The following is a 46,349-nucleotide window of genomic DNA, read 5'->3' on the forward strand; positions in this document are numbered from 1 at the left end:
GCCCGCCCCCGGGGAGTTCGTCTCCGGGGGCGGGCCTTCCGCATGTGCGCGGCGGGTGTCGCGGGTCAGACGCTGCGGAACGCCAGCACCACGTTGTGGCCGCCGAAGCCGAAGCTGTTGTTGATCGCGGAGATCGTGCCCTGCGGCAGTTCGCGGGGCTCGTCGCGGACGATGTCCGCCTCCACCTCCGGGTCCAGCTCGTCGATGTTGATCGTCGGCGGGGCCAGCCGGTGGTACAGCGCCAGGACCGTGGCGACGGTCTCGATGCCGCCCGCGCCGCCGAGGAGGTGGCCGGTCATCGACTTCGTCGCGGAGATCGCGACATGGTCCAGGTCGTCGCCCAGGACCCGGCGCAGCGCCTTGATCTCGGCGACGTCGCCCTGCGGCGTCGACGTGGCGTGCGCGTTGAGGTGGACGACCTCGGACGGCTTCAGGTCCGTCGAGTCGAGCAGGTGCCGCATCGCGGCGGCGATGCCCCGGCCGGTCGGCTCGGGCTGTGCGATGTGGTGGCTGTCGGCCGACAGGCCCTGGCCGAGGACCTCGCAGTAGACGCGCGCGCCGCGCGCCTTCGCGTGCTCCTCGGACTCCAGGATCACGACGCCCGCGCCCTCGCCGAGCACGAAGCCGTCACGGCCCGTGTCGTACGGGCGGGAGGCCTTCGTCGGCTCGTCGTTGCTCTTGGACATCGCCATCATGTTGGCGAAGGCGGCGATCGGCAGCGGGTGGATCGCGGCCTCGGTGCCACCGGCGACGACCACGTCGGCACGGCCGGTACGGATCATCTCGACGGCGTAGCCGATCGCCTCGGCGCCCGACGCGCACGCGGAGACCGGGGTGTGGACGCCCGCTCGGGCGTTCACCTCCAGGCCCACGTTGGCGGAGGGGCTGTTCGGCATGAGCATGGGCACGGTGTGCGGGGAGACGCGGCGGACGCCCTTCTCCTTGAGCACGTCGTACTGGTCGAGCAGGGTGGTCACGCCGCCGATGCCGGAGGCGATGACGGAACCGAGCCGCTCGGGGACGACCTTGTCGTCCTCTCCGGCGGGCGCGGTGTAGCCCGCGTCGGCCCAGGCCTCGCGGGCCGCGATCAGCGCGAACTGCGCCGAGCGGTCCAGCTTGCGGGCCAGCGGGCGGGGCAGGACGTCGCCGGGGTCGACGGCGGCCGTCGCGGCGATCTTGACGGGAAGTTCGGCGAAGCGCTCGCCCACCAGGGGCCGGACGCCCGAGCGCCCCGCGATCAGACCTTCCCAGGTCGATGCGGAGTCGCCACCCAGCGGTGTGGTTGCGCCGATACCGGTGACGACCACGGTGCGATTGGTCGAGCTCACAGGAATTCGTTCTCCATGTGTGTGATGGTCGGAATACGGCGCCACCGCCGGGTGGCGGACCGGTTCAGCGAGGGCCGAATCAGGCCTGGTGCTTCAGGATGTAGTCAGCGGCGTCGCCGACCGTCTTGAGGTTCTTGACGTCCTCGTCCGGGATCTTGACGTCGAAGCGCTCTTCGGCGGCGACGACGACCTCGACCATGGACAGCGAGTCGACGTCCAGGTCGTCGGTGAAGGACTTGTCGAGCTGGACGTCCTCGGTCGGGATGCCCGCGATCTCGTTGACGATCTCGGCGAGACCCTCGACGACCTGCTCCTGGGTGAAGGCCATGGTGGCGCTCCTTCTTGTGATTGCTGGTGAATGGTTTGCCGGACGGATCCGGTGTGCCTAGGGGAGGGTAACGACCGACGCGGCGTACACGAGACCCGCCCCGAAGCCGATGACGAGCGCGGTGTCGCCGCTCTTCGCCTGGCCGGTCGCCAGGAGCCGTTCCATGGCGAGCGGGATCGAGGCCGCCGACGTGTTGCCGGTGGTCTCGACGTCCCGCGCGACCGTGACGTGCTCCGGCAGCTTGAGCGTCTTCACCATCGAGTCGATGATCCGCATGTTGGCCTGGTGCGGGATGAAGACGTCCAGGTCGTCCGCCGTGATGCCGGCGGCGTCCAGGGCCTGCTGTGCGACCTTCGCCATCTCGAAGACGGCCCAGCGGAAGACCGCCTGGCCCTCCTGCGTGATGGCGGGGAACTTGATCTCGCCCTGCTGGTTCAGGGGAAGCGTCGAGGCGTCACCCGCGTGGAACTCGTCCCACGGGACGGTCTGCTTGATCGTCTCGGACTTGTCGCCCTCCGAACCCCACACCGTGGGGCCGATGTGCGGCTCGTCGGAGGGGCCGACGACCACGGCACCGGCGCCGTCGCCGAACAGGAAGGCCGTGGCGCGGTCCTCCAGGTCCGTCAGGTCGCTGAGCCGCTCGACGCCGATGACGAGGACGTACTCCGCCGAACCTTCGACGATCATGCCCTTGGCGAGGGTCAGGCCGTAGCCGAAGCCCGCGCAGCCCGCGGAGATGTCGAACGCGGCGGGCTTCCCGGCGCCGATCCGGTCGGCGATCTCGGTGGCGACGGCCGGGGTCTGCTTGAAGTGCGACACCGTGGAGACGATCACGGCGCCGATCTGCTCCGGGGCGATCCCGGCGTTGGCGATGGCCTTGCCGGAGGCCTCCACCGACATGGCGGCGACGGTCTCCTCCGGCGAGGCCCAGTGGCGGGTCGCGATGCCGGAGCGCGAGCGGATCCACTCGTCGGACGAGTCGATCTTTTCGAGGATCACCTCGTTCGGCACGACCCGGGTGGGGCGGTAACCGCCGACACCGAGGATGCGCGCGTACGGGGCGCCCTTGCTGGGCTTGATCTTCGACATGATTCTCGACACTCCTTGTCAGACGGCCGCGTGCTCAGCGATGAGCGTACGGGCCGCGTCCAGGTCGTCGGGAGTCTTCAGGGCGACCGTGGCCACGCCCGGCAGGGCCCGCTTGGCGAGGCCGGTCAGCGTCCCGCCGGGGCACACCTCGACCAGCGCGGTCGCGCCCAGTTCCCTGAAGGTCTCCATGCACAGGTCCCAGCGGACCGGGTTCGCGACCTGGCCGACCAGACGGGCCACGATCTCGGCACCGTCGGCGACGACCCGGCCGTCCTTGTTGGACACGTAACGGGTGCTGGGGGCGGCCGGGGACAGCTCCCGCGCGGCCTCCTCCAGCGTCGCCGAGGCAGGGCCCATGTGGTGCGTGTGGAACGCGCCCGCGACCTTGAGCGCGACGACCCGGCGGACGCCCTCGGGCTTGTCCGCCTCCAGAGCGGCCAACTGCTCCAGGGTGCCCGCGGCGACGATCTGGCCCGCGCCGTTCACGTTGGCGGCGGTCAGGCCGAGCCTCTCCAGGTGCGGGAGGGTGACCTCGGGGTCGCCGCCGAGCAGCGCCGACATGCCGGTCGGGGTGATCCCGGCGGCCTCGGCCATCGCCAGACCACGGGTGCGGACGAGCCGCAGGGCGGCGGTGTCGTCGAGGACGCCCGCGAGCGCGGCGGCGGTGAACTCGCCGACGCTGTGCCCGGCGACGACGCCGGGGGACACGTCACCGAGCGCGGTCGCGGAGAGCAGACCGGCGGCGACCAGGAGGGGCTGTGCCACGGCGGTGTCGCGGATCTCGTCCGCGTCCGCCTTCGTGCCGTAGTGGGCGAGGTCGAGACCGATGGCCTCGGACCAGGCCGCGACGCGGTCGGCGGCGCCGGGGAGTTCGAGCCAGGGGGTCAGGAAGCCGGGCGTCTGGGCGCCTTGGCCGGGAGCGACGAGTACGAGCACCCTCACACTCTCTCTTGGGGACGGCTCCTGGCGCCCGTGAGGACAGGGACGAAGAACCGTCGGGGTAATTGTTGGTGTTCTACAAAAGTCTAGAGCTGCGGATCCGCGTCGGCCAAGCGCCCGAGGATGAGCGCGATCCGCAGCGTGAACGCGGAGCGGACATCGGAGGGTGACCAGCCGGTGACGTCGGTCACACGTCGGAGCCGGTAGCGCACGGTGTTCGGGTGGACGAAGAGCATCCGCGCCGCGCCTTCCAGGCTGCTGGCCTGCTCCAGGTAGACACTGAGAGTTTCGAGGAGCGCCGAGCCCGCTTCCTCCAGCGGTCTGTAGATCTCCTCCACCAGCTGCTCGCGCGCCGCGGGGTCGGAGGCGATGGCGCGCTCCGGGAGGAGGTCGTCGGCGAGGACGGGCCGGGGCGCGTCCTGCCATGCCGAGCAGGCCTTGAGACCGGCCGCCGCCGCCTGCGCGGAGCGGGTCGCGGCCAGCAGGTCGGGGACGACGGGACCGGCGACGACCGGACCGGCCGCGTACGGGCCGATCAGTGCCTTCGCCACCGCCATGGGGTTGTCGTTGCCCCCGGCGATGACGACCAGACGGTCACCGAGGACACCGGTGAGGACCTGGAGCTTGGCGTGGCGCGCGGCCCGGCGGATCGCCTCCACGGTCAGCTCGCTGTCGCCGTCCGGGGCGGTGCCGAGGATCACGCACACGTGGTCGGGGGAGTTCCAGCCGAGTGCCGCCGCGCGGGAGACGGCGCCCTGGTCGGCCTCGCCGGAGAGGACCGCGTTCACGACGAGCGATTCGAGCCGCGCGTCCCAGGCGCCCCGGGCCTCGGCCGCCTGCGCGTACACCTGGGCCGTCGCGAAGGCGATCTCCCGGGCGTAGACGAGGAGCGCCTCGCGGAGGATCGACTCGTCGCCGGGGGCGGCGACCTCCTCGATCGCCGTCTCCATGACCTCGATGGTGGTGCGCACCATCTCGACGGTCTGGCGCAGGGTGATCGCCCGGGTCAGCTCGCGGGGCGCGGTGCCGAAGACGTCCGTCGAGATGGCCTGCGGGGTCTCCGGGTGCCGGAACCACTCGGTGAACGCGGCGATGCCCGCCTGGGCGACCAGGCCGATCCACGACCGGTTCTCGGGGGGCATCGCCCGGTACCAGGGCAGCGTCTCGTCCATGCGGGCGATGGCGTGGGCGGCGAGCCGCCCGGAGGACTGTTCGAGACGCTTCAGGGTCGCGGCGTGCGGGTGAGGGGCGTTCGTGGGTTCTGGCACGGGACAAGACTGCCTTATCGGGACGGCGCTGTGCGGGGTCGGGGCGGGTTCCCTACCCGTTCCCTCCCCGTTCCCTCCCCGCGCGGGTGCCGGTCCGCCTCCGGCGGGAGGACGGGGGCGGTTACGGTGGGCCGCGTGATACGCATCCAGCGCGCGGCGGAGCGCTACCCAGGGGGCGACCCGGCGGCCGGGATCGAGACCCGGCACGCCCTGTCGTTCGGGCCGCACTACGACCCCGACAACCTCCGCTTCGGTTCGCTGATCGCCTGCAACGAGGAGCGGCTGGCGCCGGGGGCCGGGTTCGACGAGCATCCGCACAGCCACACCGAGATCGTCACCTGGGTCGTCGAGGGCGAGCTGACCCACCGCGATTCGGCGGGGCACGCGACCGTCGTCCGCGCGGGCGACCTCCAGCACCTGAGTGCGGCGGCCGGAGTGCGCCACGTGGAGCGCAACGACGGGGCCGGGCCGCTGGTCTTCGTACAGATGTGGCTGGCGCCGCCGGAGCCGGGCGGGGAACCCTCGTACGAAGTGGTGCGGGGGGTCGCCGACGGCGCTTCGTACGCGGTGCCGGGCGGGACCCTGCGCGTCCACCGTCTGGAGAGGGGCGGCCGGGCGCCGCTGCCGGACGGCGACTTCGTGTACGCGCACGTGGCGCGTGGCGCGGTACGCGTCGACGGCGAGGAACTGACCACCGGCGACGCGGCTCGCGTCACCGGCGCGAAGGGGCTCACCCTGTTCGCGACCGGCGACGCGGAGGTACTGACGTGGGAGATGCGGGGCGGGTCCTAGCGGAGTCCGCCGGTGAACGTCTGCCATGCGGTGGTGCCGATGATCAGGGTGGGGCCGGTGGGGTTCTTGCTGTCGCGGACGGGGACGGCTCCGGTGAAGCCGTCAGCCACCTCGACGCAGTCACCACCGTTGGTTCCGCTGTACGACGACTTCCGCCACTGTGCTTCGGTCAGGTCGACACGGGTTTCCACGGTGCTCCTCCGTCACATGAGCGGGGGCGGGTCCTAGCGGAGCCCGCCGGTGAACGTCTGCCATGCGGTGGTGCCGATGATCAGGGTGGGGCCGGTGGGGTTCTTGCTGTCGCGGACCGGGACGACTTCGGTGAAGCCGTCGGCGATCTCGACGCATTCGCCGCCGTTGGTTCCGCTGTAGGACGACTTCCGCCACTGCGCTCCGGTCAGGTCAGGACGGGTCTCCATAGTGTTCCTCCATCACACGAGCGATCAGTTCCGCCGAGTCCTCGGTAGAGAGGGCCATAGCCTGAAGTCGAGCGTAGCCGACGGAACGCTCCTTGATCACGGGAGGATTGGCGGTCATGTGCCCTTGGTCGTAGCCGTCGATGTAGAAGATGTCAGGGTCGTCGTCGAACCTGAAGAGAGTGAACGACCCCATCAGTCCCGTGTGTTCACCGGTGGAGAACGGGAGCACCTGGATCTGCACCCATGGGTTGTCGCGGAAGGTCAACAGGTGCGCCAGTTGCTCGCGCATGACCTCACGGCTGCCCACCTGCTGCATCAGCACGGCTTCGCTCATCACGACCCACAGGACCGGCGGCTCGCCGCGCTCCAGGATGCGCTGACGTTCGAGCCGGGCGCCCATCATCTCCTCGGCCTTGTCCGGATAGTCGACGGCGAGCAGGGCACGCGCGTACTCCGGCGTCTGCAACAAGCCGTATACGACCTGCGTCTGGAACGTGGAGATGTACGTGGCGCGTGCCTCCAGCTCCGCGACCGGCTGGAACCACGCCGGGAGTCGGCTGCGCAGCACCAGACCGATCAGCCGCGAGAACACCCCGCCCGTGCCGAGCGCCGCGTCCACCCGCTCCGAGAAGGCGCGGGTGGGGACCTTCCTCGTCGTCTCGATCTGCCCGACGAGGGAGCCCGTGCAGAAGATGATGTCCCCGAGCTGCTGCTGGGTGAGACCGTGCTCCTCGCGCAGACGGCGGAGTTCCCAGCCGTAGTAGTCCAACGGGGAAGCACTGGGATCGAGTTCTTGAATGTTGACCATGGTCAGCACCTCCGGCCCTGCGGCACGCACACGGTGTTCTCGGCAGCGCCGAGCGTAGCCAGCGGGCGCCGAGCCGGTGGCGCGAACCGCGTAAACCACCCGGGGGAGTGGTTCGCCCGTGCGCCGGGCACTCTGCGCGGGCACGTCCTCGCGCCCGGCACTCAGCGCGGCGCACGCTCCCGTCCGGCGCTCACCGCAGCGCGCTCTTCGCCTTCCACTGCTCCCAGCTCAGGTTCCACGCCCCGTAGCCGTTGCCCTCGGCGACCGTGCCCTTGGTGTCCTCGCCGGTGATCTCGAAGGGGTCGCCGACGTTCACCGTCGCGTAGAAGGACGTGGCGTCCGCGTCGCTCATGCCGATGCAGCCCGAGCTCTTGTTGGCCCTGCCGAAGTACGCCGCGTTCCACGGCGCCGCGTGCGCGTACATCCCCGACCAGGTCAGCCGCATCGAGTGGTCGACCATCTTGTCGTACGCGTCCCCGAGCCCCACCGTCTCCGAGTTCATGTTGATGGTGCCCTCCTTCGCCATCAGCACCGCCGTGCCCCGCCAGGACCGCTTGTCGCCACCCGGTGTGCCGCCGGAGACCGGGATCGTCCGGACCACGCTCCCGTCCCGGGAGAGCGTCAGCCGCTTCCGGTCCAGATCGACCTTGACGATCTGCGCGGAGCCGACCGTGAAGCCGGTGAGGTAGTCCCGTACGAACCAGCCGCCGCCCGAGTCCGTGCCGTTGAGGTCCGCCGCCAGGGTGACCTTCGTGCCGGGCTTCCAGTACGTCCGGGGCCGCCAGTCCGCCCGGTCCCGGCCCGAGTGGTCCTTGATCCAGCCCCAGGAACCCTCGGTGCCGTTCGAGGTGGTGACCTTCAACTGCCGCTCCACGTCCGCCTTCCGCGTCACGGGGAGGTCGAAGACGATCGAGAGGGGGTGGGCGATGCCCACGGTGGTGTTCTTGCCGGGGGCCAGGGTCAGTTTGTTGACCTTGTCCGCCCCGGCGGTCTCGAAGGTGGACCGGGTCGTCGTCTCCGAGCCGTCGGCCGTACGGGAGACGACCTCCACCGTGTACGTGGTCCCCGGCACCGCCTTGCGGTCGGAGACCCAGCGGGTGCCGCCCGCGCCCGGACGCCCGGCCAGCGCGGCGCCGTCCGCGTCCACCACCTTCACCCCGGCGAGCGTGCCGCCCGTCGCGGTCACCGTCACCGGGCGGCCCGCCGCCGGATCCACGACCGTCACCTTCGCCGCCGGGCCCTTCGCCGTGGCCCCCTTCCCCTCTCCTGTTCCCCCAGGGCCGTCCGCCGCCTGCGCCGTACAGGCGGTGAGGGAGACGCTCAGCGCGAGGGCCGCGAGAACGGGACGGGGGGTGCGTATGCGCAGCACGGAAGACCTCCGCAAGGGGAAACGAGTGGGATGTTCCGGACTCTAGGTCGGCCGGGACGCCCGGTGGCGGTGTGAAGACGATGTGACGGCGGCTGCGCCAGAACGGTCATCATCCGGTCATATTTGTTACGCGGCGCTGTCGAATTCGGCTGTGAACCTGCTGTCCGCCCCACCACCGAGGGGCGGAATCAAGGAGGCTCCCCGTCATGTCAGCCCTTCTCCTGACGGCCGCACCCCCCGCCGAGCACCGTGCCCTGCGGCTCGGTCCCGTGTCCCCCGAGGTCTACCGCGCCTTCCTCGCGTCCCGCTCCGGTGCCGACGGGCCCAGCTTCCTCCAGGTCCCGGCCTGGGCACGGGTGAAGGACGGCTGGCAGCACCAGCTCATCGGCTGGGGACCGGAGTCCGGCACCCTCACCGGGGTCGCCCTCGTCCTCCTGCGCGCCTTCCCCGGCACGCGCAAGTACTTCGCCTACCTCCCCGAGGGGCCCGTCGCCGACTGGGCCGACCCCGACATCGACGGCTGGCTCGCCCCGCTGCTCGGACATCTGCGCTCCTCCGGCGTCTTCGCCGTCCGCATCGGCCCCGCCCCCGCCCACCGGCGGTGGAACGCGGCCACCGTCAAGGGCGCCACCGGAGCGGGCCGCCGCCTCGCCGATGTCCTCGCCGACCAGGTCGACCCGCTCGGCACCGTCGTCGCCGAACGGCTCAGGGCGCGCGGCTGGCGGCGCTGCGGCGGCGAGTCCGAGGACGGCGCCGACGCCCAGCCCCGGCACGTCTTCCAGGTCCCGCTCACCGGACGCACCCCCGACGACCTGTGGGCCGGCCTCAACCAGGAATGGCGGCGCAACGTCCGCAAGGCCCGGAAGTCCGGGGTCGAGATCACCCTCGGCTCCGCCGCCGACCTGCCCGAGTTCTACCGGCTGCTCCGGATCACCGAGGAACGCGACGGCTTCCGGCTCGGCCGCTCCCTCGCGTACTACGAGCGCCAGTACGCCGTCCTCAACGCCGAGCACCCCGGCCGCATGAAGCTCTACCTCGCCCGCCACGAGGGCGAGATCCTCGCCGCCCACACCATGGTCACCGTCGGCGGGCGCGTCTGGTACCAGACCGGCGCCTCCGCCGACCACCGCCGCGAGGTACGGCCCTCCAACGCCCTCCAGTGGCGCATGATGCTCGACGCGCAGGCCCTCGGCGCCGCCGTCTACGACCTGCGCGGGGTACCCTCCACCCTCGATCCGGGCGACCGCGCCCACGGCCTGCTCCGCTGGAAGCTCGGCACGGGCGGACAGGTCGTCGAGACGCTCGGGGAGTGGGAGACACCCATGCAGGGCACGACCAATCACGCGCTGTACCGCGCCTTCCAGGCGTATCTGGCCCGCCGGTGACGGCCACGCTCACCGCCGGGCGGCCCGGCACGGGACGGCCGAGGACGGCGCCGTCCGCACTGCGCAGCGGCGCGCTCATGGCCGCCGGGTCGCTCGTCTCCCGCGCCACCGGCTTCGTCCGCGCCTCCGTCGTCGCCGCCGCGCTCGGCGCCGCCGCCGTCGCCGACGGCTACGCGGTCGGCAACTCCGTCCCCACCATCGTCTACACCCTGCTCCTCGGCGGCGCCCTCAACGCCGTCTTCGTGCCCGAACTGGTCAAGGCGGCCAAGGAGCACGCCGACGGGGGCGTCGCCTACACCGACCGGCTCCTCACCCTGTGCGTGCTCGCCCTCACCGCCCTCACGGCGGTGGCCGTGCTCGCCGCGCCGTCCATCGTCGACCTGTACACCGACTACACGGGCGAGCAGCGGGAGATGACCGTCGCCTTCGCGCGCGCCTGCCTGCCGCAGATCTTCTTCCTCGGGCTCTTCACCCTCCTCGGCCAGGTCCTCAACGCCCGGGGCCGCTTCGGCGCCATGATGTGGACCCCCGTCCTCAACAACGTGGTCGTCGTCGCCGTCTTCGCCCTCTTCCTGGTGGTGAGCGACGGCGGCGCCCTCACCCCCGGCGAGACCGCGCTGCTCGGCTGGGGCACCACCGCGGGCATCGCCCTCCAGGCCCTCGCCCTCGTGCCCTCGCTGCGCGCCGCCCGCTTCCGCTGGCGGCCCCGCTTCGACTGGCGCGGCAGCGGTCTGGCCGAGCCGCTGCGTTCGGCGGGGTGGCTGGTGCTGCTGGTCCTCACCAACCAGGTCGCGTACTGGGTGACCACCCTGCTCGCGACCTCGGCGGGCGGCACGGTGAGCGGCGGCGGCCTCGCCGCGTACAACAACGCCTATCTGCTATGGAGCGTCCCGCACGGCATCATCACCGTCTCCCTGGTGACGGCGCTGCTGCCCCGGATGAGCGGCGCGGCGGCCGACGGCGACCTCGCGGGCGTCCGGCGGGACGTCGGCTACGCCCTGCGGACCAGCGGGGCGGCCGTCGTCCCCGCCGCCTGCGCCCTCTTCGCGCTCGCCGTCCCCCTGATGACGGTCGTCTTCCGGTACGGGGCCACCAGCGGCGACGACATCCGCGCCATGTCCTGGATCCTGATGGCCTTCGCCCCCGGACTGGTCGCCCTGTCCGGGCAGTACGTGTGCACCCGCGCCTTCTACGCGCTGCGCGACACCCGCACCCCCTTCCTGCTGAACCTGGTGATCGCGGGCCTCAACGCGCTCCTCTCGCTGTCCGCGCACCTCCTCCTGCCGACCCGCTGGGCCGTCACCGGCATGGCCGCCGGATACTCCCTCGCCCTGTGGGCGGGCTGGGCCGTCACGGCGTACGTCCTGCGCCGACGGCTGCGGTCCACGGGCCGGAACGGCACCCGGCGGCCCACCGGCACCCCCCGGCCCACCGGCACCCCGCAGCCCACCGGTACGGGCCCCGCCGCCCCGGACGGCGGCTCCGCGGGATCCCTCGGCCGCCTGCTGGTCGCCGCCCTGCCCGCCGCCGGATACGGGCTGGTCGTCACCCACCTCACCGGTCCCGCCGGAGCCGTCCCCGCCGGGCTCGCGGGCGCCCTCACGATCGTCGTGATCTTCGCCGCCCTCGCCCGGCCCCTCCGCCTCACCGAGGTGAGCGCCCTGCTCGCCGCCGTACCCCGCCGCCTCCGCCGCGGGTGAGCCCCGCCGCCCCAGCCCTGCCCGGACCCGCCCCGCCCGGACCCCCGCCGACCCGCTCGCCTCCCCCTCCTGACGAGGGACCCGCCGACCTTGGGATACTCCACAGATGCCCCGCGTGCTGCTGATCGAAGACGACCCCTCCGTCCGCGAAGGCGTCGAGCTCGGACTCCGGCGCCGGGGGCACGAGGTGCGGACCGCCGCCACCGGCGAGGCGGGGCTCACGGCCCTCGGGGAGTTCCGCCCCGACCTGCTCCTGCTCGACCTGATGCTGCCCGGGATGAACGGCGTCCAGGTCTGCCGCACCGTCCGCGAGACCAGCCAGCTGCCGATCATCATGCTGACCGCCCGGGGCGACGACTTCGACGTCGTCGTCGGACTGGAGGCCGGAGCCGACGACTACATCGTCAAACCCGCCCGCACCGAGGTCATCGAGGCCCGGATACGAGCCGTGCTCCGCCGCATCGAGGAGCCCGGGTCCGGCCGGTCCGCCGTCGAGTTCCACGGCGGACTGACCATCGACCGGGCCGGGCTCACCGTCGCCAAGTCCGGCGAACGCATCGGCCTCGCCCCCTCCGAGATGAAGCTCCTCCTGCACCTCACGGCCGCCCCCGAGCAGGTCTTCAGTCGCCAGCAGCTCCTCGAACACGTCTGGGAGCACAGCTACCACGGGGACGCCAGACTGGTCGACGCCTGCGTCCGCCGCCTCCGCAACAAGATCGAGGACACCCCCGGCGAACCCCGCTACATCCAGACCCTGCGCGGCTTCGGCTACCGCTTCGGACCGCTGTGAGAACCTGCGTCGGACCGGAACCCGACACCCTCGGCCCGACGGAACCCGAGGCCCGGCACCGGCACTCCGAAGACCCCGCCGACGGCCCCCGCCGCCGCCACCGGGGCCCCCGGCTGCGCCGCCACCCCTTCGGACTGCGCACCCGGCTCATCCTCGCCTTCCTCCTCGTCGCCGCCGTCGGCTGCGGCACCACCGCCGCCCTCACCTACCGGGCCGCCCGCAACGCGATCCTGGAGCAGACCCAGAACACCGCCGTCTCCGCCTTCCGCGAGCAGGTCGAGGACCTGCGCGTCCAGCTCCCCGTCGATCCGGCCACGCTGCGGAGCCAGCTCATGCTGATCGCCCGGCAGGGCAAGCCGCGCCCCTGGCGGGTCTACGCCGAGTACGGGACCGTCCGGGTCTCCTCCACCGACCGGCCCAGCTCCTCCGTCGTCACCCCGGAGCTGCGGAGCCGCGCCCTCAACCAGACCGTGCCGCACGCCGGTTTCCAGCGGGTCGTCAAGGACGGCGTCCCGTACCTGACGATCGCCGTCCCCGCCGTCTTCCTGGCCCACTCGCCCGAAGGAGCGCCCCAGCGCACCGGGCTCGTCGTCTACGCGGTGATGGAGCTCAACGAGGAGGAGGCGAACATCGAGGCCATGGTCATGGCCGCCCGTGACGGGGCCCTGCCCGCGCTCGCCATCGCCCTGATCCCCGCGCTGATCGCCGCGCGCGGGGTGCTCCGGCCGGTGCGGGAGCTGCGGCTCGCCGCCCACAGCATGGGGCGCGGCCGTCTGGACACCCGTATCCACGCCAAGGGCAGGGACGAACTCGCCGATCTGGCACGGACGTTCAACGAGTCCGCCGCCGAGCTGGAACGTTCCGTCACGGAACTCCGCGACGCCGAGGCCCGGGCCCGCCGCTTCGCCTCCGACGTCTCGCACGAACTGCGCACCCCGCTCGCCGGGATGCTCGCGGTCACCGAGGTCCTCGACGAGGACGCCGGGGGCCTGGACACCGACACCGCCCGTGCCGTCCGCCTGATCAGCGCCGAGACCGGGAAGCTCGCGGTGCTCGTCGAGGACCTCATGGAGATCTCCCGCTTCGACGCGCGCGCCGCCGCCCTGCACACCGACGAGGTGGACGCGGCCGACTGCGTCCGCAAGACCCTCCAGAACCGGCACTGGACCGACCCGGAGCGGATCGTCCCGCACCTCGCCGAGGGGGTCAGGGCCCGGCTCGACCCGCGCCGCTTCGACGTCGTCGTCGCCAACCTCGTCGGCAACGCCCTGCGGCACGGCGGGTCACCCGTCACGGTCCGGCTGTACGCGGCGGGCGGCGAGCTGGTGACGGAGGTCGCCGACCGGGGCCCCGGCATCCACCCGGACGTCCTGCCCCACGTCTTCGACCGCTTCTACAAGGCGGACCAGGCCAGGACCCGGTCGGCGGGCAGCGGCCTGGGCCTCGCCATCACCCTGGAGAACGTACGGCTGCACGGCGGCACCGTCACGGCCGCCAACCGCCCCGACGGAGGCGCGGTCTTCACCGTGCGGATGCCGTTGTGAGGCGCGGCGCGGTCGCCGCGACCCTGCTCGCCGTGCTCTCGCTCGCCGGATGCGGCATCCGGGAGAGCGATGTCGTCGAGGCGGGCGGGGCGGCGACCGCGCTGGTCGTGCCCGGCCCCGGGAGCCGGGCGGTGCTCTACTTCCTGGGCCCCGACGGCAAGTCGATGCCGGTGGCCCGTGAGATCGGCGGCGCCGACGGGGTGCCCCCCTTCGAGGCGAGCGGCAGGATGGGCACCACGGGGCCGGGCGGTGGGGAGGTCGATCTCTCCATGGGGCCGAGCTCCCTCCGGATCGGCATCGACAAGCTCCTCGCCGTCCTCCTGGCGGGCCCGCTGCCGACCGAGGCCGAGCAGGGCATCACCACCGCCCTGCCGGACGGCGTGTCCGGCAGGCTGCGCGTCCTCCGGGACCCGGCAGCCCCCTCCGCCCGGGGCCTGCTGCGGGTCGACGCCCCCTTCCCGGTCATGGAACTGCCCGAGGCGGCCGTCCGCCAACTGGTCTGCACGACGGCCTACGCGGAACACCCGGCGGGCCTCGTGGACATCGTCCTCAGCGGCCCCGACGGCACCCTGCCGGTCGCCGCCTGCGACGGCCCGACGGCCCCCCGGGAGGACTAGCACCGGTCCGGCCGATGACACGGCCGGACCGCCGGACACGCGCCGGTGTGCGCTCCCGCATCCGCGTGAAAGCGGTCGCCGACCGCACTCGCCACCCGGCGGAAAGGGCAGAAAAGGGGGTGACACAAAGGGGTGCCATAGACGAAGGGTGATGTTCATGGCAAACGTGCAGCGCCGCTTCACGGGCCGGATCTTCCTCGCGGCCGGACAGCAGACCTGGCTCGGTTTCTACTACACCGACGGCGACCCCCAGCCGAGCAGCTGGAACCGCTGGGCCGCGGGCCAGACCGGGTTCGGCGGTTCCTTCTCGTACATCGAGATCCTGGAGGAACTGGTCGCCTGGGACATCAACGCCCAGCCCCATGTGGGATGGAACCTGCTGCTCCGGGCTCAGAACGGGGACGCGGACTTCATCTTGAGCGCCGTCAACGTGGACGGGTAGAACAGTGAGGAGAGCCTGATGCGGGTCCATGTGGTGTACGAGCCGGACGGGAAGATCATCGCCCTCGCGGACCTCGACGGCGAAGGCGGGGTGGGGGTGCGGCCCCTGCCCCAGAAGGGCCGGGAGTTCGCCCAGATCGACGTACCCGACGCGTACGCCGGTCTTCCCCTGTCCGGGCTGTACGAACGCCTCCGCCTGGAAGTAGGACCGGAGGGCCCCCGGGCCCACTGGCGGCAGGCCTAGAACGGGACCGGTCTCCGCCGGGCAGCGGCTGCCACGACTCCGGTCAGGCCCTCCGCAGGTCCGCGAGGACCGCGTCCGTGAAGGACGGCCACGCCTCGACGGCCCACGGGCCGAAGGGGCGGTCGGTGAGGGCCACGCAGGCGGCGCGCGCGTCCGGGTCGATCCACAGGAAGGTGCCGGACTGCCCGAAGTGCCCGAAGGCGCGCGGCGAGGAGGTCGCGCCCGTCCAGTGCGGGGCCTTGCCGTCGCGGATCTCGAAGCCGAGACCCCAGTCGTTCGGCCGCTGGTGCCCGTAACCGGGCAGGATGCCGGTCAGACCGGGGTACGCCACCGTCATCGCGGCCAGCACGGTCCGGGGGTCCAGCAGCCGGGGCGCCTGCACCTCGGCGGCGAACCGCGCCAGATCGTCCACCGTGGACACGCCGTCCTTCGCGGGCGAGCCGTCCAGGGTCGTCGCCGTCATGCCGAGGGGCTCCAGGACCGCCTGGCGCAGATAGTCGGCGAAGGGGATGTCGGTGACCTTGGCGAGGTGGTCGCCGAGCACCTCGAAACCGGTGTTGGAGTAGAGCCTGCGGGTGCCCGGCGCGGCCGTCACCCGGTTCTCGTCGAAGGCGAGCCCGGAGGTGTGGGCGAGCAGATGGCGGACGGTCGCGCCCTCGGGCCCGGCCGGTTCGTCGAGGTCGACCGCCCCCTCCTCGTACGCGACGAGAACGGCGTACGCGGCGAGCGGCTTCGTCACGGAGGCCAGCGGGAACCGCTTCCCGGTCGGCCCGTGGGACCCGGCCGTGGTGCCGTCCGCGCGGACCACGGCCGCGGCGGCGGTGGGGACGGGCCAGTTCTCGATCGACGCCAGGCTCGGCACGCTGCTCTGCATGGCCCCGAGCCTACTTGCTTCGAGTGCACTCCAACCTTTTAGCGTGGGGGCATGAGCGTGATGGCGAGCACGAGCCCCAGCCCGGTCCGCACCCGGACGCACTACACCATCAGCGAGGTCTCCGCCCTGACCGGGCTCACCGCGCACACCCTGCGCTGGTACGAGCGGATCGGCCTCATGCCGCACGTCGACCGCTCGCACACCGGGCAGCGCCGCTTCACCGAGAAGGACCTGGGCTGGCTGGCGTTCGTCGGCAAGCTGCGGCTGACCGGGATGCCGGTCGCCGACATGGTCCGGTACGCCGAACTGGTCCGGGAGGGCGACCACACGCGGGACCGGCGCAGGGAACTCCTGGAGACCACCCGGCGCGACGTGCTCTCGCGGATCACCGAACTCCAGGACACCCTCGCCGTGCTCGACAGCAAGATCAGTCATTACGGGACCATCTGCGGAGGAACACCTTCATGACCAGTGTGACCAGGATCGACACCGTCCGCCTCGGCCAGGACGGGCCCGAGGTCGGCGTCCAGGGCTTCGGCGCGATGGGCATCAGCGAGTTCTACGGCGACACCGACGAGGCCGCCGCCCGCGACACCCTCGACGCGGCCCTGGAGGCGGGTGTCACCCTGATCGACACCGCCGACATCTACGGCAGCGGCACCAACGAGGAGTTTCTCGCGCCCTTCCTCGCCGCCCACCGCGACGAGGTCGTCCTCGCCACCAAGTTCGCCATCGAGCGGGACCCGGCCGAGCCCGCCCGGCGGGCGATCCGCAACGACCCCGCGTACATCAGGAAGGCCGTCGAGGGCAGCCTGCGCCGCCTCGGCGTCGAGACCATCGACGTCTACTACATGCACCGGCGCGACCCGGAGGTCCCGTTCGCCGAGTCCGTCGGCGCGATGGCCGAACTCGTCCAGCAGGGCAAGGTCCGCCACCTGGGCCTCAGCGAGGTCACCGGCGCCGAACTGCGCGAGGCCCACGCGGTGCACCCGATCACCGCCCTCCAGTCGGAGTGGTCGCTCTTCTCCCGGGACGTGGAGCGCAGCGCCGTCGGCGCCGCCGCCGAACTCGGAGTGGCGTTCGTGCCGTACTCGCCGCTCGGCCGGGGCTTCCTCACCGGGGCGTTCGCGGACGCCGCCAAGGACCTGTCGGACAGCGACTTCCGCCGCCACCAGCCCCGCTTCACCGGCGAGAACGCCGAGCGCAACGCGGCCCTCCTCGACCCGGTCCGCAAGATCGCCGCCGCGCACGGGGCGACCCCCGCGCAGATCGCCCTCGCCTGGGTGCAGGGGCGGGCCGCCGTGCACGGGCTGACGGTCGTACCGATCCCCGGCACCCGCAAGCGCTCCCGCCTCCTGGAGAACGCGGCGGCGACCCGGATCGTCCTCACCGACGCCGAACTCGCGGAACTGGAGCCGATCGCCTCCCGGGTCGCGGGCGACCGCTACCCGGACATGCGGTTCACCTCGGTGAGCCGCGAGGACTGAGGCCCCGGCGGCTCCGGCCGGGTGGACACGCCCCGGGCCGGAGCCCCCCTCCCGGGCCCCAGGACGGCCCCGGGTTCCCAGGACGGACCCAGGCCCCAGGACGGACCCAGGTCGCAGGGCGGGCGGTCCCGGCCGTCACACCAGCCTCAGGGCGAAGGCCGCGAAGCCCGCCGCCAGCAGCCCCGCCAGGACCCGGCGGCCCGGACCGGTCCGGGCCCACGGGGACTCGAACTTCCGCGCGTACCGGCCGATCAGCACCAGCAGCCCGGCGAAGACCGGCATCCAGGCCAGCCGGGCGACGATCCAGCCGACCGAGTCCGGCGCGCCGACCAGACCGGGCACCTCCCCGAGGTACGAGCCGGGCACCGCCGCCGCGAGCATCGCCGTCTGGTGCCAGCACAGCACCGTCATCGCCGACAGGTTGACGACCACCACCGGCGCCCACAGCGCGGGCCGGGCGAGCAGCCGCCCGAGCCGCTCCCTGAGCAGGATCGCGGCGCCGCTCTGCGCGGCGGCCAGGGCGAGCACCAGCAGCGACGGCGGGTGCGAGTTGGTCCGTGCCTCGCCCGGGACGCCGACCATCGACGCCGGATACCCGAAGACCAGCAGCAGCGCGGCGAACAGCGCGGCTCCGCCCGCGAGGAGGGCCCACGCGTGGCGCCGGGTGACCCGGCCCTCGCCCCAGGAGACGCCGAGCTGATAGGCGAACAGCCAGCCGGGCACGATGTTCAGGAGGCTGATCCAGGACGGTACGGCGTCGGCGAACGGCCCGTACCGCAGGAAGTCGACGACGGCCACCGAGCCGAGCAGCGGGGCCGCCGCCCACACCCCCAGACGCCGGGCCGCCCGCACGCACAGCGGGGTGAGCGCGGTGACGACCGTGTAGACCCCGACGAACCACAGCGGCTGGATCACCAGGGTGGACGCGGTCCGCAGGGTGTCCACCGGAACGCCCGCGCCGAAGTGCAGCAGCGGCAGGAGCACCGCCCACACGGCGGTCACCCCCAGGACCGGGCGGCCCAGCCGGGCGAGCCTGCCCCGCAGCCAGTCGCCGGTGGAGCCCTTCCGGCGCCGGAACGACAGGACGGACGCGTAACCGCCGACGAGGAAGAAGATCCCCAGCATCTGGAGGACCCAGCTGACCGGGGCCAGCCCCGCGAACGTGCCCAGCGGGCTCGCGTTGTGGATCGCGCCGTCGGCGGAGAGCGTGAAACCGCCCAGCAGCCAGTGCCCGGTCGGCACGGCGAGCAGGGCGAGGGCGCGCAGCCCGTCGACGGCCCGGTCGCGGTGGGCCGGGGTGCCCGACTCGATCCGCCGGGCCAGGGTGGCGAGGGCGCTCATCGGACGTCCCCCTCGGCGATCGCGGCGAAGGCGCGCAGCGAGGAGGTGCCCGCCGCGAAGTAGCCGCCGTGCCCCCGGGCGTCGTCGGCGGGGACCCGGCGGGCCCCGAACGCCGGGTCGGTGGGGTCGGTGCCGTGCCCGAGGTCCGCGAGCCGGACGTCCGGGACGCGGTCGATCCAGTCGGTGGGGTCCTTCGCGGCCCACACCCGGGCGGAGGTGCCCAGGTCGGCGGCGTTCTCGGCGCGCATCCCGGGGGAGCCGAGGACGACCAGGTCCTTGGCCTTGAGGCGGTGGGCGGCCAGACCGCAGACCACGGAGCCGTAGCTGTGGCAGAAGACCGAGGGCTCGGCCGCGCCGACGGCCGCGAGACCGTCCGCGAACCGGGTGAGCCGGTCCGCCCCCGCCTCCGCGAGACGCCCGGTGGCCGCGTCCAGACCGACGCCGAGCGGGGTGGTGTACCCGGCCCAGGCGACGACCGCCGTACGGCCGCCGGTCGCCCGCCGCAGGGCCTCCGCCATGTCGGCGAGCGGGCGGACGCGCCCCGCGTCGACGTCCGAGCCGGGCACGATCACCGCCACGTGCTCGGCCCGCGCCAGGTCCCCGTAGACCAGGGCGACCTGCCCCCGGCCGCGCGTGTCGTGGGCGAGGACCCGCGCCCCGCCGAACTCCCCCCGGAAGGTACGGGCGTTGGCCGCGTACCGCAGCTCCAGGGGTGCGCCGTCCAGGTTCCCGACGACCGTCGGATGGGCCAGGGCCAGCGCCCGCTGCCGTACGGGACTCAGCCCGGCGAAGAACCGCGCGACCCCGGCCGGGTCCATGGACTCCGGGTCGGGCAGCCCCGCCGCCCGCCACCGCTCCGTCCCGACGGGCGCCCCGGTCACGGCCCGCTGCTCCTTCCCCGACGCCCAGCCGGCCGTCCCGGCGACGACGGCGGCCACCAGGGCCGTCGTGATCAGGGTCCTCGTCAAGCGGCGCATGGGGTCGCCCTCCCTCTCCGGTACTCGCTCGTTCGCTGCGAGAGGAAGGTAGGAAGACGACGGGTGACGGCACGTCACCCCGGGGAGCCAACTCCGTCCCGCTACCGGGGTAGGGGGTGGTGGAGCAGCCACCACCAGGGCGGGGGTGGGGTTGTCCCCCGGGGGACAGCGGGCCCCCTCCCGGGGGAGGGGCGGACGAGGGGGGTGCGCGCGGCGCGCGCGGTCCGCGGGTACGGGCGCGGCGGACAGGGCGGGGCCCATGGGCGCCCGCCCGGCGCCTTCGGCCCGGGACCCGCCCTCGGAGGGCCGTACGCGGGCCGGGTGGGGCGGGCCGCGGAGTGGGGCGGGCTCCGCAGCGGCGGGCGGCGGGCGGCAGACGTCAGGCGGCAGGCGGCAGAACGGAGGGCCCGGAGCGGCAGGGGCCGGGGGCCTGGCTCAGGTGGGCGCGAGGGCTCCGGACGGCGGGCCCAGGTGCCCGTGATGGCCCTGGTCCCGGTCCCGGTGGAGGCTTCCGGCGGCGGGGACCGTCAGGACGTGCCCGGTGTCACCAGCCCGGACTCGTACGCGAAGACCACCGCCTGCGCCCGGTCGCGCAGGTCCAGCTTGGCCAGGACCCGCCCGATGTGGGTCTTCACCGTCTGTTCCGCGAGCACCAGCCGCTCCGCGATCTCCTGGTTCGACAGTCCCCGCGCGATCAGCTCCAGGACCTCCGTCTCGCGCGGGGTGAGACCGTTCAGGCGCAGCGCCGTGGTGTCCCGGCGCGGGGCCGGGCGGGAGACCGCGAAGTCCGCGATGAGCCGCCGGGTCACCGAGGGCGCGAGCAGCGCCTCGCCCGCCGCCACCACCCGGACCGCCGAGATGAGGTCGGCGGGCGGCGCGTCCTTGAGGAGGAAGCCGGACGCGCCCGCGCGCAGCGCCTCGTACACGTAGTCGTCGACGTCGAAGGTGGTCAGCATCAGCACCTTCGGCCGGTGCGTGACCCCGACCGGGGGGTGCAGGATCTCCCGGGCGGCGGCCAGCCCGTCCAGCTCCGGCATCCGTACGTCCATCAGCACCACGTCCGGGTGCGTCGTCCGGGCCACTTCCACGCCCTGCCGTCCGTCGGGGGCCTCGCCCACGACGTCGATGTCGGGCTGCGCGGCCAGCAGGGCGGCGAAACCGGCCCGCACCATGGCCTGGTCGTCGACGATGATCACACGGATGGTCACTCGGGGTCCTTGACGGTCGGGGCGGTGTCCGGCGCCGGGGAGGGGACGACCGGGTCCGGGTCCAGCGGCAGCCGCGCCGCCACCCGGAAGCCACCGTCCGGCAGCGGCCCGGTGTCGAGCGAGCCGCCCGTCAACCGTACGCGCTCCCGCATCCCGACGAGCCCGTGACCGGTGCCGGGGACGCCCCGCTCGACCGGCGAACCCGTCTCGGCGGCGGGCCCGTTGACGACCAGGACGGTCAGCAGGCCGTCGTCCGCGCGGACCGACACCCGGGTCGCCGCGCCCGGCGCGTGCCGGACGACGTTGGCCAGGGCCTCCTGCACGATCCGGTACGCGGACAGGTCCACCGCCTGCGGGACCTCCCCGAGGTCGGCGGCCAGCCGCAGCTCGGCGGGCACCCCGGCCCGCACGGTCGCCTCCACCAGTTGCTGGACCCGGTCGAGACCCGGCTGCGGGGCCCGTTCGCCCTCGCTGCCGTCGCTGCGCAGCACCGAGAGCAGCCGACGCATCTCGGCCAGGGACTCGCGGGCGCTCGCCGCGATCGAGGCGAACTCCTCACGGGCCGCGTCGGGCAGACCGGGGACGCGGTACGGGGCCGAGTCCGCCTGCACGGTGATCACGGACATGTGGTGGGCGACCACGTCGTGGAGCTCGCGGGCGATCCTGGCGCGCTCCTCCAGGAGGGTGCGGCGGGACCGTTCGGCCTCGCTGATGTGCTCCTGCTCCACCAGCTTGCGCTGGGCGTCGCCCCGGGCCCGTACCGCCGAGGTCAGCAGCAGCAGGACACCGCTGAGGACGAGCAGCAGGGTGTGGACGCTGGTGTAGCCGTCCGGCCGGAACACCTCCAGGACGTATCCGGCGACCCCCGTCGCCAGCCACACCCCGAACAGGGCCCGGCGGGACTCGCGGAGCCCGAGCGCGACCATGAGGGCGCAGTAGCCGACGACGGCGGGCGGGGTCCAGGGCCAGAGGTGCGCGCGGGGGCCGTCGGCGCCGAGCAGGACGAGCGCGCCGATCACATCGGCGGCGAAGACGATCCACCAGGCCTGGAGGGGGCGGGAGACGGCCAGCAGCAGCGGCGCGGCCTGCGCGGTGCCGAGGGCTCCGGCGAGGGCGCCGTTGACGCCGTAGTCGCCGGAGAGGAGGAGGATCGTGGTGGGCAGCAGCGCGGCGGTGAAGGCGACGGCCACGACGTACGGCAGCAGCCGCACCCAGGCGGAGGAGGCACCGGCGAGGAGCGGCGCGCCGGGAGCGGTGGGGGTGGTGAGCGCGGTCCCGAGGCCCTGGAGCATGGTGCGGGTCCGGGCGCCGATCCGGTGCGGGAGGGGCGGCTGGTGCCGCTGTTCGGTAGCCATGACCCGCCCAGAGTAGGCAGCGGACCCGCCCCCCGACGTCATACCGGAGACCGGACCGCCCCCTGCTACCGGGGTATGACACGAGCCCCGGGAACGACGCGGGGGCGGCGCGGGGCGCGCGGGGGTGTGGGCGTCCAGGTCCGGCCTTGGCACGGTGCCGGTCCGCAGACACGCCCCGGCTTCGCCGTACGGGCGGACGCTCGCCCGCTGCGGTCCGGGCCCTTGCCGTACGGGCTGGTGCTTGCCTGTCGGGGGCGGGGCTTTTGCCCTACGGGCTGGTGCTTGCCTGCCTGTTCGGGGGCGGGGGCTGCCGTACGGGCTGGTGTCTGCCTGCCTGTTCGGTGCCGGGCCTTCGCGGTATGGGCGGACGCTTGCCCGTTGCGGGTCGGACCCTTGTCGTACGGGCTGGTGCTCGCCTGTCGGTGCCGGGCCTTCGTCGTCCGGGCGGGCGCTTGTCTGTTGGGGGCCGGTCTTTGTCGTACGGGCTGATGCTTGCCCATTCGGTGCCGGGCTTTCGGCGTACGGGCTGGTGCCTATCTGTCGGGGGCGGGGGCTGCCGTACGGGCTGGTGTCTGCCTGCCTGTTCGGTGCCGGGCCTTCGCCGTATGGGCGGACGCTTGCCCGCTGTGGGCCAGACCCTTGTCGTACGGGCTGGTGCTTGCCCGTCGGGGGCGGACCCTTGTCGTACGGGCGGCGCTTGCCCGTCGGGGTGCCGGGCTCCCGCCGTACAGGTGCCCCTCCTCGGGCCCGGCCCTTCCCGGGTGAGGCCCGGCCCGGCCCGTGGCTCGGGCTCCTTCCCCAGCCCAGCCCAGCCCGGCCGCAGGCCTCGGCCCCGGACCTCTCCGGTGTCGGGCGGGGCCGTCCCGAGGGGTCACAGCTCCGCCAGGAGTTCCGCTTTCTTCGCCGAGAACTCCTCGTCCGTCACCAGTCCCGCCTGGTGGAGTTCACCCAGATGGCGAATCCTTTCGGCAACGGCCCCGGGAGCGGCCACGCGCGCGGGGGTGCGGTCCGTGCTGCGGATCGCCGCGAGGACCGCCGCCGCGAACGGCAGCGACTCGTGCACCGGCCCGTAGCCGAGGCCGAACACGACCGTGTCGGGGTCCTGGTCAGGCCGCACCGCCCGGGGCTCGCCGCCCCGCCGCACCAGACGCAGATGCCCGTCGGGGACGTCCGGCGAGCGCCACTCGACCCCGCAGAGGTCCCGTACGGAGAAGGACCGGTCGCCCGCCTTCCACTTCTCGGAGGACGCCCCCGTCCACGACCAGCGGAACGCGACCTCCGCGCTCCCGTCGAAGGTCGCCCTGCCGTCGTACGCCTTGAAGGACAGCGGGCCCCGCGGCGCCGCCACCAGGAACCGGTCGGTGGACGGCACTCCCTCGTCGTACGCGCCGAACGGGTCCAGGGCGCCCGGCGCCGCCGCCTCGACCCGGGCCAGCAGCTCGTCCCGGCAGCGCCCGGCGAGCGCCTCCCGGTCCGCCGGAAGCACCAGGCGGTACGGGTCGCACGCCTCCTTCAACTGCCCGGCGGCGGCCTCCATCAGCGGATCGGCCCCCGGCCTCGGGACAGCGTGGAGCACGACGGTGCCCCGCTTCCCGGGCGCGAGCGTCACGGACGCCAGCGCCTCGTGCGGTACACGTCGTTCGCGCAGCGCCTGGAAGAGCTTCGGCGTACGGATCCCCCGTTCGAAGCGGATGACGAGGGCGTCGCTCTCGCACTCCCAGGTGGCATGAATTCCGGCCAGCACATCACCCATACGCCTCATCGTAAGCGGCGCGTGCCCCTGCGTCGCCCCCTGTGATAGGTCCCGAAATTACGTGATCTACGCGCGTCAGCGGCCTTCCGTACCGGATAAACCCCCGTGGCAAGCGCTGTCGGCACGTGCGCGTACCGGACACGGGGGCCATCGGCTCATCCTCCGTGCGCCCGGCCGCCGTCCCCGTCCTGATCGCGCCAGCGGGGGGCGAGGGCCGGGGCGAGCTGGTCGAGGTACTCCCCGGTGAGGGCGCGGATGGCCTCCAGGCTCTGGTCCGGGCCTCGTCCCCACAGGCGGCCGGTCACCCGCATCACCCCGCTGAACGCGGCCACCGCGATCCGGGGGCGGGGGTCCGCGTCCACGTCCAGGTCCTCGCGTTCGGCGATGATCCGGGCGATGGTCTCCTCCATCTCCGTGGAGCGGCGCAGATGGACGGCGAGCAGCGCGGGCGTCGACTCGATCATCTGGAAGCTGCGCAGGTACAGCTCGACGGGGACGACCTCGACGATCGCGTCCCCGATGGTGTCCCAGGCGCCGAGCACCGCGTTGCGCATCGCGTCGAGGGGGGCTTCGCCGGGCGGCCGGTGCCGCAGGGTGTGGACGAAACGCTCCTCCACCATGTGCTGCACGGCGAAGGCGACGTCCTCCTTGGAGGCGAAGTAGCGGAAGAAGGTCCGCTGGGAGACCTCGACGGCGTCGGCGATCTCGTCGACGGTGGTCCGCTCGTACCCGTGGGTGGTGAACCGTTCGAGAGCCTCCCGGATCAGCGCGTCACGCGTGCGTTGTTTCTTGCGCTCGCGCAGGCCGGGCAATGTCACGTCAGGTCCTCTCTTTTCAGGCATTTCGTCCCGCTCAGCGTACCTGTGAGCTACATGACAGTTACCGACGCGTGAATCGCTTTGTCAATTGTCAGTGGCTGTCATTATCCTCGCCGCATGACTAGTCAGACCACCGTGGAAAAGGCCCCGCAGGGTCAGGGGGGCGTCCCGGAACCCGTACCGGGACCGGCGAAGGGGCTGCGCGGCCACCCATGGTTGACGCTCTTCGGCGTTGCCGTCGGCGTGATGATGGTCGCCCTCGACGGCACCATCGTCGCCATCGCCAACCCGGCCATCAAGACCGACCTGGGCGCTTCCCTCGCCCAGGTCCAGTGGATCACCAACGGCTATCTGCTGGCGCTCGCCGTCGCCCTGGTCACCGCCGGAAAGCTCGGCGACCGCTTCGGCCACCGCCAGACCTTCCTCATAGGCATCGCGGGCTTCGCCGTCGCCTCCGGCGCCATCGGCCTCTCCGACTCCATCGGGGCCGTGATCGCCTTCCGTGTGCTCCAGGGCCTCTTCGGCGCCCTGCTGATGCCCGCCGCGCTCGGCCTGCTGCGCGCCACCTTCCCCGCCGAGAAGCTGAACATGGCGATCGGCATCTGGGGCATGGTCATCGGCGCCTCCACGGCGGGCGGCCCGATCGTCGGCGGACTGCTCGTCGAGCACGTCAGCTGGCAGTCGGTCTTCTTCATCAACGTGCCGGTCGGCGTCCTCGCCCTCGTCCTCGGCCTGGTCATCCTCAAGGACCACCGCGCGGAGAACGCGCCGCGCTCCTTCGACGTCCTCGGCATCCTGCTGCTCTCCGGCGCCATGGCCTCCCTCGTCTGGAGCCTCATCAAGGCCGGTGAGTCCTGGGGCTGGTCGAGCGGCAAGACCTGGGGCTGCCTGCTCGGCGCCGTGGTGCTCTTCGTGCTCTTCGCGTTCTGGGAGACCAAGGTCAAGGAGCCGCTGATCCCGCTGGCCATGTTCCGTTCCGTGCCGCTCTCGGCCGGTGTGGTGCTGATGGTCCTGATGGCCTTCGCCTTCATGGGCGGCCTGTTCTTCGTGACCTTCTACCTCCAGGGCGTGAAGGGGCTCAGCCCGGTCGACAGCGGTCTGCACCTGCTGCCGCTGACCGCGATGATGATCGTCTCCTCGCCGCTGGCCGGTGCGCTGATCACCAAGTTCGGCCCGCGCGTGCCGCTGGTCGGCGGCATGGTCTGCACGGCCGTCGCCATGTTCGGCATGATCACCCTCTCCGCGGACACCGGCACCTTCGCCATGTCCCTCTGGTTCGCCCTCCTCGGCCTGGGCCTGGCCCCGGTCATGGTCGGCGCCACCGAGGTCATCGTCGGCAACGCGCCGCTGGAGCTCTCCGGTGTCGCGGGCGGTCTCCAGCAGGCCGCGATGCAGGTCGGCGGCGCGCTCGGTACGGCGGTGCTCGGCGCGGTCATGTCCTCCAAGGTCGCCGACTCCTTCGCGGGCAACTGGGCGGCGGCGGGCATCCCGGCCCCGGTCAACCCGCAGCTGGAGCAGGCCGCCGAGTTCGGCATGGCCCCGGCGGAGCTGGCCAAGGCGCCGGGCATGACCCCGGATCTGTTCGAGCAGATCAGCAAGGTCATCCACGACACCTTCCTCGACGGCATGGGCCTGGCCTTCACCGTCGCCGGTGGCGTGGCGGTCGTCGCGGCGCTGGTCGCCACGCTCACCAAGCGCGGGGAGAACGCGGAGGCGGGCGGCATGGGCGGTCACATCTGACGCTCGTCCCCGAGGCTCGTCCCCGAGTCTCGTCAGGGTTCCCGTAGGGGGCCGTCACCCGTTCGCGTGAACGGGGGCGGCCCCTCTTCCGTCGGTGGCCGACCTCCGCCATGCTCTTGGTTACGGAGAGTGACGAAACGGGGGTTGATCTGTATGTTCTGTACGGACACGAGGGCGCGTACGAAGACGGCGCTGACCGCCGCGGCGGTGCTGGGGGCCCTGGCCGCCCTGCTCGCGGCACCGGCGGGCGCGGCATCCGCGAGGACCGCGCCCACGGGCGCCGCACCGGCGGGCACCACATCGGCGAGCACCGCACCGGCCGGGGGTACGGCCGCCGGGGACACGGTGCTCGGAGCCTGCGGGCCCGGTCGGCTCTGTCTCTGGCCCAGGCCCGACTTCAAGGGCCGGGTGCGGAGCCATGAGCTGGCCACGACCGACATCGACAGCTGCGTCGCGCTGCCACCGGGCGTCTCGGCCCAGTCCCTGGCCAACCGCACGGGGCGGCCGGTCACCACGTACCAGTCCGCCGAGTGCGCGGAGGAGGGCGAGTTCGAGACCTACCCCGGGCACGGGACCTGGGTGCCGCGGACGCCCTACGAGGTCAGGGCGTTCAAGCTCTGGGAGCGGTAGGCGAGGGGAGGCCCGGCGCCGGGGCCCCGTCCTTCGCGGGCGCCCCGTCCGGGACCGAGAGCCGGGCCACCTCGGCGCGCAGCTCGCGCACCTCCAGGGTCAGGGCCTCCAGCAGCTCCGTCTGCCGCCGCTCCGCCGCGTCGTCGCGTTCGAAGCGGGAGATGAACCAGGCCGCGATATTGGCGGTGACCACACCGAGCAGCGCGATGCCGGAGAGCATCAGACCCACCGCGAGGATCCGGCCGAGACCCGTGGTCGGGGCGTGGTCGCCGTAGCCGACCGTGGTCATCGTGGTGAAGGACCACCAGACCGCGTCCCCCAGGGTCTTGATGTTGCCGTTCGGGGCGTCCCGCTCGACGTGCAGCACGGCGAGCGAGCCGAACATCATCAGTCCGACGACCGCGCCCGCCACATAGGTGGTGAGCGTTATCTGCGGGGCCATCCGGGCCCGCCGACCCACCAGGAGGAGCGTGGAGACGACCCGCAGCAGCCGCAGCGGCTGCACCATCGGCAGCAGGACCGCCAGCAGATCGAGGGGGTGGGAGCGGACGAAGGCCCAGCGGGCCGGGGCGAGGGCGAGCCGGACCAGATAGTCCAGGGCGAAAGCACCCCAGACCACCCACTCGACATGGGTGCACAGCCGGTGCACCCAGGGCTCGGCGCCGGGAGCCACGATCGGCACGGCGTACGCCACGCCGAACGCCACGGCCAGCACCAGCAGCGGCATCTGCGTGCGCTCTTCCCAGCGATCCCTCATGCGGGAATCGTAGAGAACCCCGAAGGACGGCGGGACCACGATCCCACCGCCCTCACCAGGCCCCGGACGCCCCGGGCCTGTTGCCCTTCACCCCTCCCCCTTCACGCACCCTTCACGCCTCGCCCTCGGCAGGAGGGAGGGGCGGTGGGTTCCGGCTCGGAGGGCCGGAGCTCACCGCCCTCTCACGGGGAGGTCCGTGCCATCGGTCAGGCGTCGCCGCCCGCGGCGCCCGGGTCGGCGGCGGTCACGTCGAGCAGTTGGTAGCGGTCGACGGCCTGCTTCAGGGCCGACCGTTCGACCTTGCCCTCGCGGGCCAGCTCGGTGAGGACCGCGAGCACGATCGACGGGGCGTCGATGTGGAAGTAGCGGCGGGCCGCGCCACGGGTGTCGGCGAAGCCGAAACCGTCCGCGCCGAGCGAGCCGTACGTGCCCGGCACCCAGCGGGAGATCTGGTCCGGCACCGCGCGCATCCAGTCCGAGACCGCCACGAACGGGCCCTCGGCCCCCTGGAGCTTGCGCGTCACGTACGGCACGAGCTGCTCCTCGTCGGGGTGGAGCAGATTGTGCTCCTCGACGGCCACGGCCTCGCGCCGCAGCTCCGTCCAGGAGGTCGCGGACCAGACGTCGGCCCGCACGTTCCACTCCTCGGCCAGCATCCGCTGCGCCTCGATCGCCCACGGTACGGCGACGCCGGAGGCCATGATCTGCGCCGGGACGGCTCCCGCCTCGGCGGGCTTCAGCCGGTGGATGCCCTGGAGGATGCCCTCGACGTCCACGCCGTCCGGCTCGGCCGGGTGCTGGATCGGCTCGTTGTAGACGGTCAGGTAGTAGAAGACGTCCTCGGCCTCGGGGCCGTACATGCGGCGCAGACCGTCCTTGACGATGTGCGCGATCTCGAAGCCGTACGCGGGGTCGTAGGCGATGCAGGCGGGGTTGGTCGAGGCGAGGAGGTGGGAGTGTCCGTCCGCGTGCTGGAGGCCCTCGCCGGTGAGCGTCGTCCGGCCGGCGGTGGCGCCGAGCACGAAGCCGCGCGCCAGTTGGTCGGCCATCTGCCAGAACTGGTCGCCGGTCCGCTGGAAACCGAACATCGAGTAGAAGACGTACACCGGGATCAGCGGCTCGCCATGGGTGGCGTACGCGGAACCGGCGGCGATCAGCGAGGCGGTGCAGCCCGCCTCCGAGATGCCGTCGTGCAGCATCTGACCGGTCGGGGACTCCTTGTAGGCGAGGAGGAGTTCGCGGTCCACGGCCTCGTACTGCTGCCCCATCGGGTTGTAGATCTTGGCGCTCGGGAAGAAGGCGTCCATGCCGAAGGTGCGGTACTCGTCGGGGGCGATCAGCACGAAGCGCTTGCCGATCTCCTTGTCCCGCATGAGGTCCTTCAGGATGCGGACGAAGGCCATCGTGGTGGCGATCGACTGCTGCCCCGAGCCCTTCCTGGCCGCCGCGTAGGTCTTGTCCTCGGGGAGGACCAGCGGCTTCGCCCGCACGACACGGCTCGGCACGTACCCGCCGAGCGCCTTGCGGCGGTCGTGCATGTACTGGATCTCCTCGGAGTTCCGCCCCGGGTGGTAGTACGGCGGCAGGCCGTCCTCCAACTGCCGGTCGGTCACCGGGATGTGCAGCCGGTCGCGGAAGCGCTTGAGGTCGTCGACCGTCAGCTTCTTCATCTGGTGGGTCGCGTTGCGGCCCTCGAAGTTCGGGCCGAGCGTCCAGCCCTTGACGGTCTGCGCGAGGATCACGGTCGGCTGGCCCGCGTGGGCCTTCGCCGCCGCGTACGCCGCGTAGATCTTCTTGTGGTCGTGACCGCCGCGGCCCAGGTGCAGCACCTGCTGGTCGCTCATGCCCTCGACCATCGCCCGCAGCCGGTGGTCGCCGCCGAAGAAGTGGTCCCGGATGTAGCCGCCGGTCTCCGTGGCGTACGTCTGGAACTGCCCGTCCGGGGTGGTGTTCAGCTTGTTGACCAGGATGCCGTCGCGGTCCTGCGCGAGCAGCGGGTCCCAGGAGCGGTCCCAGATCAGCTTGATGACGTTCCAGCCGTTGCCCCGGAAGATCGACTCCAGCTCCTGGATGATCTTGCCGTTGCCGCGCACCGGCCCGTCGAGCCGCTGGAGGTTGCAGTTGACCACGAAGGTCAGGTTGTCCAGGCCCTCGCGGGCGGCGATGGAGAGCTGGCCGAGCGACTCGACCTCGTCCATCTCGCCGTCGCCGAGGAACGCCCAGACGCGGGACTTGGAGGTGTCGGCGATGCCGCGCGCCTCCATGTACCGGTTCATCCGCGCCTGGTAGATCGCGCCGAGCGGGCCGAGGCCCATCGACACGGTCGGGAACTCCCAGAAGTCCGGCATCAGCCGGGGGTGCGGGTACGAGGAGAGCCCGTTCGGGTACTTCGACCTCTCCTGGCGGAAGCCGTCCAGCTGGGTGTCGGTCAGCCGGTCCAGGAGGTAGGCGCGGGCGTAGATGCCGGGGGAGGCGTGCCCCTGGAAGAAGATCTGGTCGCCGCCGTCGCCCTCGTCCTTGCCGCGGAAGAAGTGGTTGAAGCCGACGTCGTACAGCGAGGCGGAGGAGGCGAAGGTGGCGATGTGGCCGCCCACGCCGACACCGGGACGCTGGGCGCGCGAGACCATCACGGCCGCGTTCCACCGGGTGGCGTTGAGGACCCTGCGCTCGATCTCCTCGTTGCCGGGGAAGTACGGCTCGTCCTTGGTCGCGATCGTGTTGACATAGTCCGAGCTGCGCATCTCGGGCACGGCCACGCGCTTCTCGCGGGCCCGCTCGATCAGCCGGAGCATGAGGTAGCGGGCCCGCTCGCGGCCCCGCTCGTCGACGGCGGCATCGAGCGAGTCGAGCCATTCCTGGGTCTCTTCCGGGTCGAAGTCCGGGACCTGGCTGGGAAGGCCGCCAATGATGATCGGGTTGCGATCGGATCCGGGAGCCACGCTCTTCCTTCGCTGTTCGATGGTGCCCACGGGGCCACAGAAAGTGGTCGGGATGTTCATCGTGTACCCCGCCGGCACCGGACGTCACACTTACCAGGGAGTAACCCCCAGGGGTGTCCTTCCCGTGTCGGGGTGTGCTCAAATCGTAACCTTACGCCCAACTCGCACATGCGTTTCGTCGGGGCGTTCGGCAGACTGAAACCTCAGAAGTCCGCAAACCGGGATGATCCATGTGTCCCTGGTCACGGAGTGGAGCTCCTCGGCGCCGGAAGTTGCGGCGAGACGGCCCCAAACGTCACCGTTTCGGCGGTCTCCGCGGCCGGGTACTTGCGCGATCCGCCCCGGCACGTGTGGACTACGGCCAGTGCCGCGCGCCCACGCGTGGCCCAAGCATTTCCCGAATGAGCAGGAGGCAAGCCGTGAGCGCGACCGCGGACCACGCGGAGGAGCGGACCAACCCGGCCGGAAGGCTGGGGTTCGAGCCCGGACAGGTGGTCCAGGAGATCGGCTACGACGAAGACGTCGACCAGGATCTCCGTGAAGGCATCGAGTCCATCATCGGGGCCGAGCTCGTGGACGAGGAGTACGACGACGTCGCCGACGCCGTGGTGCTCTGGTTCCGTGACGAGGACGGCGACCTCACCGACGCCCTGGTGGACGCCATCGGTCTTCTGGAGGACGGCGGCACCATCTGGCTGCTGACGCCGAAGACCGGCCGCGACGGCTACATCGAGCCGAGCGACATCAACGATGCCGCGCAGACAGCTGGTCTCTCCCAGACCAAGAGCATCAGCGTCGCCAAGGACTGGACGGGCACCCGCCTGACCGCCCCCAAGCGCTGAGCAGAACGCTGCGAGAAGCCCCCGCCGACCCGTCGGCGGGGGCTTTCGTGCACAGGCCGTAGGGTGGGGTTCGCCGGTTCACCGGTTCGGCCCAAGGTCAGGGCCCCGTCGAAGGGACGCGTACGCGATGGCGATCGAGGTCGGCAGCCAGGCCCCGGACTTCGAGCTGAGGGACAACCACGGGCGGACCGTGCGGCTCGCGGACCTGCGCGGCGAGAAGAACGTGGTGCTGGTCTTCTATCCCTTCGCGTTCACCAGCGTCTGCGCGGGCGAGCTGGGCGAGCTGAGGGACAGCCTCCCGACGTTCGTCAACGACGACACCCAGCTCCTCGCGGTCTCCAACGACTCCATCCACACCCTGCGCGTCTTCGCGGAGCAGGAGTCCCTGGAGTACCCGCTGCTCTCCGACTTCTGGCCGCACGGCGAGGTGTCCCGGGCGTACGGGGTGTTCGACGAGGAGAAGGGCTGCGCGGTGCGCGGGACCTTCGTCGTCGACAAGGCGGGGACGGTCCGCTGGAGGGTCGTCAACGCCCTGCCGGACGCCCGTGACCTCGGCGGCTACGTGAAGGCGCTCGACGCCCTCTGAGCCGCCCTCAGGGGCCTTCCGGGGCCGACACCCCCGGATTCGCGGGCGAATCGACTGTTTCGGCCGGGAACCCGTCACTAGGATCCAGACGTTGATCCGATGCCAACGCACGACCAGGGGTGTTGCCCCTGGAAACCTATGGAGGGACTCGTGGGAGTCAGCCTCAGCAAGGGCGGCAACGTCTCGCTGACCAAGGAGGCCCCTGGCCTCACCGCCGTGACCGTCGGTCTGGGCTGGGACGTCCGCACCACCACCGGTACGGACTTCGACCTCGACGCCAGCGCCATTCTGGTGAGCGAGGCGGGCAAGGTCCGCAACGACCAGGACTTCGTGTTCTTCAACAACCTGAAGAGCGCCGACGGGTCCGTCGAGCACACCGGCGACAACACGACCGGTGAGGGCGAGGGCGACGACGAGCAGGTCAAGGTCAGCCTGGCCACCGTGCCGGCCGATGTGGCCAAGATCGTCTTCCCGGTCTCGATCTACGACGCCGAGAACCGCCAGCAGTCCTTCGGCCAGGTGCGCAACGCGTTCATCCGCGTGGTGAACCAGGCCGGCGGCGCCGAGATCGCCCGGTACGACCTCTCCGAGGACGCCTCGACCGAGACCGCCATGGTCTTCGGCGAGCTGTACCGCCACGGCGCGGAGTGGAAGTTCCGCGCCGTCGGCCAGGGGTATGCATCGGGTCTGCGCGGCATCGCGCAGGACTTCGGCGTCAACGTCTGAGCCGAACCGCTCGAACCGTCCGGCGCCGCACGTCCCGTGCGGCGCCGGACGTGCCTCATCGTCACCCGGGGAGGAAACGCATCATGGGCGTCACGCTCGCCAAGGGAGGCAACGTCTCCCTCTCCAAGGCCGCACCCAACCTCACCCAGGTCCTCGTGGGGCTCGGCTGGGACGCGCGCTCCACCACCGGAGCCCCCTTCGACCTCGACGCCAGCGCCCTGCTGTGCCGGGGCGGCCGGGTGCTCGGGGACGACTACTTCGTCTTCTACAACCAGCTGCGCAGCCCCGAGGGCTCCGTCGAACACACCGGCGACAACCTCACCGGTGAGGGTGACGGCGACGACGAGTCCCTCATCGTCGACCTGGCCCTGGTGCCGGCCCACTGCGACAAGATCGTCTTCCCGGTGTCGATCCATGACGCCGACCAGCGCCGCCAGAGTTTCGGCCAGGTCGCCAACGCGTTCATCCGGGTCGTGAACCGGGCCGACGGCCAGGAACTCGCCCGGTACGACCTCTCCGAGGACGCCTCGACGGAGACCGCGATGATCTTCGGCGAGCTCTATCGCTACCAGGGCGAGTGGAAGTTCCGGGCGGTGGGCCAGGGGTACGCGTCGGGCCTGCGGGGCATCGCTCTAGACTTCGGGGTCAACGTTTCGTAAAGGCATGTTCATTTCACAATGGGGTAGCCAGTGATTCTGAAAACCTTCGGCTGGTCGTTCGCGATCACTGCGCTGGGTCTGGTCGCGGCGGTGTTGTACGGAGGATGGGAAGCGTTCGGGATCGTCGCGATCCTCTGCGTCCTCGAGATCTCGCTGTCCTTCGACAACGCCGTGGTCAACGCCGGGATCGTGCAGAAGATGAATGTCTTCTGGCAGAAGATCTTCCTCACGATCGGCGTGCTCATCGCCGTCTTCGGTATGCGGCTGGTCTTCCCCGTCGTGATCGTGGCGATCAGCGCGAAGATCGGCCCGATCGAGGCCGTCGACCTCGCGCTGAACGACGCCGACAAGTACCAGGAACTGGTGACCGACGCGCATCCGTCGATCGCCTCCTTCGGCGGCATGTTCCTCCTGATGATCTTCCTCGACTTCATCTTCGAGGACCGTGACATCAAGTGGCTCGGCTGGCTGGAGCGCCCGCTGGCCAAGCTCGGCAAGGTCGACATGCTGTCGGTCTGCATCGCCCTGATCGTCCTGCTGGTCAGCGCGATGACCTTCGCGACCCAGGCCCACCAGCACGGTGGCACCCACATCGACAAGGCGCAGACGGTACTGATCTCCGGCATCGCCGGACTCATCACGTACCTCGTCGTCGGCGGTCTCTCCGGCTTCTTCGAGAACAAGCTGGAGGAGGACGAGGAGCGCGAGCACGAGGCCGAGGAGCAGGCCAGGCGCAGCGGCAAGAAGGTCACCCCCGTCAAGCTCGCGGGCAAGGCCGCCTTCTTCATGTTCCTCTACCTGGAGGTCCTCGACGCCTCCTTCTCCTTCGACGGTGTCATCGGCGCCTTCGCCATCACCAACGACATCGTCCTGATGGCGCTCGGCCTGGGCGTCGGCGCGATGTACGTGCGTTCGCTGACGGTCTACCTGGTCCGCCAGGGCACCCTCGACGACTACGTCTACCTGGAGCACGGCGCGCACTACGCGATCGGCGCCCTGGCCGTGATCCTCATGATCAGCATCCGGTACGAGATCCCCGAGGTCGTCACCGGTCTCATCGGCGTCGCCCTGATCGCCTGGTCCTTCTGGTCCTCCGTCCGCCGCAACAGGCGGCTGGCGGCGGCCGGGGGCGGATCGGGGTCCTCCGGGGACAAGACCGAGGTGCCGTCCGGGGTGTGACGCCCCCGCCGACGAGGAACGCTTCTCTGCGGGGCGGCCGGTGGACCCGGCCGCCCCGCGGGCATGTGCGGGTGGACACGAGCAGTGGGGGGTGAGGGCGGGATGGCCTTCTGGGACAACCTGTTTCCGGGGAGGGCGGCGCACTTCGACTCGGGCAGCGCCGCGTCGAACTCGATCGACCTGACGAAACGGCGCCCGACCGTCTCGTTGACCAAGCAGGGCGCGGCCACCGGCAACCTCCGGGTGAACCTCTCCTGGCGGATGCGGACCTCCGACCTGGAAGGGCGGCAGCGCCGCAGCGCCGTGCAGCTGATGCGCAACCCTTCGCACCTGTTCAAGCCCGAGGTCGTCCAGGCGCACACCCAGGGCATGGTCAACGTCGACCTGGACCTGGGCTGCCTCTACGAGCTGTCCGACGGCAGCAAGGGCGTGGTGCAGCCCCTCGGCGGCTTCTTCGGCGACCTGAACGAGGCCCCGTACGTGAAGCTCAGCGGCGACGACCGCTTCGGCGGCTCCTCCGGGGAGACGATCTACGTCAACCTGGACCACAAGGACGAGATCAAGCGCCTGCTGTTCTTCGCGTACATCTACGACCAGACGCCCGCCTTCGACCGGACGCACGCCAAGATCACGCTCTACCCGAGCAACGGCCCCCGGATCGAGATCGAGCTGGACGAGCGGGCCCCGCAGGCCCGCTCCTGCGCGGTCTTCTCCGTGGAGAACGCCAAGGGCCAGCTGACCGTCCGCCGCGAGGTGCGCTTCGTGTACGGCTTCCAGGCCGAACTGGACCGGCTGTACGGCTGGGGCCTGCAGTGGGGCCGCGGCTACAAGACCAAGACGTAGCCGCCGCCCTCCGGAGCCCCGCCCCCGGAGCCCCGCCCCCCGGCCTCAGGGCCGGACGAACTGGGGGCCCATGGGCGGCATCCGGAAGTCCGGCGAGGGCGCCGGTTCCGGGACGGCGCCGACGGGCTGCGGATAGCCGTACGCGGGCGCCGGGTGCCCGTGGTCCGGCGCCCGGTCGGGCATCGGCGGCACTGGCGGGGCCGCAGGCTGCGGCGGCACGGGGGAGTGGACCAGGGTCAGGTCGAGGTCGGGCACGGCCGTGCCCGGGGCGTCCCGGACCGGCCGGGTCTCCCGCGCGTCCTGGACGTCCGGCCCGTCCCCGGCGTCCCGCGCGTCCTCGTCCACCGAGATGCCGAAGTCGGTCGCCAGGCCCACCAGGCCGGTCGGATAGCCCTGGCCGACCGCGCGGAACTTCCAGCCGTCCCCGCGCCGGTACAGCTCGCCGCAGATGACGGCCGTCTCCTCGCCGGTCTCCGCCGTCACGGGGAACAGGGCCAGCGGCTCCCGCCCGGCCCCCGGCGCCGCGTCGTACAGCAGGATGCGCAGGTCGGAGACGGAGCGGAAGGTGCCGCCGTCCGAGGAGGCGGCGATCACCACCCGGTCGACCGAGCCCTCCAGGCCGCCGAGGTCCGCCTCCACGGTGTCCGTGAGACCCTCGGAGTCACGCTTCTTCGGAAGTCGCCGCACCAGCCCCGAGGGGTGGCGCGGCTGGTTGTAGAAGACGAAGTCGGCGTCGGACCGTACTCGCCCGGAAAGCCCGAGCAGCAGGGCCGACGCGTCCACGTCGGGGACCCCGGGGCCCGGGGTCCAGCGGAGCACGGCCCGTACGGCCGCGGTGTCGAGAGGGACGTTGGAGCCCTTCAGCATCGCGTGCGTCATGACCGCAATCCTGCCCTCCCGGCGGGCCGGCGGACAACGCGGGGGCACCATGGACGCCCCGGCGCGGCGGACGGAGGCGGTCGGGTTACCTGGATTTCATCAGGGGAGGGAACTAACGACACCCGCACCTACGTACTATTACCGGCCACATGTCGTCAGGGTCGAGAAAGGCAGACGGGGACTCATATGCGTCATTTCGGTCACATCCCGTCCACGGCGAGGGCCAGGCTGTTCCACCGGGAGCCCGCCGTCTTCACGGCCGACTCGCCCGCCCGCACCCTCGCCGTGGCCCTCGGAGCCACCCTCTACAGCCCGGCCACCCGCCCCCTGCTCGCCGACGACATCCGCAAACAGGCCGCCCGCGGAGTGGTCTCCATGGTCCTCTGCCTGGAGGACTCCATCAGCGACGCCGACGTCGAGGCGGGCGAGACCAACCTCGTCCGCCAGTTCGCCGACCTCGCCGCCGGGACCGCCACCGACGACGGCACCGGCACGGACCTCCCCCTGCTCTTCATCCGCGTCCGCGAACCGCACCAGATCACCGCGCTCGTCGACCGCCTCGGCGACACCGTCCGCCTGCTGTCCGGATTCGTACTCCCCAAGTTCACCGAGAGCCGCGGCGGGCCCTTCCTCGACGCCCTCGCCCTCGCCGAGCGCGGCTGCGGACGACGCCTCTTCGCCATGCCCGTCCTGGAGTCCCCCGAACTCCTCCACCTGGAGACCCGGGCCGAGACCCTCGCCGGGATCGCCTCGATCACCGACAAGCACCGCGACCGCGTCCTCGCCCTCCGCCTCGGCGTCACCGACTTCTGCTCCGCCTACGGACTGCGCCGCTCGCCCGACATGACCGCCTACGACGTCAAGATCGTCGCCAACGTCATCGCCGACGTCGTCAACGTCCTCGGCCGCTCCGACGGCACCGGCTTCACCGTCACCGGACCCGTCTGGGAGTACTTCCGCCCCGGCGAGCGCATGTTCAAGCCGCAACTGCGCCGCAGCCCCTTCCTGGAGGGCCGCGCCGAGGACCTGCGCACCGCCCTCATCGAGCACGACCTCGACGGACTCCTCCGGGAGATCGAACTCGACCGCGCCAACGGACTCCTCGGCAAGACCTGCATCCACCCCACCCACGTGGTGCCCGTGCACGCCCTCTCCGTGGTCAGCCACGAGGAGTGGAGCGACGCCCAGGACATCCTCCGACCCGAACGGGGCGGCGGCGGAGTGCTCCGCTCCGCCTACACCAACAAGATGAACGAAGTGAAGCCGCACCGCGCCTGGGCCGAGCGCATCCTGCTGCGCGCCGAGGTCTTCGGCGTCGCCAACGAGGACATCGGCTTCGTGGAACTGCTCACCGCCGGACTGGCCGGCTGACGAAGGGACGTCGACGACGTGGTGTGGACCGGAACGTGGGTCGCGGAGCGACTGGGCGTCGAACTGATCGGCGACGAAGAGCTGCCCGGCCTGCTGGGCCTCGCACTGCGCCGCAACCCCAAGCGCGCGCACCTGCTGGTCTCCAGCGTGCTCGGCAAGCACGTGCCGCAGCGCCCCTCCGTCGTCCACGGCGCGGGCCTCGCGCTGGGACGGCGCGTCCTGGCCCTCCTCGGCCCCGAGGAGGCCGCCCGCGCCGTCGTCCTCGGCTACGCCGAGACCGCGACCGCCCTCGGCCACGCCGTCGCCGACGGCATCGGCCACGCCCCCTACCTCCACTCCACCCGCCGCCCCGTCGCCGGGGTCGCCACCGCGGGCGGCTTCGAGGAGTCCCACTCCCACGCCACCTCCCACCTGCTGCTCCCCGAGGACCCCGGCCTCCTCACGGGCGACGGACCCCTCGTCCTCGTCGACGACGAGTTCTCCACCGGGAACACCGTCCTCAACACCGTCCGCGCCCTCCACGAGCGCCACCCCCGCGAGCGGTACGTCGTCGTCGCCCTCGTCGACATGCGCTCCGCCGCCGACCTCGGCCGCCTCGACGCCTTCGCCGAGGAGATGGGCGCCCGCGTCGACCTGGTCGCCGGAGCCGCCGGAACCGTACGCCTCCCCGAAGGGGTCCTGGAGAAGGGCCAGGCGCTCGTCGCGGCGCACGAGACCGCCCCCACGGCCGCACCCCCGCCGCCCGAGCCCCGCCCCGCCCCGCTCCGGGTCGACCTCCACTGGCCCCGCGGACTGCCCGACGGCGGACGCCACGGCTTCACCCCCGCGCACCGCGCCCGCCTCGAAGCCGCGCTCCCCGGCCTCGCCGCCCGCCTCGCCCCCGCCCTCCACGGCGCCCGCCGCGTCCTCGTCCTCGGCTTCGAGGAGCTGATGTACGCGCCGCTGCGCCTCGCCACCGCCCTGGAGGACGCCGGACACGACGTCCACTACTCCACCACCACCCGCTCACCCGTCCTCGCCGTCGACGACCCCGGCTACGCGATACGCACCCGGCTCGTCTTCCCCGCCCACGACGACCCCGCCGACGGCCCCGGCGAGCGGTACGCGTACAACGTGGCGGGCGCGGGCTTCGACGCCGTCGTCGCCGTCGTCGACTCCACCGCCGACACCCCCGCGCTCCACGCCCCGGACGGCCTCCTCGCCCAGCTCGCCGCGCACGTCCCCCGCGTCGTCCTCGCCGTCGTGCCCTCGCACACCCCCAGGACCCCCGGTCCCGAAGCTCCCGAAAGGAGCTCCATGCTGCCCGAGCCCCTCCGCGGCCCCGCCTTCTCCTCGTACGCTCCCGAAGAGGTCGGCTGGCTGCTCCAGGACCTCTCGGACGTCGCACTGGAGGCGCCCACCGAGGAACGCGAGGAAGCCGTCCAGAACGGCGGCGCCCACTACGCCGAGTCGCTGCCCGTCGAGTACCAGCCGAGCGCCGCCTACCAGGAGCTCTTCCACAGCGCCCTGGAAGCCTCGGCCGCCCGCCTCGCCCACGCCGTCGGCGTCATCACCGAGACCGTCCTCGCCGAGCGCCCCGGCCGCCGCCCCGTCCTCGTCTCGCTCGCCCGCGCGGGCACCCCCGTCGGCATCCTCATGCGCCGCTGGGCACAGGCCCGCCACGGCATCGAAGCACCCCACTACGCCGTCTCCATCGTGCGCGGCCGGGGCATCGACGCCAACGCCCTGCGCTGGCTCGCCGCCCACCACGACCCCGCCGACGTCGTGTTCGTCGACGGCTGGACCGGCAAGGGCGCCATCGCCCGCGAACTCGCCGAAGCGATACGGGAGTTCGAGGCGGCCGAAGGCATCACCGGCTTCGACCCGGAGATGGCCGTCCTCGCCGACCCCGGCTCCTGCGTCCGCACCTACGGCACCCGCGAGGACTTCCTCATCCCCTCCGCCTGCCTCAACTCCACGGTGTCCGGCCTGATCTCCCGCACGGTCCTGCGCGCCGACCTCGTCGGACCCGACGACTTCCACGGCGCCAAGCACTACCGGGAACTCGCGGACGCCGACCTCTCCGGAGCCTTCCTCGACGCGGTCACCGCCCGCTTCGACGAAGCCGCCGACACCGTCGGCCACGCGGTCAAGGAACTCCTCTCCACCGACCGCACCCCCAGCTGGGAGGGCTGGGCCGCCGTCGAGCGGATCAGCGAGGAGTACGGCATCCACGACGTCAACCTCGTCAAGCCCGGCGTCGGCGAGACCACCCGCGTACTGCTCCGCCGCGTCCCCTGGAAGATCCTCGCCCGGCGCGGCGCCGACGCCGACCTCACGCACGTCCGGCTCCTCGCCGCCCAGCGCGGCGTACCCGTCGAGGAGGTCGACGGCCTCCCGTACAGCTGCGTCGGCCTCATCCACCCCCACTACACCCGGGGCGCCACCGGAGCCGACGGCCGGACGGTGGTGTCCCGATGAGCAGCGCCACCACCCTGGTCGCCAGCGACCTCGACCGCACCCTCATCTACTCGTCCGCCGCGCTCGCCCTCGGAATGCCCGACGCGCAGGCACCCCGGCTGCTCTGCGTCGAGGTCCACGAGTCCCGGCCGCTCTCCTACATGACGGAGGAAGCGGCCGACCTCCTCGCCCGCCTCACCGGCGAAGCCGTCTTCGTCCCCACCACCACCCGGACCCGCAAGCAGTACCTGCGCATCCAGCTCCCCGGCACCGCCCCGAGGTACGCGATCTGCGCCAACGGCGGACACATCCTCGTCGACGGCGTCTCCGACCCCGACTGGCACGCCTCCGTACTGCGCCGCCTCGCCGAGGAGTGCGCGCCGCTCTCCGAGATCCGCGCCTACCTCACCGCCACCACCGACCTGTCCTGGGTCCGCAAGCACCGGGTCGCCGAGGACCTCTTCGCCTACCTCGTCGTCGAACGCGAACGCCTCCCCGCGGACTGGCTGGCCCGCTTCGGGACCTGGGCGGGGGAACGCGGCTGGACGGTCTCCCTCCAGGGCCGCAAGGTGTACGCCGTGCCGAAGCCGCTCACCAAGGGCGCGGCCGTCCGGGAGGTCGCCCGCCGCACCGGCGCCACGCTCACCCTCGCGGCCGGCGACTCCCTCCTCGACGCCGACCTGCTGCTCGCCGCCGACCGGGCCTGGCGGCCCGGCCACGGCGAACTGGCCGACAGCGACTGGACCGCCCCCCACCTCGACGTCCTCACCGAACGCGGGGTCGCGGCGGGGGAGGAGATCCTGCGCCGCTTCCGCGCCGCCGCCGCCGCACCCGGGAACTAACCGCAGCAGCCACCGCCGCAGCAGCCGCCCCCACCACCGCCTCCGCCGCCGCCCGGAGCGGGGGCGGCCGAGCCGCCGACGGCCACGGCGGAGAGCAGCTTCACGGTGTCGTCGTGCCCGGCGGGGCAGGCGGCGGGGGCGGCGGACTCGGCCATCGGCCGACTGAGCTCGAAGGTGTCACCACAAGTACGGCAACGGAATTCGTAACGGGGCATGGGAACAGGCTAGAGGCTGGACCGGACCGGGCACAGGAGACCCTCGTCAGGACGTACGCAAGGACGTACCCGGCCCCGGCCGCACGAGCCCCGGCGGGGGTGGGGCGGCGCCGGGCGGGTGCGGCTCGGCCGGGCCCCGGCCGATTCGGGGGCGGTGGGGGGTCGGACGGGGTCAGTGGGCCGCCCCGCGCTCCTCCCGGATCCGGCCGACGACCTGCGTCGCGGTGGCTCGTACGCCCTCCAGCTCGGTCAGGAAGTGCCAGTAGTCCGGGTGGCGCCCCTCCAGGGACCCGACCGCCCGGTCGATCCGCGCGACGGCCTCGTCCAGCGGCCGGGCGTGCCGGGGATCGGGCGTGCTCCGGCCCTCCATCGCCAGCCGCTGGGCGTCCCGCACCGCGAACCTGGCCCGGTCGGTCTCCGCCTTCGGGTCCACCGCGACGGCGTCCAGCCGCCGCAGCCGCTCCCCGGCCGCGGACACGGCCTCGTCGGTCGAGTCGAGCAGCGCCCGGACGGTCGAGAGCAGCGAGGTCGCGTCCGGCCAGCGCTGCTCGGCCCGCGCCCGCGCGGCCTCCGCGAGCCGCTCCCCGGCCTGCCCGAGCGAGACGGCGGCCTGGTCGGGCACCTGCTGGAGATCCTGCCAGCAGGCCGCGGAGAACCGCCGCCGCAGCTCGGAGAGGACCGGTTCGACGCCTTCGGCGCGGGTGGCGAGCGCCTCGGCGCGGGTACGGAGGGAGACCAGTCGCCGGTCGGTCTCGGCGGCCCGCTCGGGCAGCCGCCCGGCCTCGGCCCGTACCGCCTCGGCGTCCCGGAGCACCCGGTCCGCGCGCTGGAGGGTCTCGGCGACGCCGTGCCGCCCGGCGCCCTCGTTGAGCAGCGTCAGCTCGGGCCCGAGGGCCGCGAGCCGGGCCGCGAGGTCGTCCGCGCGCAGACCGGCCTCCCGTACGGAGTCCAGGGCGTCGCTCGCGCCCCGCAGGGCCTGCCGGGCGCGCTCCACCGAGGGCACGAGCCGCGCGAGCTGCGTCTCGGCACGGTCCAGGAGCGGGCCGAGACCCTGCTCGTACCGGTCGAGCTCGGTCTTGGCCCGGTCCAGTTCCTCCTTGGCGCGGGTCAGTTCGGCGCGGGCGCGGGAGGCGGTCGCCGCGTCCAGCTCGTCGCGGTCCAGGTCATGCGCGTCGACCGCGCCGATGTAGGTGTGGCTGACCTCGTCGATCCGCCGCCCGAGCGCCTCGAAGCCCTCCACGGCCCGGCGGGCCTCGGGCGAGCTGTCCACCGCGGTGATCGTCTCCAGGGAGATCCGCAGGCCGCGCTGGGCGGTGTCCAGCTCGTAGAAGGCCGCGGCGGCGGCGTCCTTGGCGGCCTGGGCCTCGGCGCGCTGGCTCTCGCCGCGTCCGCCGAACCAGCGACGGGTGCCGCCGCCCGCGAAGGCGCCCGGCAGCAGGGCGCCGAGGAGCAGGGGCAGGGCGAGGGCCAGCCGGAGACCGGAGGGGCCCGGCGGCGGGCCGTCCCCGGAACGGGTGCCCGCCCGGCGGGGCGCGTCACGATGCCGGACGCCGCCCGCCCCCCTCGTGTCGCTCGCCGCCACGTACCCCTCCCGTGCTGTGTCCGCCGTGCCCGGTCCGGTTCATTGTCCCACCCGGCACGGACGAACACACGGGCCGGTCAGTCCGCGGTGCGGACGGTCACGTCGCCGTTGTCGCTGCGGGCGGTCACGGAGTGTCCGGAGGCGTCCCGGCGGGGGACGTCGACCCGGACCCGGCCGTTGCCGCTGGCGCCCGTCACCTCGTACTCGGCGGTGGGCAGGGCGACGGTGATGTCGCCGTTGTCGGTGACGGCCTCGACCCGGCGGGGCACGGCCCCGAGGGTGATCCGGACGGAGCCGTTGTCGGAGCGGGCGACGACGTCGGGGGCGGTGGCGCCGGGCCCGACGGTGATGTCGCCGTTGTCGCTGCCGAGGTCGAGGGCGGCGGTCGCCCGGCTCACCCGGACGGAGCCGTTGTCGGAACGGATCTTCAGCGGGGTGGTGAAGCCCTCGGCGGTGACGCCGCCGTTGTCGTCCTGGACGGTGACGGCGACACCGCGCGGCACCTGGATCCGGTGGACACCGCCGCAACTGGAGGCGACGGCGTCGCAGTCGACGCGCAGGGTCAGCCGTCCGTCGGCCAGCTTCCACTCGGGTTTCGGCCCGGAACCCATGAACACCCACCCGTCGATCTGCCGCTCGACCCGGACGTCGTCGATGTCGGCGGGGGTGATGACCAGCTCGGAGTCGTCGGAGTCGACGGTGAGCGCGGTGCCCTCGAACGCGAAGGTCTTCCGCTCGACGGGAGCACCCTCGACATCGGGCGACCCGCACCCGCCGAGCCCGAGCGCCCCGAGCAGAACGACCCCGGACACGAACAGCACGCGCCCCCCACGACCAGCGACCATGACCCCGAACCCCCAAGAACGCGAACAGTCCCCGAAACGTACGCCCCCCGCCCCACCCGCCACGATCCGGCGACCCACCGGTCCGGGGGTGGGGGTAACCCCCGGGACGGTGGCGGTGGCGGCGGACCGGGGCACGAGGCCGACGACACGGACCGGGAGCACGGACCGGGAGCGCGAGGCCGGGGGCCGTGGGCACGGGAGGACACGGCCCCGCACCCCCGGATACGGGTTTGCGGCACCCACCCCCGCGCCATGTAGGCTGATGCTTCTTCCACGGGTGCGTAGCTCAGGGGTAGAGCGCTGCTCTTACAAAGCAGATGTCGGCGGTTCGAAACCGTCCGCGCCCACCAGGGAAAAGGCCCCCAGTCGATCTTGACTGGGGGCCTTTGACATCCACATCTGACATCAACGTCCATGGTCATCTAGGACCGGGGACGACTCCTGAGCAGCCGATCCATGTGACTCACGGCTTCGCGCTGCGTGTCCTGGACGACGTGGGTGTAGACGTTCATCGTCACGGCGATCTGGCTGTGCCCGAGGATCTCCATCACGACGCGGGGCGGGACGCCGGCGGCGGTGAGGAGCGTCGCCGTGCCGTGGCGGGCGTCGTGGAGCCGGACGACACGGAGGTTGGCGTTCTTCGCGACGAGGGTGAACGAGCGGTAGAGGTTGCGCGGCTCGATGGGCTGCCCGGTGCGAGTGGTGAAGACGTACCCGGTCTCCGTCCACTTCTCCCCAGCACGCTCGCGGGTAGCGGCCTGCTTGAGACGCTGCCACCGGAGGGGCGCGATACAGATCGCGGGGAGCGGGAGCGTCTGCTTGCGTCGGCGCCCCTTGGGGTCGTCCTCGTACACCTCACCGCCGACCCTCTGACGCTGAGTCCTGACCCGGATCTCCCGCTTGTCGAGGTCGACGTTCTCCCAGCGAAGACCGACGACCTCACCGCGACGGAAGCCGAGGGCGATGGCGAGCACGAAGGCGGCGTACAGCGGGTCCTTCCGGGCGGCGGCGAGGAAGTCGAGCGTCTCGTCGAGCGACCAGGGGGAGAGTTCCCGGGCGGCGACGTTCGGCGGCTCGACGAGCGTTGCGACGTTCCGGGTCACCAGCTCCTCACGGCAGGCCGCGGTGAGGGCGGTACGCAGCACGCGGTGCGACTCCTTGGCTGTGGCGGCGCTGGTCTTCTTCTCCACCTGGACGAGAAAGCGGCGGACGTCGGCGACGCTGAGCGATTCCAGCCGCTTGGTACCGATCATCGGGACGAGGTAGAGCCGGACGTGCACCTCGTACTTGGCCGCGGTGGTCTTCTTGCGGCGAGGCTTGACGATGTTGTCGAGCCAGTACGGCAGCCACTCGGAGAGCTTCATCGAGCGGGTCGGGACGGGGACGCCGTTGTCGACCTTGTCGAGGAGTGCGCGGCGCTTGGCGTCGCACTCGGCCCAGGTCTTGCTGTAGGCGAACTTACGGGCCCGCGTGCTGTCGGGCTGGAGGACGTAGACAGCGGCCTGATAGCGGCCGTCCGACCGCTGGGTGATGGTGCCGGCCCCGTTGGGGTTGCGCTTGCGCTGGGTGGCCATCAGGCGGCCTCCTCGATCTGGTTGCCGATGAAGTCCCGTACGGCGTCGGTGGGGACGCGGCGCGACCGGCCGATGGTGATCGAGACCAGGCGTCGGGACCGGATGAGGTCGTAGACGGTGGAGCGGCCAAGCTTGAGGCGCGTCATGACCTCGGGCACGGTCAGCAACTCGGTGGTGGCGGTGGTCATGCTGCGGCTCCTTCCAGGGCGAGTTGGTCGCGCAGGGCTTCGCGGGCGGTCTCGCGGTTGAGCTGTAGGTCCCGGGCGATGGAGGCAGCGAGGGCGGCCTCACCGGGGGAGTGACCCTGGCCGACGTAGGATCAGGAGGTGAGGACGAGGACGGTGTCCGGCTCGATGTCGTAGAGGCTGCGGGCGGTGCGTTCCTGGGCGGCGCGGTAGTCGGCGCGGGTCTGGCGGAACTCGCTCAGAGTGGTGGAGTACTGCCGGGACTTGGTGGAGAAGTGGCCCCGGAAGCCGAGTATGTGGGCCCAGGCGAGGAGGCGGCGGTCGGGGTAGAGCGGATCGAGGTCGAAGCAGGCTTCGACGAGGCGCCGGGTGTGGTCGGGGATGCCGAGGAGGAGCAGGGCCTCACGGTTGCCGATGCGGCGGTCGAGACTGCCGGTCGTCTCCGCGGCCTTGGTGGCGTACTTGGCGATGTAGGAGGCGACGGCCTGCTCCGTGACGTCGGAGCCGTCCCCGAACGCCTTCACGGGGCGGATGTCGAGCTGGGTGTCCCAGCGGAGGCGGCGGGTGGGATGGCCATCGGCGGTGGGGACGGTGACGGTCGTGTACGGGTGCGTAGCGGCAGCGCGTACCGCGTCGGTGAGG

The 46,349-nt window shown here is 72.3% G+C and carries 45 protein-coding genes, 1 tRNA gene and 1 pseudogene; 22 read left to right on the plus strand and 25 right to left on the minus strand.

Annotation, left to right across the window (positions count from 1 at the left end; translation table 11 throughout):
* Positions 1 to 65: 65 nt before the first annotated feature.
* From fabF to ACFXGN_RS30950, 5 genes are all read right to left on the minus strand, one after another.
* Positions 66 to 1,328 carry a beta-ketoacyl-ACP synthase II gene (gene fabF, locus ACFXGN_RS30930; protein WP_384865453.1) on the minus strand — a complete coding sequence of 421 codons (1,263 nt, stop codon included), beginning with the start codon at positions 1,326 to 1,328 and terminating at the stop codon, positions 66 to 68.
* 79 nt (positions 1,329 to 1,407) lie between these two features.
* On the minus strand, positions 1,408 to 1,656 hold the full coding sequence (locus tag ACFXGN_RS30935) for an acyl carrier protein (RefSeq protein WP_188267185.1): 249 nt from the start codon (positions 1,654 to 1,656) through the stop codon (positions 1,408 to 1,410).
* 57 nt (positions 1,657 to 1,713) lie between these two features.
* Entirely contained in the window at positions 1,714 to 2,745 is a 1,032-nt protein-coding gene (locus ACFXGN_RS30940) for a ketoacyl-ACP synthase III (protein ID WP_384865455.1), read from the minus strand.
* 18 nt (positions 2,746 to 2,763) lie between these two features.
* Entirely contained in the window at positions 2,764 to 3,681 is a 918-nt protein-coding gene (locus tag ACFXGN_RS30945) for an ACP S-malonyltransferase (RefSeq protein WP_384865457.1), read from the minus strand.
* A gap of 89 nt (positions 3,682 to 3,770) precedes the next feature.
* The gene (locus ACFXGN_RS30950) at positions 3,771 to 4,952 is read right to left on the minus strand and encodes a PucR family transcriptional regulator (RefSeq protein WP_384865459.1); all 1,182 of its coding nucleotides are present in this window, start codon (positions 4,950 to 4,952) and stop codon (positions 3,771 to 3,773) included.
* A 135-nt stretch (positions 4,953 to 5,087) separates the two neighbouring features.
* Between ACFXGN_RS30950 and ACFXGN_RS30955 the strand changes: the two genes are divergently transcribed.
* A complete protein-coding gene (locus tag ACFXGN_RS30955) occupies positions 5,088 to 5,744 on the plus strand; it encodes a pirin family protein (protein ID WP_384865461.1) in 657 nt (218 codons plus the stop codon).
* On the opposite strand, the gene ACFXGN_RS30960 is transcribed toward ACFXGN_RS30955, so the two are convergent.
* From ACFXGN_RS30960 to ACFXGN_RS30975, 4 genes are all read right to left on the minus strand, one after another.
* Positions 5,741 to 5,935, minus strand: a complete 195-nt coding sequence (locus ACFXGN_RS30960; RefSeq protein WP_384865463.1) for a DUF397 domain-containing protein — start codon at positions 5,933 to 5,935, stop codon at positions 5,741 to 5,743. The two genes, ACFXGN_RS30955 and ACFXGN_RS30960, sit on opposite strands and share 4 nt — an antisense overlap.
* Before the next feature lie 33 nt (positions 5,936 to 5,968).
* Entirely contained in the window at positions 5,969 to 6,163 is a 195-nt protein-coding gene (locus tag ACFXGN_RS30965) for a DUF397 domain-containing protein (RefSeq protein WP_384865465.1), read from the minus strand.
* A complete protein-coding gene (locus ACFXGN_RS30970) occupies positions 6,147 to 6,971 on the minus strand; it encodes a helix-turn-helix domain-containing protein (protein WP_384865467.1) in 825 nt (274 codons plus the stop codon). Before ACFXGN_RS30970 ends, ACFXGN_RS30965 begins: the two co-directional genes overlap by 17 nt.
* A 190-nt stretch (positions 6,972 to 7,161) precedes the next feature.
* Positions 7,162 to 8,340, minus strand: coding sequence for an Ig-like domain-containing protein (locus ACFXGN_RS30975; protein WP_384865469.1), 1,179 nt, complete (start codon positions 8,338 to 8,340; stop codon positions 7,162 to 7,164).
* Between the two features lie 206 nt (positions 8,341 to 8,546).
* Here ACFXGN_RS30975 and ACFXGN_RS30980 point away from each other — a divergent pair, with 206 nt between their 5' ends.
* The 7 genes from ACFXGN_RS30980 to ACFXGN_RS31010 all read left to right on the plus strand — a co-directional run bounded on the left by ACFXGN_RS30980 (position 8,547) and on the right by ACFXGN_RS31010 (position 15,061).
* Positions 8,547 to 9,725 carry a lipid II:glycine glycyltransferase FemX gene (locus ACFXGN_RS30980; protein ID WP_384865471.1) on the plus strand — a complete coding sequence of 393 codons (1,179 nt, stop codon included), beginning with the start codon at positions 8,547 to 8,549 and terminating at the stop codon, positions 9,723 to 9,725.
* Positions 9,722 to 11,425 (plus strand): murein biosynthesis integral membrane protein MurJ, encoded by a 1,704-nt coding sequence (gene murJ, locus ACFXGN_RS30985; RefSeq protein WP_384865472.1) that lies wholly within the window; start codon positions 9,722 to 9,724, stop codon positions 11,423 to 11,425. The genes ACFXGN_RS30980 and murJ overlap by 4 nt, the downstream gene beginning before the upstream one ends.
* A 106-nt stretch (positions 11,426 to 11,531) precedes the next feature.
* Positions 11,532 to 12,215 (plus strand): response regulator, encoded by a 684-nt coding sequence (locus ACFXGN_RS30990; RefSeq protein WP_384865474.1) that lies wholly within the window; start codon positions 11,532 to 11,534, stop codon positions 12,213 to 12,215.
* Positions 12,212 to 13,759: a sensor histidine kinase gene (locus tag ACFXGN_RS30995; protein WP_384865476.1), complete on the plus strand. Its 1,548-nt coding sequence runs from the start codon at positions 12,212 to 12,214 to the stop codon at positions 13,757 to 13,759. The genes ACFXGN_RS30990 and ACFXGN_RS30995 overlap by 4 nt, the downstream gene beginning before the upstream one ends.
* Positions 13,756 to 14,376, plus strand: a complete 621-nt coding sequence (locus tag ACFXGN_RS31000) for a hypothetical protein (RefSeq protein WP_384865478.1) — start codon at positions 13,756 to 13,758, stop codon at positions 14,374 to 14,376. The genes ACFXGN_RS30995 and ACFXGN_RS31000 overlap by 4 nt, the downstream gene beginning before the upstream one ends.
* 157 nt (positions 14,377 to 14,533) lie before the next feature.
* A complete protein-coding gene (locus tag ACFXGN_RS31005) occupies positions 14,534 to 14,818 on the plus strand; it encodes a hypothetical protein (RefSeq protein ID WP_384865480.1) in 285 nt (94 codons plus the stop codon).
* Between the two features lie 18 nt (positions 14,819 to 14,836).
* Positions 14,837 to 15,061 carry a hypothetical protein gene (locus tag ACFXGN_RS31010; RefSeq protein WP_384865482.1) on the plus strand — a complete coding sequence of 75 codons (225 nt, stop codon included), beginning with the start codon at positions 14,837 to 14,839 and terminating at the stop codon, positions 15,059 to 15,061.
* Between the two features lie 43 nt (positions 15,062 to 15,104).
* On the opposite strand, the gene ACFXGN_RS31015 is transcribed toward ACFXGN_RS31010, so the two are convergent.
* On the minus strand, positions 15,105 to 15,935 hold the full coding sequence (locus ACFXGN_RS31015; protein ID WP_384865484.1) for a serine hydrolase domain-containing protein: 831 nt from the start codon (positions 15,933 to 15,935) through the stop codon (positions 15,105 to 15,107).
* 51 nt (positions 15,936 to 15,986) lie between these two features.
* Here ACFXGN_RS31015 and ACFXGN_RS31020 point away from each other — a divergent pair, with 51 nt between their 5' ends.
* A complete protein-coding gene (locus ACFXGN_RS31020) occupies positions 15,987 to 16,403 on the plus strand; it encodes a MerR family transcriptional regulator (protein ID WP_384865486.1) in 417 nt (138 codons plus the stop codon).
* Positions 16,400 to 17,422 carry an aldo/keto reductase gene (locus tag ACFXGN_RS31025; RefSeq protein WP_384865488.1) on the plus strand — a complete coding sequence of 341 codons (1,023 nt, stop codon included), beginning with the start codon at positions 16,400 to 16,402 and terminating at the stop codon, positions 17,420 to 17,422. The genes ACFXGN_RS31020 and ACFXGN_RS31025 overlap by 4 nt, the downstream gene beginning before the upstream one ends.
* A 135-nt stretch (positions 17,423 to 17,557) precedes the next feature.
* On the opposite strand, the gene ACFXGN_RS31030 is transcribed toward ACFXGN_RS31025, so the two are convergent.
* The 6 genes from ACFXGN_RS31030 to ACFXGN_RS31055 all read right to left on the minus strand — a co-directional run bounded on the left by ACFXGN_RS31030 (position 17,558) and on the right by ACFXGN_RS31055 (position 24,874).
* Entirely contained in the window at positions 17,558 to 18,763 is a 1,206-nt protein-coding gene (locus ACFXGN_RS31030) for an acyltransferase (RefSeq protein WP_384865489.1), read from the minus strand.
* Positions 18,760 to 19,740 (minus strand): alpha/beta hydrolase, encoded by a 981-nt coding sequence (locus ACFXGN_RS31035; RefSeq protein WP_384865491.1) that lies wholly within the window; start codon positions 19,738 to 19,740, stop codon positions 18,760 to 18,762. The genes ACFXGN_RS31030 and ACFXGN_RS31035 overlap by 4 nt, the downstream gene beginning before the upstream one ends.
* Positions 19,741 to 20,267: 527 nt before the next feature.
* The gene (locus ACFXGN_RS31040) at positions 20,268 to 20,948 is read right to left on the minus strand and encodes a response regulator (RefSeq protein ID WP_384865493.1); all 681 of its coding nucleotides are present in this window, start codon (positions 20,946 to 20,948) and stop codon (positions 20,268 to 20,270) included.
* Positions 20,945 to 22,303, minus strand: coding sequence for a sensor histidine kinase (locus ACFXGN_RS31045; protein ID WP_384865495.1), 1,359 nt, complete (start codon positions 22,301 to 22,303; stop codon positions 20,945 to 20,947). The genes ACFXGN_RS31040 and ACFXGN_RS31045 overlap by 4 nt, the downstream gene beginning before the upstream one ends.
* Before the next feature lie 871 nt (positions 22,304 to 23,174).
* Positions 23,175 to 24,065, minus strand: coding sequence for a DUF4429 domain-containing protein (locus ACFXGN_RS31050; RefSeq protein ID WP_384865497.1), 891 nt, complete (start codon positions 24,063 to 24,065; stop codon positions 23,175 to 23,177).
* Between the two features lie 146 nt (positions 24,066 to 24,211).
* Entirely contained in the window at positions 24,212 to 24,874 is a 663-nt protein-coding gene (locus tag ACFXGN_RS31055) for a TetR/AcrR family transcriptional regulator (protein ID WP_384865498.1), read from the minus strand.
* 246 nt (positions 24,875 to 25,120) lie between these two features.
* On the opposite strand from ACFXGN_RS31055, the gene ACFXGN_RS31060 reads away from it, so the two are divergent.
* Together ACFXGN_RS31060 and ACFXGN_RS31065 are read left to right on the plus strand one after the other, a co-directional pair.
* Positions 25,121 to 26,614 (plus strand): MFS transporter, encoded by a 1,494-nt coding sequence (locus tag ACFXGN_RS31060; protein WP_384865526.1) that lies wholly within the window; start codon positions 25,121 to 25,123, stop codon positions 26,612 to 26,614.
* 153 nt (positions 26,615 to 26,767) lie between these two features.
* Positions 26,768 to 27,244 carry a peptidase inhibitor family I36 protein gene (locus tag ACFXGN_RS31065; RefSeq protein ID WP_384865500.1) on the plus strand — a complete coding sequence of 159 codons (477 nt, stop codon included), beginning with the start codon at positions 26,768 to 26,770 and terminating at the stop codon, positions 27,242 to 27,244.
* Here the strand turns inward: ACFXGN_RS31065 and ACFXGN_RS31070 are convergent.
* Complete coding sequence (locus ACFXGN_RS31070; protein ID WP_384865502.1) at positions 27,225 to 28,001, minus strand: potassium channel family protein; 777 nt, start codon at positions 27,999 to 28,001, stop codon at positions 27,225 to 27,227. The two genes, ACFXGN_RS31065 and ACFXGN_RS31070, sit on opposite strands and share 20 nt — an antisense overlap.
* A 206-nt stretch (positions 28,002 to 28,207) precedes the next feature.
* The gene (aceE, locus tag ACFXGN_RS31075; protein ID WP_384865504.1) at positions 28,208 to 30,940 is read right to left on the minus strand and encodes a pyruvate dehydrogenase (acetyl-transferring), homodimeric type; all 2,733 of its coding nucleotides are present in this window, start codon (positions 30,938 to 30,940) and stop codon (positions 28,208 to 28,210) included.
* Between the two features lie 419 nt (positions 30,941 to 31,359).
* Here aceE and ACFXGN_RS31080 point away from each other — a divergent pair, with 419 nt between their 5' ends.
* The 6 genes from ACFXGN_RS31080 (at position 31,360) to ACFXGN_RS31105 (ending at position 35,775) form a co-directional block, all read left to right on the plus strand.
* Complete coding sequence (locus tag ACFXGN_RS31080; protein WP_384865505.1) at positions 31,360 to 31,782, plus strand: DUF3052 domain-containing protein; 423 nt, start codon at positions 31,360 to 31,362, stop codon at positions 31,780 to 31,782.
* A gap of 127 nt (positions 31,783 to 31,909) precedes the next feature.
* The gene (locus ACFXGN_RS31085; protein WP_384865507.1) at positions 31,910 to 32,368 is read left to right on the plus strand and encodes a peroxiredoxin; all 459 of its coding nucleotides are present in this window, start codon (positions 31,910 to 31,912) and stop codon (positions 32,366 to 32,368) included.
* A 150-nt stretch (positions 32,369 to 32,518) separates the two neighbouring features.
* Complete coding sequence (locus ACFXGN_RS31090; protein WP_351786311.1) at positions 32,519 to 33,094, plus strand: TerD family protein; 576 nt, start codon at positions 32,519 to 32,521, stop codon at positions 33,092 to 33,094.
* 83 nt (positions 33,095 to 33,177) lie between these two features.
* The gene (locus ACFXGN_RS31095; RefSeq protein ID WP_384865509.1) at positions 33,178 to 33,753 is read left to right on the plus strand and encodes a TerD family protein; all 576 of its coding nucleotides are present in this window, start codon (positions 33,178 to 33,180) and stop codon (positions 33,751 to 33,753) included.
* Positions 33,754 to 33,783: 30 nt separating this feature from the next.
* Positions 33,784 to 34,932, plus strand: coding sequence for a DUF475 domain-containing protein (locus ACFXGN_RS31100; protein WP_384865511.1), 1,149 nt, complete (start codon positions 33,784 to 33,786; stop codon positions 34,930 to 34,932).
* Between the two features lie 102 nt (positions 34,933 to 35,034).
* Positions 35,035 to 35,775: a Tellurium resistance gene (locus tag ACFXGN_RS31105; RefSeq protein ID WP_384865512.1), complete on the plus strand. Its 741-nt coding sequence runs from the start codon at positions 35,035 to 35,037 to the stop codon at positions 35,773 to 35,775.
* Positions 35,776 to 35,820: 45 nt separating this feature from the next.
* Here the strand turns inward: ACFXGN_RS31105 and ACFXGN_RS31110 are convergent, their stop codons facing one another.
* On the minus strand, positions 35,821 to 36,654 hold the full coding sequence (locus tag ACFXGN_RS31110; protein ID WP_384865514.1) for a TerD family protein: 834 nt from the start codon (positions 36,652 to 36,654) through the stop codon (positions 35,821 to 35,823).
* 186 nt (positions 36,655 to 36,840) lie between these two features.
* Here ACFXGN_RS31110 and ACFXGN_RS31115 point away from each other — a divergent pair, with 186 nt between their 5' ends.
* Genes ACFXGN_RS31115 through ACFXGN_RS31125 form a run of 3 tightly spaced genes read left to right on the plus strand, consistent with a single transcriptional unit; the run spans position 36,841 to position 41,306 of the window.
* On the plus strand, positions 36,841 to 38,025 hold the full coding sequence (locus ACFXGN_RS31115) for an HpcH/HpaI aldolase/citrate lyase family protein (protein WP_384865515.1): 1,185 nt from the start codon (positions 36,841 to 36,843) through the stop codon (positions 38,023 to 38,025).
* A gap of 18 nt (positions 38,026 to 38,043) precedes the next feature.
* Positions 38,044 to 40,485, plus strand: coding sequence for a phosphoribosyltransferase (locus ACFXGN_RS31120; protein ID WP_384865517.1), 2,442 nt, complete (start codon positions 38,044 to 38,046; stop codon positions 40,483 to 40,485).
* The gene (locus ACFXGN_RS31125; RefSeq protein ID WP_384865518.1) at positions 40,482 to 41,306 is read left to right on the plus strand and encodes an HAD family hydrolase; all 825 of its coding nucleotides are present in this window, start codon (positions 40,482 to 40,484) and stop codon (positions 41,304 to 41,306) included. Before ACFXGN_RS31120 ends, ACFXGN_RS31125 begins: the two co-directional genes overlap by 4 nt.
* Here ACFXGN_RS31125 and ACFXGN_RS31130 read toward each other — a convergent pair.
* The 3 genes from ACFXGN_RS31130 to ACFXGN_RS31140 form a co-directional block, all read right to left on the minus strand.
* Positions 41,303 to 41,521 (minus strand): zinc ribbon domain-containing protein, encoded by a 219-nt coding sequence (locus ACFXGN_RS31130; protein ID WP_366440404.1) that lies wholly within the window; start codon positions 41,519 to 41,521, stop codon positions 41,303 to 41,305. The genes ACFXGN_RS31125 and ACFXGN_RS31130 overlap by 4 nt on opposite strands.
* Positions 41,522 to 41,693: 172 nt before the next feature.
* Positions 41,694 to 43,103 carry a hypothetical protein gene (locus ACFXGN_RS31135; protein ID WP_384865520.1) on the minus strand — a complete coding sequence of 470 codons (1,410 nt, stop codon included), beginning with the start codon at positions 43,101 to 43,103 and terminating at the stop codon, positions 41,694 to 41,696.
* Between the two features lie 77 nt (positions 43,104 to 43,180).
* A complete protein-coding gene (locus ACFXGN_RS31140) occupies positions 43,181 to 43,924 on the minus strand; it encodes a DUF4097 family beta strand repeat-containing protein (RefSeq protein WP_384865521.1) in 744 nt (247 codons plus the stop codon).
* 299 nt (positions 43,925 to 44,223) lie between these two features.
* Here ACFXGN_RS31140 and ACFXGN_RS31145 point away from each other — a divergent pair.
* Positions 44,224 to 44,298: transfer RNA gene (locus tag ACFXGN_RS31145), tRNA-Val, on the plus strand.
* Positions 44,299 to 44,370: 72 nt separating this feature from the next.
* Here the strand turns inward: ACFXGN_RS31145 and ACFXGN_RS31150 are convergent.
* The 3 genes and pseudogenes from ACFXGN_RS31150 to ACFXGN_RS31160 all read right to left on the minus strand — a co-directional run.
* Positions 44,371 to 45,522: a tyrosine-type recombinase/integrase gene (locus ACFXGN_RS31150; protein WP_384865522.1), complete on the minus strand. Its 1,152-nt coding sequence runs from the start codon at positions 45,520 to 45,522 to the stop codon at positions 44,371 to 44,373.
* Positions 45,522 to 45,710 carry a helix-turn-helix domain-containing protein gene (locus ACFXGN_RS31155; protein ID WP_384865524.1) on the minus strand — a complete coding sequence of 63 codons (189 nt, stop codon included), beginning with the start codon at positions 45,708 to 45,710 and terminating at the stop codon, positions 45,522 to 45,524. Before ACFXGN_RS31155 ends, ACFXGN_RS31150 begins: the two co-directional genes overlap by 1 nt.
* Positions 45,707 to 46,349 (minus strand): annotated as a pseudogene (locus ACFXGN_RS31160) (replication initiator); the annotation flags it as partial. The gene ACFXGN_RS31155 and the pseudogene ACFXGN_RS31160, both read right to left, overlap by 4 nt.

Source organism: Streptomyces sp. NPDC059247, from assembly GCF_042754005.1.
Lineage (GTDB): Bacteria > Actinomycetota > Actinomycetes > Streptomycetales > Streptomycetaceae > Streptomyces.

Bases quoted from the DNA above. Each gene is read 5' to 3' on its own strand.
- ACFXGN_RS31035 (WP_384865491.1), bottom strand. From the start codon at position 19,740: ATGCGCCGCTTGACGAGGACCCTGATCACGACGGCCCTGGTGGCCGCC.
- ACFXGN_RS31070 (WP_384865502.1), bottom strand. From the start codon at position 28,001: ATGAGGGATCGCTGGGAAGAGCGCACGCAGATGCCGCTGCTGGTGCTG.
- ACFXGN_RS31115 (WP_384865515.1), top strand. From the start codon at position 36,841: ATGCGTCATTTCGGTCACATCCCGTCCACGGCGAGGGCCAGGCTGTTC.
- ACFXGN_RS31095 (WP_384865509.1), top strand. From the start codon at position 33,178: ATGGGCGTCACGCTCGCCAAGGGAGGCAACGTCTCCCTCTCCAAGGCC.
- ACFXGN_RS31085 (WP_384865507.1), top strand. From the start codon at position 31,910: ATGGCGATCGAGGTCGGCAGCCAGGCCCCGGACTTCGAGCTGAGGGAC.
- ACFXGN_RS31060 (WP_384865526.1), top strand. From the start codon at position 25,121: ATGATGGTCGCCCTCGACGGCACCATCGTCGCCATCGCCAACCCGGCC.
- ACFXGN_RS30980 (WP_384865471.1), top strand. From the start codon at position 8,547: ATGTCAGCCCTTCTCCTGACGGCCGCACCCCCCGCCGAGCACCGTGCC.
- ACFXGN_RS31010 (WP_384865482.1), top strand. From the start codon at position 14,837: ATGCGGGTCCATGTGGTGTACGAGCCGGACGGGAAGATCATCGCCCTC.
- ACFXGN_RS30965 (WP_384865465.1), bottom strand. From the start codon at position 6,163: ATGGAGACCCGTCCTGACCTGACCGGAGCGCAGTGGCGGAAGTCGTCC.
- ACFXGN_RS31110 (WP_384865514.1), bottom strand. From the start codon at position 36,654: ATGACGCACGCGATGCTGAAGGGCTCCAACGTCCCTCTCGACACCGCG.
- ACFXGN_RS31005 (WP_384865480.1), top strand. From the start codon at position 14,534: ATGGCAAACGTGCAGCGCCGCTTCACGGGCCGGATCTTCCTCGCGGCC.
- ACFXGN_RS31130 (WP_366440404.1), bottom strand. From the start codon at position 41,521: ATGCCCCGTTACGAATTCCGTTGCCGTACTTGTGGTGACACCTTCGAG.
- ACFXGN_RS31020 (WP_384865486.1), top strand. From the start codon at position 15,987: ATGAGCGTGATGGCGAGCACGAGCCCCAGCCCGGTCCGCACCCGGACG.
- ACFXGN_RS31030 (WP_384865489.1), bottom strand. From the start codon at position 18,763: ATGAGCGCCCTCGCCACCCTGGCCCGGCGGATCGAGTCGGGCACCCCG.
- ACFXGN_RS31150 (WP_384865522.1), bottom strand. From the start codon at position 45,522: ATGGCCACCCAGCGCAAGCGCAACCCCAACGGGGCCGGCACCATCACC.
- ACFXGN_RS31045 (WP_384865495.1), bottom strand. From the start codon at position 22,303: ATGGCTACCGAACAGCGGCACCAGCCGCCCCTCCCGCACCGGATCGGC.
- ACFXGN_RS31105 (WP_384865512.1), top strand. From the start codon at position 35,035: ATGGCCTTCTGGGACAACCTGTTTCCGGGGAGGGCGGCGCACTTCGAC.
- ACFXGN_RS31125 (WP_384865518.1), top strand. From the start codon at position 40,482: ATGAGCAGCGCCACCACCCTGGTCGCCAGCGACCTCGACCGCACCCTC.
- ACFXGN_RS31050 (WP_384865497.1), bottom strand. From the start codon at position 24,065: ATGAGGCGTATGGGTGATGTGCTGGCCGGAATTCATGCCACCTGGGAG.
- ACFXGN_RS30990 (WP_384865474.1), top strand. From the start codon at position 11,532: ATGCCCCGCGTGCTGCTGATCGAAGACGACCCCTCCGTCCGCGAAGGC.
- ACFXGN_RS30935 (WP_188267185.1), bottom strand. From the start codon at position 1,656: ATGGCCTTCACCCAGGAGCAGGTCGTCGAGGGTCTCGCCGAGATCGTC.
- ACFXGN_RS31155 (WP_384865524.1), bottom strand. From the start codon at position 45,710: ATGACCACCGCCACCACCGAGTTGCTGACCGTGCCCGAGGTCATGACG.
- ACFXGN_RS30940 (WP_384865455.1), bottom strand. From the start codon at position 2,745: ATGTCGAAGATCAAGCCCAGCAAGGGCGCCCCGTACGCGCGCATCCTC.
- ACFXGN_RS31025 (WP_384865488.1), top strand. From the start codon at position 16,400: ATGACCAGTGTGACCAGGATCGACACCGTCCGCCTCGGCCAGGACGGG.
- ACFXGN_RS31015 (WP_384865484.1), bottom strand. From the start codon at position 15,935: ATGCAGAGCAGCGTGCCGAGCCTGGCGTCGATCGAGAACTGGCCCGTC.
- ACFXGN_RS31065 (WP_384865500.1), top strand. From the start codon at position 26,768: ATGTTCTGTACGGACACGAGGGCGCGTACGAAGACGGCGCTGACCGCC.
- ACFXGN_RS30970 (WP_384865467.1), bottom strand. From the start codon at position 6,971: ATGGTCAACATTCAAGAACTCGATCCCAGTGCTTCCCCGTTGGACTAC.